Annotated in this window: 57 protein-coding genes and 1 pseudogene (1 of these 58 only partly in view); 28 read left to right on the top strand and 30 right to left on the bottom strand. The window is 60.2% G+C overall.

Annotation, left to right across the window (positions count from 1 at the left end):
- Positions 1–51: the 3' end of an RNA pyrophosphohydrolase gene (locus GOW31_RS18100; protein ID WP_171172017.1), read on the top strand. It extends 435 nt beyond the left edge of the window; only the last 51 of its 486 coding nucleotides appear in the window; its start codon lies off the left edge, out of view; its stop codon occupies positions 49–51.
- 33 nt (positions 52–84) lie between these two features.
- Here the strand turns inward: GOW31_RS18100 and GOW31_RS18095 are convergent, their stop codons facing one another.
- From GOW31_RS18095 to nth, 3 genes are all read right to left on the bottom strand, one after another.
- Positions 85–783 carry a glutathione S-transferase family protein gene (locus GOW31_RS18095; RefSeq protein ID WP_171172015.1) on the bottom strand — a complete coding sequence of 233 codons (699 nt, stop codon included), beginning with the start codon at positions 781–783 and terminating at the stop codon, positions 85–87.
- Between the two features lie 148 nt (positions 784–931).
- On the bottom strand, positions 932–1921 hold the full coding sequence (locus tag GOW31_RS18090) for an adenosine kinase (RefSeq protein WP_171172013.1): 990 nt from the start codon (positions 1919–1921) through the stop codon (positions 932–934).
- Positions 1918–2562, bottom strand: a complete 645-nt coding sequence (nth, locus tag GOW31_RS18085) for an endonuclease III (RefSeq protein ID WP_171172011.1) — start codon at positions 2560–2562, stop codon at positions 1918–1920. The genes GOW31_RS18090 and nth overlap by 4 nt, the downstream gene beginning before the upstream one ends.
- 116 nt (positions 2563–2678) lie before the next feature.
- Between nth and GOW31_RS18080 the strand changes: the two genes are divergently transcribed.
- Positions 2679–3530 carry a bifunctional helix-turn-helix domain-containing protein/methylated-DNA--[protein]-cysteine S-methyltransferase gene (locus GOW31_RS18080; protein ID WP_171172009.1) on the top strand — a complete coding sequence of 284 codons (852 nt, stop codon included), beginning with the start codon at positions 2679–2681 and terminating at the stop codon, positions 3528–3530.
- Between the two features lie 177 nt (positions 3531–3707).
- The gene (locus GOW31_RS18075; protein WP_171172007.1) at positions 3708–4142 is read left to right on the top strand and encodes a glyoxalase superfamily protein; all 435 of its coding nucleotides are present in this window, start codon (positions 3708–3710) and stop codon (positions 4140–4142) included.
- 60 nt (positions 4143–4202) lie between these two features.
- Here the strand turns inward: GOW31_RS18075 and GOW31_RS18070 are convergent, their stop codons facing one another.
- On the bottom strand, positions 4203–5642 hold the full coding sequence (locus GOW31_RS18070; protein ID WP_171172005.1) for an aldehyde dehydrogenase family protein: 1440 nt from the start codon (positions 5640–5642) through the stop codon (positions 4203–4205).
- 213 nt (positions 5643–5855) lie between these two features.
- Between GOW31_RS18070 and GOW31_RS18065 the strand changes: the two genes are divergently transcribed.
- A complete protein-coding gene (locus GOW31_RS18065) occupies positions 5856–6506 on the top strand; it encodes a peroxiredoxin (RefSeq protein ID WP_171117162.1) in 651 nt (216 codons plus the stop codon).
- A gap of 227 nt (positions 6507–6733) precedes the next feature.
- Here the strand turns inward: GOW31_RS18065 and GOW31_RS18060 are convergent, their stop codons facing one another.
- From GOW31_RS18060 to GOW31_RS18050, 3 genes are all read right to left on the bottom strand, one after another.
- Positions 6734–7423, bottom strand: a complete 690-nt coding sequence (locus GOW31_RS18060; protein ID WP_171172003.1) for an outer membrane protein — start codon at positions 7421–7423, stop codon at positions 6734–6736.
- Between the two features lie 139 nt (positions 7424–7562).
- Positions 7563–8063 carry a helix-turn-helix transcriptional regulator gene (locus GOW31_RS18055; protein WP_171117166.1) on the bottom strand — a complete coding sequence of 167 codons (501 nt, stop codon included), beginning with the start codon at positions 8061–8063 and terminating at the stop codon, positions 7563–7565.
- 23 nt (positions 8064–8086) lie between these two features.
- Complete coding sequence (locus tag GOW31_RS18050) at positions 8087–8359, bottom strand: PepSY domain-containing protein (protein ID WP_171172001.1); 273 nt, start codon at positions 8357–8359, stop codon at positions 8087–8089.
- A gap of 235 nt (positions 8360–8594) precedes the next feature.
- Between GOW31_RS18050 and GOW31_RS18045 the strand changes: the two genes are divergently transcribed.
- Positions 8595–9230 (top strand): DUF1326 domain-containing protein, encoded by a 636-nt coding sequence (locus GOW31_RS18045; RefSeq protein ID WP_171171998.1) that lies wholly within the window; start codon positions 8595–8597, stop codon positions 9228–9230.
- Between the two features lie 214 nt (positions 9231–9444).
- Here the strand turns inward: GOW31_RS18045 and GOW31_RS22130 are convergent.
- A pseudogene (locus GOW31_RS22130) lies at positions 9445–9876 on the bottom strand (Hint domain-containing protein); the annotation flags it as partial.
- Positions 9877–10420: 544 nt separating this feature from the next.
- Positions 10421–12571, bottom strand: a complete 2151-nt coding sequence (gene pnp, locus GOW31_RS18035) for a polyribonucleotide nucleotidyltransferase (protein WP_171171993.1) — start codon at positions 12569–12571, stop codon at positions 10421–10423.
- 482 nt (positions 12572–13053) lie between these two features.
- On the opposite strand from pnp, the gene GOW31_RS18030 reads away from it, so the two are divergent.
- Together GOW31_RS18030 and GOW31_RS18025 are read left to right on the top strand one after the other, a co-directional pair.
- The gene (locus GOW31_RS18030) at positions 13054–14655 is read left to right on the top strand and encodes a BCCT family transporter (RefSeq protein WP_152459384.1); all 1602 of its coding nucleotides are present in this window, start codon (positions 13054–13056) and stop codon (positions 14653–14655) included.
- 344 nt (positions 14656–14999) lie between these two features.
- Entirely contained in the window at positions 15000–15752 is a 753-nt protein-coding gene (locus tag GOW31_RS18025; RefSeq protein WP_171171991.1) for a class I SAM-dependent methyltransferase, read from the top strand.
- Between the two features lie 163 nt (positions 15753–15915).
- Here the strand turns inward: GOW31_RS18025 and rpsO are convergent, their stop codons facing one another.
- From rpsO to rbfA, 6 genes are all read right to left on the bottom strand, one after another.
- Positions 15916–16185: a 30S ribosomal protein S15 gene (gene rpsO, locus GOW31_RS18020; protein ID WP_152459381.1), complete on the bottom strand. Its 270-nt coding sequence runs from the start codon at positions 16183–16185 to the stop codon at positions 15916–15918.
- Positions 16186–16328: 143 nt separating this feature from the next.
- Positions 16329–17342, bottom strand: a complete 1014-nt coding sequence (locus tag GOW31_RS18015) for a calcium-binding protein (RefSeq protein WP_152459380.1) — start codon at positions 17340–17342, stop codon at positions 16329–16331.
- Positions 17343–17436: 94 nt separating this feature from the next.
- Positions 17437–17940 carry a DUF1643 domain-containing protein gene (locus GOW31_RS18010; protein WP_152459379.1) on the bottom strand — a complete coding sequence of 168 codons (504 nt, stop codon included), beginning with the start codon at positions 17938–17940 and terminating at the stop codon, positions 17437–17439.
- 21 nt (positions 17941–17961) lie between these two features.
- Entirely contained in the window at positions 17962–18867 is a 906-nt protein-coding gene (gene truB / locus GOW31_RS18005) for a tRNA pseudouridine(55) synthase TruB (protein ID WP_171171989.1), read from the bottom strand.
- A 60-nt stretch (positions 18868–18927) separates the two neighbouring features.
- On the bottom strand, positions 18928–19665 hold the full coding sequence (locus GOW31_RS18000; RefSeq protein ID WP_171171987.1) for a phosphodiester glycosidase family protein: 738 nt from the start codon (positions 19663–19665) through the stop codon (positions 18928–18930).
- The gene (rbfA, locus tag GOW31_RS17995; RefSeq protein WP_152459376.1) at positions 19662–20057 is read right to left on the bottom strand and encodes a 30S ribosome-binding factor RbfA; all 396 of its coding nucleotides are present in this window, start codon (positions 20055–20057) and stop codon (positions 19662–19664) included. The genes GOW31_RS18000 and rbfA overlap by 4 nt, the downstream gene beginning before the upstream one ends.
- Positions 20058–20148: 91 nt before the next feature.
- Here rbfA and dapB point away from each other — a divergent pair, with 91 nt between their 5' ends.
- On the top strand, positions 20149–20958 hold the full coding sequence (dapB, locus tag GOW31_RS17990; RefSeq protein ID WP_171171985.1) for a 4-hydroxy-tetrahydrodipicolinate reductase: 810 nt from the start codon (positions 20149–20151) through the stop codon (positions 20956–20958).
- Positions 20959–20967: 9 nt separating this feature from the next.
- Here dapB and GOW31_RS17985 read toward each other — a convergent pair whose 3' ends face one another.
- Positions 20968–21336, bottom strand: a complete 369-nt coding sequence (locus tag GOW31_RS17985; protein ID WP_171171983.1) for a hypothetical protein — start codon at positions 21334–21336, stop codon at positions 20968–20970.
- Between the two features lie 192 nt (positions 21337–21528).
- Here GOW31_RS17985 and GOW31_RS17980 point away from each other — a divergent pair, with 192 nt between their 5' ends.
- On the top strand, positions 21529–22212 hold the full coding sequence (locus tag GOW31_RS17980) for a DUF2306 domain-containing protein (protein ID WP_171171981.1): 684 nt from the start codon (positions 21529–21531) through the stop codon (positions 22210–22212).
- Here GOW31_RS17980 and GOW31_RS17975 read toward each other — a convergent pair.
- Genes GOW31_RS17975 through GOW31_RS17965 form a run of 3 tightly spaced genes read right to left on the bottom strand, consistent with a single transcriptional unit; the run spans position 22199 to position 24587 of the window.
- Positions 22199–22867, bottom strand: a complete 669-nt coding sequence (locus tag GOW31_RS17975; protein WP_171171979.1) for an ureidoglycolate lyase — start codon at positions 22865–22867, stop codon at positions 22199–22201. The two genes, GOW31_RS17980 and GOW31_RS17975, sit on opposite strands and share 14 nt — an antisense overlap.
- Entirely contained in the window at positions 22864–23454 is a 591-nt protein-coding gene (locus tag GOW31_RS17970) for an HD domain-containing protein (RefSeq protein ID WP_171171978.1), read from the bottom strand. Before GOW31_RS17970 ends, GOW31_RS17975 begins: the two co-directional genes overlap by 4 nt.
- Positions 23451–24587 (bottom strand): TauD/TfdA family dioxygenase, encoded by a 1137-nt coding sequence (locus GOW31_RS17965; protein WP_171171975.1) that lies wholly within the window; start codon positions 24585–24587, stop codon positions 23451–23453. The genes GOW31_RS17970 and GOW31_RS17965 overlap by 4 nt, the downstream gene beginning before the upstream one ends.
- A 99-nt stretch (positions 24588–24686) precedes the next feature.
- Between GOW31_RS17965 and GOW31_RS17960 the strand changes: the two genes are divergently transcribed.
- Positions 24687–25541, top strand: coding sequence for a LysR family transcriptional regulator (locus tag GOW31_RS17960; RefSeq protein WP_171171973.1), 855 nt, complete (start codon positions 24687–24689; stop codon positions 25539–25541).
- A 4-nt stretch (positions 25542–25545) separates the two neighbouring features.
- Here GOW31_RS17960 and GOW31_RS17955 read toward each other — a convergent pair whose 3' ends face one another.
- Positions 25546–25728, bottom strand: a complete 183-nt coding sequence (locus GOW31_RS17955) for a DUF1674 domain-containing protein (RefSeq protein ID WP_152459369.1) — start codon at positions 25726–25728, stop codon at positions 25546–25548.
- Positions 25729–25816: 88 nt separating this feature from the next.
- On the opposite strand from GOW31_RS17955, the gene GOW31_RS17950 reads away from it, so the two are divergent.
- The 7 genes from GOW31_RS17950 to GOW31_RS17920 all read left to right on the top strand — a co-directional run bounded on the left by GOW31_RS17950 (position 25817) and on the right by GOW31_RS17920 (position 34289).
- A complete protein-coding gene (locus GOW31_RS17950; RefSeq protein ID WP_171171971.1) occupies positions 25817–27076 on the top strand; it encodes an RsmB/NOP family class I SAM-dependent RNA methyltransferase in 1260 nt (419 codons plus the stop codon).
- Positions 27077–27166: 90 nt separating this feature from the next.
- On the top strand, positions 27167–28906 hold the full coding sequence (locus tag GOW31_RS17945; protein ID WP_171171969.1) for a heparinase II/III family protein: 1740 nt from the start codon (positions 27167–27169) through the stop codon (positions 28904–28906).
- A 22-nt stretch (positions 28907–28928) separates the two neighbouring features.
- Positions 28929–30518: a bifunctional phosphoribosylaminoimidazolecarboxamide formyltransferase/IMP cyclohydrolase gene (gene purH, locus GOW31_RS17940; RefSeq protein WP_171117204.1), complete on the top strand. Its 1590-nt coding sequence runs from the start codon at positions 28929–28931 to the stop codon at positions 30516–30518.
- Positions 30518–30994 (top strand): signal peptidase II, encoded by a 477-nt coding sequence (lspA, locus tag GOW31_RS17935; protein ID WP_171171967.1) that lies wholly within the window; start codon positions 30518–30520, stop codon positions 30992–30994. The genes purH and lspA overlap by 1 nt, the downstream gene beginning before the upstream one ends.
- Positions 30995–31044: 50 nt before the next feature.
- Positions 31045–31560, top strand: a complete 516-nt coding sequence (locus GOW31_RS17930; protein ID WP_152459364.1) for a DUF3035 domain-containing protein — start codon at positions 31045–31047, stop codon at positions 31558–31560.
- Positions 31561–31641: 81 nt separating this feature from the next.
- Positions 31642–32982, top strand: coding sequence for a pitrilysin family protein (locus GOW31_RS17925; RefSeq protein WP_171171965.1), 1341 nt, complete (start codon positions 31642–31644; stop codon positions 32980–32982).
- Positions 32979–34289 carry a pitrilysin family protein gene (locus GOW31_RS17920; protein ID WP_171171963.1) on the top strand — a complete coding sequence of 437 codons (1311 nt, stop codon included), beginning with the start codon at positions 32979–32981 and terminating at the stop codon, positions 34287–34289. Before GOW31_RS17925 ends, GOW31_RS17920 begins: the two co-directional genes overlap by 4 nt.
- Before the next feature lie 22 nt (positions 34290–34311).
- Here the strand turns inward: GOW31_RS17920 and GOW31_RS17915 are convergent, their stop codons facing one another.
- From GOW31_RS17915 to deoC, 3 genes are read right to left on the bottom strand one after another with little or no spacing between them, the layout of a single operon-like run.
- On the bottom strand, positions 34312–35121 hold the full coding sequence (locus tag GOW31_RS17915; RefSeq protein ID WP_171117215.1) for an SDR family oxidoreductase: 810 nt from the start codon (positions 35119–35121) through the stop codon (positions 34312–34314).
- A 24-nt stretch (positions 35122–35145) separates the two neighbouring features.
- Positions 35146–37479 carry an aldehyde dehydrogenase family protein gene (locus GOW31_RS17910; protein WP_171171961.1) on the bottom strand — a complete coding sequence of 778 codons (2334 nt, stop codon included), beginning with the start codon at positions 37477–37479 and terminating at the stop codon, positions 35146–35148.
- A gap of 11 nt (positions 37480–37490) precedes the next feature.
- Entirely contained in the window at positions 37491–38489 is a 999-nt protein-coding gene (gene deoC, locus GOW31_RS17905) for a deoxyribose-phosphate aldolase (protein ID WP_171171959.1), read from the bottom strand.
- A 202-nt stretch (positions 38490–38691) separates the two neighbouring features.
- On the opposite strand from deoC, the gene GOW31_RS17900 reads away from it, so the two are divergent.
- From GOW31_RS17900 to GOW31_RS17875, 6 genes are all read left to right on the top strand, one after another.
- Positions 38692–39645, top strand: a complete 954-nt coding sequence (locus GOW31_RS17900) for a metal ABC transporter solute-binding protein, Zn/Mn family (protein WP_171171957.1) — start codon at positions 38692–38694, stop codon at positions 39643–39645.
- 3 nt (positions 39646–39648) lie between these two features.
- The gene (locus GOW31_RS17895; RefSeq protein ID WP_171171955.1) at positions 39649–40452 is read left to right on the top strand and encodes a metal ABC transporter ATP-binding protein; all 804 of its coding nucleotides are present in this window, start codon (positions 39649–39651) and stop codon (positions 40450–40452) included.
- 3 nt (positions 40453–40455) lie between these two features.
- Positions 40456–41661 carry a metal ABC transporter permease gene (locus tag GOW31_RS17890; protein WP_171171953.1) on the top strand — a complete coding sequence of 402 codons (1206 nt, stop codon included), beginning with the start codon at positions 40456–40458 and terminating at the stop codon, positions 41659–41661.
- On the top strand, positions 41658–42587 hold the full coding sequence (locus GOW31_RS17885; RefSeq protein ID WP_171171951.1) for a metal ABC transporter permease: 930 nt from the start codon (positions 41658–41660) through the stop codon (positions 42585–42587). Before GOW31_RS17890 ends, GOW31_RS17885 begins: the two co-directional genes overlap by 4 nt.
- A 263-nt stretch (positions 42588–42850) precedes the next feature.
- Positions 42851–44716: a DNA mismatch repair endonuclease MutL gene (mutL, locus tag GOW31_RS17880; protein WP_171171949.1), complete on the top strand. Its 1866-nt coding sequence runs from the start codon at positions 42851–42853 to the stop codon at positions 44714–44716.
- A gap of 52 nt (positions 44717–44768) precedes the next feature.
- A complete protein-coding gene (locus GOW31_RS17875; RefSeq protein WP_171117231.1) occupies positions 44769–45998 on the top strand; it encodes a DNA recombination protein RmuC in 1230 nt (409 codons plus the stop codon).
- A gap of 3 nt (positions 45999–46001) precedes the next feature.
- Here GOW31_RS17875 and GOW31_RS17870 read toward each other — a convergent pair whose 3' ends face one another.
- Genes GOW31_RS17870 through GOW31_RS17860 form a run of 3 tightly spaced genes read right to left on the bottom strand, consistent with a single transcriptional unit; the run spans position 46002 to position 47770 of the window.
- Positions 46002–46406, bottom strand: a complete 405-nt coding sequence (locus GOW31_RS17870; protein WP_171171947.1) for a hypothetical protein — start codon at positions 46404–46406, stop codon at positions 46002–46004.
- Between the two features lie 46 nt (positions 46407–46452).
- Positions 46453–47103, bottom strand: coding sequence for a ChrR family anti-sigma-E factor (locus GOW31_RS17865; protein WP_171171944.1), 651 nt, complete (start codon positions 47101–47103; stop codon positions 46453–46455).
- 10 nt (positions 47104–47113) lie between these two features.
- Positions 47114–47770, bottom strand: a complete 657-nt coding sequence (locus GOW31_RS17860; protein WP_171171942.1) for a sigma-70 family RNA polymerase sigma factor — start codon at positions 47768–47770, stop codon at positions 47114–47116.
- Between the two features lie 146 nt (positions 47771–47916).
- Between GOW31_RS17860 and GOW31_RS17855 the strand changes: the two genes are divergently transcribed.
- The 4 genes from GOW31_RS17855 to GOW31_RS17840 all read left to right on the top strand — a co-directional run bounded on the left by GOW31_RS17855 (position 47917) and on the right by GOW31_RS17840 (position 49822).
- Positions 47917–48690 (top strand): DUF1365 domain-containing protein, encoded by a 774-nt coding sequence (locus tag GOW31_RS17855; protein ID WP_171171940.1) that lies wholly within the window; start codon positions 47917–47919, stop codon positions 48688–48690.
- An 85-nt stretch (positions 48691–48775) separates the two neighbouring features.
- Complete coding sequence (locus GOW31_RS17850) at positions 48776–49093, top strand: DUF3775 domain-containing protein (RefSeq protein ID WP_152459349.1); 318 nt, start codon at positions 48776–48778, stop codon at positions 49091–49093.
- A gap of 238 nt (positions 49094–49331) precedes the next feature.
- Positions 49332–49559: a DUF1127 domain-containing protein gene (locus GOW31_RS17845; protein ID WP_171171938.1), complete on the top strand. Its 228-nt coding sequence runs from the start codon at positions 49332–49334 to the stop codon at positions 49557–49559.
- A 59-nt stretch (positions 49560–49618) separates the two neighbouring features.
- Complete coding sequence (locus GOW31_RS17840; protein WP_171117238.1) at positions 49619–49822, top strand: DUF1127 domain-containing protein; 204 nt, start codon at positions 49619–49621, stop codon at positions 49820–49822.
- A 93-nt stretch (positions 49823–49915) separates the two neighbouring features.
- Here the strand turns inward: GOW31_RS17840 and GOW31_RS17835 are convergent, their stop codons facing one another.
- From GOW31_RS17835 to GOW31_RS17820, 4 genes are read right to left on the bottom strand one after another with little or no spacing between them, the layout of a single operon-like run.
- Positions 49916–51058 (bottom strand): saccharopine dehydrogenase family protein, encoded by a 1143-nt coding sequence (locus tag GOW31_RS17835; protein WP_171171937.1) that lies wholly within the window; start codon positions 51056–51058, stop codon positions 49916–49918.
- A gap of 3 nt (positions 51059–51061) precedes the next feature.
- Positions 51062–52117, bottom strand: coding sequence for a saccharopine dehydrogenase (locus GOW31_RS17830; protein WP_171171936.1), 1056 nt, complete (start codon positions 52115–52117; stop codon positions 51062–51064).
- Positions 52118–52131: 14 nt separating this feature from the next.
- The gene (locus GOW31_RS17825; protein ID WP_171171935.1) at positions 52132–52746 is read right to left on the bottom strand and encodes a glutathione S-transferase family protein; all 615 of its coding nucleotides are present in this window, start codon (positions 52744–52746) and stop codon (positions 52132–52134) included.
- Between the two features lie 18 nt (positions 52747–52764).
- Positions 52765–53415 (bottom strand): histidine phosphatase family protein, encoded by a 651-nt coding sequence (locus tag GOW31_RS17820; RefSeq protein ID WP_171171934.1) that lies wholly within the window; start codon positions 53413–53415, stop codon positions 52765–52767.
- A 136-nt stretch (positions 53416–53551) separates the two neighbouring features.
- Between GOW31_RS17820 and GOW31_RS17815 the strand changes: the two genes are divergently transcribed.
- Positions 53552–54739, top strand: coding sequence for a Zn-dependent hydrolase (locus GOW31_RS17815; RefSeq protein ID WP_171171933.1), 1188 nt, complete (start codon positions 53552–53554; stop codon positions 54737–54739).
- Positions 54740–55104: the final 365 nt, after the last annotated feature.

Raw genomic sequence — 55104 nt, 5'->3', positions numbered from 1 at the left:
CGCGAGGTCTACGAGCGCGTCATGGAGGCCTTTCGTGGGTACCTGTGCTAAATAACGCTGTCGTAATTCCGCGGGGATCCCGGCTCAGGCATTCTGTTTTTCGTAGACAGGCGTGCCGTCGGGCTCATAGCCGATGACCCCCGGTTCCCACCACCAGATCGGGTTCGCCTTGAAACTGCCGCGCGCATCCAGCCGGTCGAGCAGCGCCGAAACCTTGCCATACCGGTCCAGCTTCAGATCCACCCCAAGCGGCCGGGCCTGCACGAAACGCACATGGGCGGCCAGAAAGATATCCTGCATCGACAGGTAGCCCGGCACGAAACCACCCTCGCCGGTCAGCCGGTCCTCCAGCCAGCCCAGGATATGGGCCAGCTTCTCGGCCGACCGCTGCAAATGCGCGTTCTGGTCTACGCTCACGCCGGACCATTTCATTTGCGAGATGGTCGTGGCCGCGTTTCCGAAGGTCTGGATGGTCGAGAAAACCAGCTTGTCCTGCCACTGCGCGTCCCCGGGCCGAAAGGCAAAGGGCGCCAGTTTCGGCGCGGCCTGCGGCCTGTCCGGATAGGTCGACAGCAGGTATTCGACGATGGTGCCGCTTTCCCACAGCACAAGATCGCCGTCCCAGAATGTCGGCACCTGCAATGTCGGAGTCGCCTGCGCGCGTTGCTTGGCGCTGGGCGTGGTGATTTCCTCTCGTCTTTCGTAATCCAGCGAAAGTTCGTCCAGAACGATCCTGACCGCCCTTGCAAATGGCGATCCCGTCGTGAACAGCAGTGCTCTCATGACGGCCCCCTTTTTTGATGCGAAAAACATAACGCCGTCAGAGCTAGCCCTGCCAGCAAAAAAGGGGCGTCGCGGCCCGGTGTTCAGGCCGCGCTCGCAGGGTCGAGCCGAATTTTTTCCCGAAGAAAGGCGCGGGAAACCCGCGTCCTCAAACCAACCCTTCTTCCCTCAGCAGCTCCAGCATGTTCGCCTCGGGGCGGGGGCCGATATGGCTGATGACCTCGCGGGCGCAGACATTGCCGATGCGGGCGCAGGTCTCGTAATCGCGTCCCGTCGCCATGCCGAACAGGAACCCGGCGGCAAACTGGTCGCCGGCACCCGTTGCGTCAACGGGGATGACCTTCTCGACCGGTACGTCAATGCGGGCATCACCGTTCATAACCGTCACCCCGTCACCCGAACGGGTGCAGACCACCAGCGGGCAGATCGCCGACGTGCGCCGCAGCGCCTCTTCCAGGTCGTCGGTCTCGAACAGGGATTTGATCTCGGCCTCGTTGCCGATCACGAAATCCAGCTCGTTTTCAATCAGCAGCAGGAAATCCACACGATGCCGTTCCACACAGAACGGGTCGGAAATGGCGATCCCGGCCTTGCCGCCACCCTTGTGACAGGCACGTGCGGCCTCAAGGAATGCCGCCTTGCCTTTTTCCTTGTCGAACAGATACCCCTCGAGAAACATGATCTGGCTGTTTCCTGCGACCTCATCCGGAACGTCCTGAGACGACAGTTCCGAGGAAATGCCCAGATAGGTGTTCATCGACCGCTCGCCATCAGGCGAGACAAAGATCATCGAGCGTGACGTGGGCAATTCGCCACCCGGAACAGGCGGGTTCACGAAGTCGACGCCATCTTCGTTCATCGCATCTGCATAGAACCGGCCCAGAGCGTCATCGTGTACCCGGCCGATAAACGCTGCATCCAGCCCAAGCGCGCCTGCGCCCGCAATTGTATTAGCTACTGAGCCGCCCGGCGTTTGAACTCGGCTTTCCATCGAGGCGTACAGCACCTCGCCGCGTTCCTGTTCGATCAACTGCATGATGCCTTTTTCGATGCCCATCAGCTCCAGAAAGCTGTCATCGGCCTGGGAAATCACGTCCACAACGGCATTTCCGATGCCGGTCAGTTGATAAGTCTTCATAGGGTTTTGTCCTCGAATTGGCAGAGATCACGGATGATGCAGGTCGGGCATTGCGGCTTGCGCGCCTTGCAGTGGTACCGGCCATGCAGGATCAGCCAGTGATGCGCATGAAGTTGAAAGACAGCGGGAATATTGTCTTCGATGGCGCGTTCGACCGTGTCCACATCCTTGCCGGGGCAAATACCGGTGCGGTTGCCGACGCGAAAGATATGGGTGTCCACCGCCTGCGCCGGTTGCCGCCACCACATGTTCAGAACCACGTTGGCCGTCTTGCGGCCCACACCCGGAAGGGATTGCAGGGCAGCCCGGGAATTGGGAACCTCGCCACCATATTCGTCAACCAGGATACGGCTGAGCTTGATGACGTTCTTGGCCTTCTGGCGGAACAAGCCAATGGTCTTGATGTGCTCGATCAGGCCGTCCTCGCCCAGATCCAGCATCTTTTGCGGCGTGTCGGCGATCTTGAACAACTCGCGCGTCGCCTTGTTGACGCCCGCATCCGTGGCCTGCGCCGAAAGGGCCACGGCGACGACCAGAGTATAGACGTTCACATGCTCCAGCTCGCCCTTGGGTTCCGGGTCGGCCTCTTGAAAGCGCGTGAAAATCTCGCGGATCGTATGATAGTCGAGTTGCTTTGCCATCCGGGCCTTAATGCCGTCCACCGCGCCCTGACACAAGCACAAAGCCAATGCGCAAGTTCCGGGTCGCGGCAGCGTGGCCGTCGCGCTATGGTTTTGTCAGATGATGAGGTGGAACCATGAACGTCCAGACCCCAGAAAGCGGTTATCATTACAACGTCATGCGCCGGGCAATCGAGTTGATCGATCAGGGCGGTGAAGGCCTGAGCCTTGATGAACTGGCACGCCAGATGGATATGAGCCCGGCCCATTTCCAGCGTTTGTTCTCGCGTTGGACCGGAGTGTCACCGAAACGGTATCAACAATACCTGACGCTGGGCCATGCGAAGGCATTGTTGCGTGAACGGTTTACGACATTGGAAACGGCCCACAATGTGGGCCTGTCCGGCAGCGGGCGTCTGCATGATCTGTTCCTGAAGTGGGAATCGATGAGCCCCGGCGAATATGCCCGCAAGGGCGAAGGCCTGACGATCTATTGGGGGTGGTTCGAATGCCCCTTTGGCCCTGCGCTGGTCATGGGGACCGACAAGGGCATCTGCGGCATCGCCTTCGGTGCCGAGACCGGCGAAGAGGCCGCGATGGAAGATATGATCTCGCGCTGGCCCAGGGCAACGTTTGTCGAAGATCCGATGCGCCTGCGTCCTTGGGCGCTGAGTGCTTTTGGCGCTGCCAGCGACCGGTTGGAGCCGACACCGGTTTTCCTGATCGGATCACCTTTGCAAATCAAGGTGTGGGAAGCGCTGATGCATATCCCGTCCGGGCAGGTCACGACCTATTCCGAGATCGCCCAGCGAATCGGCTCGCCGCAAGCCGTTCGCGCTGTGGGAACGGCAGTTGGCCGCAACCCGGTCAGTTGGTTGATCCCCTGCCATCGGGCATTGCGCAAATCAGGGGGTCTGGGGGGCTATCACTGGGGCTTGCCTGTCAAGCGTGCCATGCTGGCCTATGAGGCGGCGCAGGCAGACGCCTGATTGACATACGGCCCGGCCGCTGCCAAAAGGCACCTCAGGTTCGGGTCCCCTGCCGTTCGCGGCCATTGGCTTTGGTGAAACCCGGTTTGAAAAGCATCTGTTGCCCTTTCCCGGCGCGCGGATGGAAATGCGAGCCCCGTCCTGACTTCGCGCCCGTTTAAGGAAACGAGGCACATGATGACACGATCCCGAACCGTTGCTCCGATTGAAGAGCTGAAAGCGCAGGCGAGACGCCTGCGGGAAGACTTGAAAACGAAGGGCGTTTCGCTGTCGCACAGTGCGGCATTGGAACTGCTGGCCCATCAGCATGGCGTTCGAGACTGGAACACTTTGCACGCAATGGCCGGAAACCGGATGCATCTGCGCGTGTGTGATCGGGTCGAAGGGCGCTATCTGGGTCAGGCGTTCACGGCCGAAATTCGCGGTCTGACCATGCTTGGCGATGGCGCGCGTCGCCGAGTGACCCTGCATTTCGATACGCCGGTAGATGTGGTGCGCTTTGACAGCTTTTCTGCATTTCGACAGCGCGTCACCGGAGAGATTGGGTGGGACGGTCAATCCCAGCGCCGCACGTCCGATGGCGTGCCCCAGCTTGTAGTGCGGCCCCTATAGGGGGTTGCGGGCGGGGCCAACCGCGTTGCCCCGCCCGATCTGTCTGCTTAGCAGGTAAAGTTACTCTGCCGCCCAACCACCGACAGCTTTGATCTCGAGGAAGTCCTCAAGCCCAAAGACGCCGCCTTCACGCCCGTTGCCGGATTGCTTCATGCCGCCGAACGGTGAGCCCGCGCTGCGCGATTGTCCGTTCATTTCGACCATGCCCGAGCGCAGCGCCCGCGCCATGCGATTGGCACGCGCGCTGTCCTGCGTCTGAACATAGTTGGTCAGGCCATAGGGTGTATCATTGGCGATTTCGACAGCCTCTTCTTCGGTGTCGAAGGGGATCATGGTCAGAACCGGGCCAAAGATTTCTTCGCGGGCGATGGTCATCTGGTTGTTTGCATCGGCAAAGACCGTGGGGCGGACATAGTAGCCCTTGTTCAGCCCCTCTGGCCGTCCGGTGCCACCTGCGACCAGCCGCGCCCCTTCATCGATGCCTTTCTGGATCAGGTCCTGAATCTTGGTCCACTGAACTTCATTCACCACCGGGCCGATATGGCGGCCTTCCTCTGTGGCAGGGCCAACCTTGACCATGTTTGCGACCTCGGCCGCGGTTTCCACAGCCTTGTCATAGATCGGGCGTTGCACCAGCATCCGGCTGGGGGCGTTGCAGCTCTGGCCGGTGTTTTGCATCATGTGCAGCACCCCACGCTTGACCGCTTTTTCGTCCGCGTCCTCAAAGATGACGTTGGCCCCTTTGCCTCCAAGCTCAAGATGTACTTTCTTGAGGGTATCAGCCGCATTTTTGGAAATCGCGGTGCCTGCGCGGGTCGAGCCGGTGAAGCTGACCATGTCCACATCCGGATGGCCCGAAAGTTGCGAACCAACACCCGCGCCGTCGCCGTTGACCAGATTGAACACACCGGGCGGGAAGCCTGCCTCGTCCATCATCTCAGCAAAGATCATCGCGTTCAGCGGGCTTTGTTCCGACGGTTTCAGCACCATCGTGCAGCCCGCAATCGCAGCAGCCCCAACCTTGAGCGTGATCTGGTTCATCGGCCAGTTCCACGGCGTGATCAAAGCGGCAACGCCAACCGCCTCGTAAATGATGCGATCATTCGGCGCATGATCCCCCAGCGGGCGTTCAAATTCAAACGACCTGGCGGCGCGGATGAAGTTCTTCAGGTGATAGATGCCGGCACCCGCCTGCGCCGAGCGCGCCAGATCGATCGGGGCGCCCATTTCCAACGACATCGCCTGCGCCAGATCCTCTGCCCGGGTTGCATAGAGTTCGACCAGTTTTTCCACCAGCGCGATGCGGGTTTCCACTGGCGTGGCCATCCAGCCCGGCAGGGCGGCCTTGGCCGCGGCAACGGCCGCATTCGTGTCGGCTTCGGCGCCAAGCGAGATCACGGCGCAGGGGTCTTCGGTCGACGGGTTGATGACCTCGAAGTCATTGGGCTGCGATGGGGCCACCCACTGACCATTAATATAGAAATCCCGCTTTTCGATCATCCTGAGCCCTCCTGAAGGTCTGCCTGAAACCGGCTGTTCGGGGACACTCTGTCACCCATGCACAGGCTGAGCAATAGTGAATTTGATCAAATTATTTTCTGGCAATGCCCACGAATTCCGTATCCCCAAGCGTGATGGGCGGTTTAACCTGCACACAAAGTGATTAGGTTCCAAACAACCGATTCAGGTTTTTCACAGAGAAGGAGATGCCCCATGGGTTTGCGTATCAACGACACCGTTCCGAATTTCACGGCAGAAACGGATCAGGGCACCATTCAGTTTCACGACTGGATTGGCGACAGCTGGGCCATTCTGTTCTCGCACCCAAAGGATTTTACACCTGTTTGCACCACCGAGTTTTCGGCCGTTGCGCAGTTGAATGACGAATGGGCCGCGCGCAACACCAAGGTGATCGGCGTATCGGTCGATGGTGTCGAAGACCACAAAAAGTGGAAGAAGGACATCGAGGAATATGGCAAGGCCAAACCCGGCTTTCCGATCATCGCCGATGACGGTCTGGCTGTGTCCAAGGCTTTCGACATGCTGCCTGCCGAAGCATATCTGCCCGACGGCCGTACACCGGCTGACAGTGCCACGGTGCGTTCCGTCTTTATCATCGGCCCGGACAAGCAGCTAAAGCTGTCGATGACCTACCCGATGACCGTGGGCCGGAACTTTGCCGAAATTCTGCGTGCGCTTGACGGTTTGCAGATGTCGGCCAAGGGCGTTGCGACACCTGCCAACTGGGTGCCGGGTGAAGACGTGATCATCCCGCCAACCGTGTCGAACGAAGACGCCAAGGCCAAGTTTGGCGAGTTCGAAACGATCTTCCCCTATCTGCGCAAGACCAAAGCGCCGTCGTAAGCCGGTTGCCGGGTCAGGGGGGCTGTCTGCCCCCCATCGTGCCCGCTGGCACGATTCCCCCCGAGGATATTTTTTCGCCAGATGAAGCAGGCGGTTGTTGCAGTTCGGGCGACCACCGAAATGTCCTACCCGTGCTGTATTTTCGGGGTTTTCCGGGTGCCCCCGCGCCTGAGGCGCGAAGGCAAAGAGGGGCAGGAAACCGGAGAGAAACCTGACACCCGAAGCAATCAGAAATTATGGCGAATTCCGAAATTGATGCTGAAAGTATCCAGATCGTCCTCTACGTTGCCGGTCAAAGCTCCGTTGGGGGCCAGGCGCTGCGACGAAACAACAAAGGCACGGGCGTAACGGGCATCAACGGTGAACGCTGTCGACGCGTTGATGTCATATGCCACACCGGCGATCAGCTGGGCGGCCAAGGTGGTGTCGGAGTCGTCCAGCGCCACACCCGGCCCGTAAGAAAAATCCAGATCCGAATAGGTGGCCCCCAGACCAAACCCGGCAAACGGTGTCAGCACACCGGCCTGTTTGAAATCGAACAGTAGATTGGCAAATAACGAGGTTTGCGTGACGTCGCCCGAGATATTGCCCTCGGGCCCCGGACCATTGCCGGTAAAGTTCACACCATCCACGTCACTTTCGCTGTAAGACAGTTCCAGCTCGATCCGCGTTCCGATGATATCGTTGGACCATTGCGGGATTTCCTTGCCTATCGCGAGGCCCAGTCCGAAACCTGCGTCGAATTCGGTATCGACCGATTGCGTCGCGCCACCGATCGTCCCGGTGAAATCGCTGTCCTGTAGCTGGCTGTAGCCGATGAAGCCGTGAATATAGGTGCCGTCGCCCAGGCTCTGCGCGGCAAGCGCCGTTGCGCTGATCGCCAGAGCCGAAGAGGCGAGAATGAGGCGCGTGAACATAACCATCTCCAGTGTTCCAAAGTCCGCATGCCATGGATGTGGACGAGGCTGGCCCAAAAAGAAAGGCGCCGGGCCTTCACTTCGTTTCACAGGTTTTTAGGAATGTGTGAGTGAATAGACATGAGGTTCTGCCACTGTTTCAGGGCACATCCCTGATCAACGGTTCTGACAGGAGTTCGTCGACAAAAAAACTGAGCAACTGCACCCTGCTGGAAACGCCCGCCTTTCGATAGACCGCGGCGCTTTGGGCCTTGATCGTCCCTTCTTTCGTCTGTCGCATTCCGGCGATTTCCGCGATGGAAAGACCCTTGATCGTCAGCATGGCGACGTCACGCTCAGCATCACTGAGCTGCCACTCGCTGAACTGGGTTTCGATGACCTGGGCAAAGGCCCCTTGCGCCACTTGCAGTTGCCGCTGCATGTCGCGCACCCGTCTGGACTGGGAACGGATCAGGGCGATCGTGGCGCTCAGGCCGCCGACAAGCGCCAGCGACAGAAACAGTTCGAACGAATGAAGATGACGAAACCCTGCGCCGTCACCGCCTGTCCAATCCAGCACCGCATCCGTCATGAAAAAGGCGGCGCAGAGGGCCTGCACCACCAGAAGGAGCCAGAGCAAAGACGTTTGAGGTACTTTCATGCGGCCCCTTGGACGTTGCAGGTTCAGTCGTCGTCCTCTTCGAGCTCGATGGCTGTCACCACCCCGTCCGTGTCAGACAGAACCAGTTCAGTTTCCACGCCATCCTTGGTGAGTTCAACCTCGATCTTCCCACCTTCGAATTCGATCTCTTCGATCTGGTACCCCTGGGCTTCAAGCGCCGTGCGGATATCGGCTTCGCTTGTGCCCAGTTTGTCGCCCAGTCCGACATTGGCCAAAGCAAGAACCGGTGCGGTTGCGATCAATCCCGTCAGTGTCAGCAGTTTCAAGGTTTCCATATCGCATCTCCTTTTTTCGTTGTGGCGATGCGGTCGAACTGGGGATGGCAGCGGACACCTGCGATTGGTTTTTGGTTGAAACAGGGCGAATGGAACCAAGGTTTATGCCATTTGCGGCCGTTTGCGCGCGTCAGGTTCAGATTGCAATCAAGTTGTGATAGTTTGTTTTGCGGAAACATACGGGCATGTGACCAACGATGTCGGGCTTTCTGACTGTCCTGAACAGGAGAAAACCATGGCTTTTACAGATTGGTACGTCGAGGGAGAAAGCTTCGGAAACTGCAACTGCGGCTATGCCTGCCCCTGCCAGTTCGAGGAATTGCCGACGCATGGCGATTGCCGCGGCTTCGAGGTGCTTGAAATATCCTCCGGATATTTTGGCGAAACGGATCTGAGTGGAACCAAGGCTGCGTTGATCTATGCATGGCCCGGGCCAATATTCGAGGGTGGCGGCGAAATGCAGGTGATCGTCGACCCCGCGGCCTCACCGGCGCAGCGCGATGCGCTGGAAAAAGTCTTTCACGGCGAAGAAACCGAAGAGATGGCAACCCATTGGTACGTGTTCCGGGCCATGTGTGAGACGGTGCACGACACGCTGTACCTGCCTATCAAGCTTGAGATGGATATCGAAGGACGAACGGCCAGCGTTGCCGTTGGCGACGTTCTAAAGTCGACCGGGCGCCCGATTCAGGCCCCGCATGGTGGCGGCGAACACCGCGTACGCATCGATATTCCCGGTGGGATCGAATTCACCATTGCCGAGATCGGCAGCGCCTCGACCCGAGCCGATGCGGCGATCAAACTGGATCTGAAAGACAGCTACGGCCAGTGGCACCTGTTGAAACATGGCCCCGGTGGTGTCGCGCACTGACCTGCGGTCAGGCGGCTTTCGCGGATTCACTGGGGCGGATCTTCCAGCCCGGAACCGCCAGATCCGCCGACAGCACCCGGACTTCGAAGGGTTTGAGGACCGGCAATGCGGTCGAACCGTAACAGCCTTCACCATTGGCCAGTTCCGGGAACAGTTCGAACAGCTCGCTTCGGGTGGCGGGTGCCATTGCCCTAAGGCTGGTGTCGCCGGGGTAAAAGGACTCGGACCAGATTCCTTCGACATTCACCAACTCATGCTGATCAAAGAGGATATGAATGTACTCCACCCCATGTGCGGGCGTTTCCTGAACGATGGTATGCCCATTGATCAGGCCCTTTGCGGGGGCCAGCATCGCCGCTTCGCAATGCATAAGCTCCATCATGGTCGAGGTCACGGCAATGCGGTGCTGTGGGGAAATGACGAGATCGCGGCTTGGGCTGTTCGGCCCGAAACAGCCCGCCTTGATCCGTACAGGGGACAAGTGCGTGTTTCGCCGCAACTCAGCCGCGGACAACCGGCGCTTGCCGATCCAGCGGACCGGGCGTGCATGGCCTCCGGCGGTGATGACCGGGTCGCCGGGCTCCAGCGCCTCGACCCGGCGCAGCCCAGTTGTTGTCTGGATCAGAGATCCTGAGGTAAAACACACGAAAGAAGGCAAAGTGTCATACGCGGATGGCGGCGCGGTGCCAGAAAAACTGGTGTCTGAAATCGTGTCATTCAGTTCGGCTTGACCCGAAGTGACTATGATGTAACGCGGGTTTGAAAACTGGATCAGGATGAACGTGACCGGCGCGCCATCGACCGTGCCTGTGTAGTTTTCGAAAGTACTGAAATTCTGGGTCGAGCCGGAAAAGCCGGGAAGAGACCCGAGGTCAAGTTGCGAGCTGCCATCCGGGTCGGGATCTTGCAGCAGGGCGTCATTATCCGTGACTTCGACCGAATACGCAGCAGTAATATCAACACTGCGGTTGCTGAACGGGTCTGCGCTGATTTCGTAAACAGTAATCGATGCCACGGTCGAACAGCTTCCTTGAAAACGGCAATATACCCCTTAAGGTTGAGCTAATACACGCAATAAGTGTTAATAATTGATTTACCAAAGTTGCGGCGCAGTTAACCGTCCTGCTGCCGCGCAAACAAAAAGGCCCCGGATGAAACCGGGGCCTTCCGCTGTGGGTCAGAGGGGCAGATTACTCTGCGCTTTCCTCTTTCTTTTCTTTCTTCTCGGGAACGATCTCTTCGCCGGTTTCCTGATCGACAACTTTCATCGACAAGCGGACCTTGCCGCGATCGTCAAAGCCCAGCAGCTTGACCTTTACTTCCTGACCTTCCTTCAGAACATCCGACGGATGGTTCAGGCGGCGGTTTTCGATCTGGGACACGTGGACCAGACCGTCGCGCTTGCCAAAGAAGTTCACGAAGGCACCGAAGTCGACGATCTTGACCACTTTACCGGTGTAGATCTGACCTTCTTCCGGCTCGGCCACGATCGAATAGATCATGTCATAGGCCTTCTGGATCGATTCACCATCGGGCGAGGCGATCTTGATGACACCGTCGTCGTTGATGTCGACCTTGGCACCCGAAACCTCGACGATCTCGCGGATGACCTTACCGCCCGAGCCGATCACTTCGCGGATCTTGTCGGTCGGGATGTTCATGGTCTCGATGCGCGGGGCGTGGACCGAGAAATCGTTGGTCTCGGACAGGGCTTTGCCCATCTCGCCCAGAATGTGCATCCGGCCTTCTTTGGCCTGTGCCAGAGCGGTTTCCATGATCTGCGGCGTGATGCCGGCAACCTTGATGTCCATCTGGAGCGAGGTGATGCCGTTTTCGGTGCCCGCAACCTTGAAGTCCATGTCGCCCAGGTGGTCTTCGTCACCCAGGATGTCGGTCAGAACAGCGTATTCACCGTCATCTTCCAGGATTAGACCCATGGCCACACCGGCAACCGGTGCTTTCAGCGGAACACCCGCATCCATCATCGACAGCGAACCGCCGCAGACAGAGGCCATCGAGGACGAGCCGTTGGATTCTGTGATCTCCGACACCACGCGGATGGTGTAGGGGAAATCGGTCGGCGCAGGCAGAACCGCCTGAAGCGCGCGCCATGCCAGTTTGCCGTGGCCGATCTCGCGACGGCCGGGCGAACCAACGCGGCCAACTTCACCCACCGAATACGGGGGGAAGTTGTAGTGCAGCAGGAAGTTCGATTTGAAATTGCCGTGCAGCGCGTCGATGAATTGCTCATCGTCGCCGGTGCCCAGCGTGGTCACGGCCAGCGCCTGTGTTTCACCGCGGGTGAACAGGGCAGAACCGTGGGTCCGGGGCAGAATCGAGGTTTCCGCAACGATCGAGCGGACATCGGTGGTCGAACGACCGTCGATCCGCTTGCCGCCCCTGACGACGTCGCCGCGCAGAATGCCGGCTTCCAGCTTTTTCATCGCGGAACCGAGGTTGCCGTCTTCCAGCTGCTCTTCGGTCAGCGCCTCTTTGATCGCTTCGCGGGCGGCGGCAACGGCGGCGGTGCGCTCTTGCTTGTCGGTGATCGCGAAGGCGGCGCGCATCTGCTCTTCACCGGCGGCCTTAACGGCGGCATAAAGCTCGGAGTAATCCGGCGCCTGGAAGTCAAACGGCTCTTTCGCGGCTTCTTCCGCCAGCGAGATGATCAGGTCGATGACCGGTTGGATCTGCTCATGCGCAAAGTTCACCGCACCCAGCATTTCCGCTTCGGACAGTTCGTACGCTTCCGATTCCACCATCATCACGGCGTCTTTGGTGCCGGCCACAACCAGGTCCAGACGCTGTTCGGGGTTCAGGCGCAGGTCCTGCATGTCGTCCACGGTCGGGTTCAGGACATATTCACCGTCGGTGTATCCCACGCGGCAGCCCGCGATCGGGCCCATGAACGGTGCGCCCGAGATGGTCAGAGCAGCCGAAGCAGCAATCATCGCAACGATGTCGGGATCGTTGACCAGATCGTGGCTCAGCACGGTACACATCACCAGGACTTCGTTTTTGAAGCCGTCAACGAACAACGGACGGATCGGACGGTCGATCAGACGCGCGGTCAGCGTCTCTTTCTCGGTCGGGCGCGCTTCGCGCTTGAAGAAGCCACCCGGAACCTTGCCAGCGGCATAGTATTTCTCTTGGTAATGCACGGTCAGCGGGAAAAAGTCCTGACCGGGCTTCTGTTCCTTGGCGAAGGTCACGTTGGCCATGACGCTGGTTTCGCCCAGGGTGGCAATCACGCTGCCGTCAGCCTGACGGGCAACCTTGCCGGTTTCCAGTGTAAGCGTTTCCTCGCCCCACTGCATCGATTTCTTCGTTACATCAAACATATGCGTATCCTAGATGGGAGCACTCCCGCCCCTGCGGGTCTCCCGTTTTGCGTGGCGGCCCCATTGCCGCCGACCCCAATTTATCTTCCATTCGAGTGCCGGGGTCAGGGCACAACGTCTCAGATACCGCGCGCATACATGAGAATGCGTTGGAAGGAAAGCGAAACTGCATCGGATGGCCGTTTCATGCCGGGGCTGGCTTGTGCTGCCACCGGGTGCAAAAGTGTCAAGCCCGAACAACGTTCAACTTATCAAGTCGCTGTTGGTTCTTCAGGTCCGGGGTTACGGGAACCCGGAACAGCATGTAGCGCTAACATATCCGCAATCGAATGCATTTTGTAAAAATATGAAGGCAGTATAAGCTCTTATCACTAAGCCTGCGGTCGAAATGACGGAAACGCGCCAAGGGGGTTAACTAACTCATTCCCGTCCGCCGACCGAATACCTTGGCGTTTGCAGACAGCGAACAGAAGGGCAATCGAATGGCACAAACAAAGAAGATGCTGGATCCGGACCCCCGGATCTACGACTTCGAAACGGAATATGAACTGGGGCAGGATAACGTCCGGCCGTTTGGCTTGGACATTCACAACCCGGTCTTTCTGATCTCGAGTATCATGATCTTTGCGTTCGTTCTGATCGCATTGGCCAACCAAGAGGCCGCAGCTACGTTTTTCGGCTGGCTCCGGCCTTGGCTAACCAGCACGTTCGATTGGTTTCTGGTCCTTTCGGTAGATGCAATCACCCTGTTTTGCCTCGTTCTGATCATCCTGCCCGTCGGCAGTGTGCGGATCGGCGGCAAGGACGCCAAGCCTGATTATTCCTACGCCGGATGGATCGCGATGATGTTCGCCGCCGGTATTGGTATCGGTCTTTTGTTTTTCGGTGTGATGGAGCCGGTCTACTACAACTTTGCCGAAGACGGGAATGCGCGCCCACTGGGTATCGATATCGCTGTTCCGGGCAATGAGTATATCGGCGTTGTTGGAACCATTCACCATTGGGGGCTGGAAGGCTGGGCGGTTTACGCCGCAGTCGGCCTGAGCCTGGCGATTTTCAGCTACAATCTGAACCTGCCCCTGACTTTGCGTTCGGCCTTCTATCCAATTCTGGGTGAACGGGTCTGGGGCTGGTGGGGCCATATCATCGACACGTTGGCGGTTTTTGCCACGTTGTTCGGATTGACCACATCGCTCGGTCTGGGTGCTCAGCAGGTTGCCGCTGGCCTATACGAGGTCTTCGGCATCGAACCCAGCCCCACCGTCGTGGTTCTGCTGATCATTGGTATTACATTGATCGCGCTGGGCTCGGTTTTGCTGGGCATGGATGCGGGCGTCAAACGGCTGAGTGAGATCAATATGATCATGGCCGTGGGGCTGTTCCTTTTCGTCATCGCTGTAACGGGCATTGGCACCGCCATCGCGCGGTATTTCAACGTGATGACTGATTACGTGCTGCACCTGCCCGCGCTGTCGAACCCGTTCGGACGGGAAGACACCAGCTATTTCCACGGTTGGACGACCTTCTACTGGGCGTGGTGGATCGCATGGTCACCGTTTGTTGGCATGTTCATTGCCCGCATTTCAAAGGGCCGTACGGTGCGCGAGTTCGTAATCTGTGCGCTGCTGGCGCCAACAGCCGTCTGTGCCCTGTGGATGTCGACCTTCGGTGGCGCAGCCATCGACATGTTGAACGCAGGCGGAGCAGAAGGTGTGCGCGCGACCGTGATCGACAGCTACGCCCCCGAGGGAGCGCTGTTCGGTTTCCTGAAGGAGCTGCCGCTTTACGGCATCGTTGCCCCGATTGCCCTTGTCCTGATCGTCATCTTCTTTGTCACCTCATCCGATTCAGGGTCGTTGGTGATCGACACAATCACGGCAGGCGGCAAGATGGACGCGCCCGTGGTTCAGCGTGTGTTCTGGTGCACATTGGAAGGCCTGGTTGCCATCGCATTGCTGTTGGGAGGCGGTCTTTCCGCATTGCAGGGCGCGGCGGTTTCGACCGGCATCCCCTTTACGCTGGTGGTTCTGATAATGTGCTACTGCCTGTGGCTGGCGTTGAAATCAGAAAAGGCGAAAATGTAGAGCCGAAGATTTTTCCCATGGACGAGACGCCCGCCGATTGGTGGGCGTCTTCGGTTTTGTGGAGCCTGCATAAAGTGAAGAGATCTGCGCGGTGTCTTGACCGGAATTTTATACCCGTCAGCGCGAAGAAAACCGCACAGGTCGGGCTCTGCGCTTGATGCCGGATGCCGAACACCCGGGCGCAGGATGTCAGCAAAGCAGGGAAGCTGCCAACTTTACGCTGGCCGGGAAACTTGCCCGCTTTGCCGCATGTTCCGGAACATTGCTATTGCGTTGACATTGAATCCTCAGAATAGGACGTTCACGCGAAGAAAACCGCTTTGGACCACCCTTCGGAGGAATGAGTGTCAATTGTTGATGTCCTGGCTGCGCGCCTGATTGAAGATGTCAAATCCAATGACCTTTCAGGAAGCTTTCTGATGCTTGGGCGGCAGGATTGGATCGGTGCGCGCCGGTCTACGTCCGCCGCATTGTTCAGGGAAACCTTGCAGAAATACTTGCCCGGAGTGGCCGAAGCTGACCTTTGCAACCCGGATGATGGATATTCGGAAACGTTCTTTCGGAAACTTGGGTTCTTGGAAGTGGATTCGCTGGATTTTTCGGATTTCGAAGGTGCGAGCATCGTTCAGGATCTCGCGGGGGACTTGCCTGAAAATCTGGTTGGTCGGTTTGACGTTATCTATGACGGTGGAACATGCGAGCACGTGTTCGACTTGCCGACGGCCTACAGAAACATCGACAAGATGCTGAAGCCCGGGGGTGTGTTTATCGCACATTCGCCATCGAACAACTGGATCAATCACGGCTTCTATCAGATTTGCCCAGAGATCGTGTACGGTTTTTGGGTCAACGCCATGAACTATGAGGCTCTGAAATGCGTGTGGCAGCCATTGAGGCCATACGCCGCCCGTGACGTGGTGAAGATGACGGATCCCAACAAGACAAAGAAACGTCCGCGACCGCTGGGAACTTTTGGTCCGGGACTGCCTGTTCTTCTGGATTATGTGGTTCGAAAACCTGTTGCTGACACCAAGACAAGTACAAGTGTGTCGCAAAGTGACTATGCCACGCGCTGGGAAAACACGCAGAAAGCTTAGAACCAAGTGCCGCAACGGACATTCCCTGACGGCCACGGAATGCTCAGCTGCTCTGGCAAGTTAAGAGGGATGTATCGCTTGCGGCGGATCCAACGGAAAACGCCCGCCGGTTGGCGGGCGTTGAACCGGAAAACCCGGTTTCAGGTCATTTGCAAAAAAGCGCTTAGCGGCGGATGCCCAGCTTTTTGATCAGGTCCTGGTAACGTGCTTCTTCTTTGCCTTTCAGGTAGTCCAGCAGTTTGCGGCGCTGGGCAACCATCTTCAGCAGACCGCGACGACCGTGGTTGTCTTTCTTGTGGGTCTTGAAGTGCTCGGTCAAAGTGGTGATGCGCGAGGTCAGGATGGCAACCTGTACTTCAGGCGAACCGGTGTCGCCCTCTTTGGTTGCGAATTCTTTCATGACGCGTGCTTTTTCTTCAGCAGTGATCGACATCGGGGTCTCCTTCAAAGGTTAGAGTTGATGGCGCAGGCCGGGATGTCGTCCAGCACAGGCCCATGGAGAAAACCGCACCGATTCCGATGCGGATGGGCGCGTATAAGCGCATTTTCACCAAATGGCAAAGGGAATTTGCGGGCTCAGACCATCTGCCCGTACTGGGCCAGTTGCGCTTCGGTGATCAATTGTATGTCGGCCACCGTCATGCCTTGAGCCCCGTATACCTGCGCCACTTCCTGACCGTTGATCATGACCCGGGTCAGGTTGGCGTTTTCAGCGTCGGGTTCCACCTCGATCTCCGGGTCAGCCTCATCCTCCCAGGTGACAAGCAACTTGTCCTCACCGGGTTGGAATCCCATGACGGTCACGTCTTCGTCACCCGGGCTCAGCACGATGTCATCGGCGCCCTGCCCACCGTTAACCACATCCCCGCCGCCTGCCACAATGGTGTCGTCACCGGCGCCCCCATTCAGGAAGTCTTTTTCGGCTGCGCCTTCTTCGAGGCCAAAGACAAAGTCATCGCCGTCGCCGCCAAAGACCGTATCTTCACCTGCGCCACCGTTCAGGGCATCGTCTCCGAACCCGCCCTGCAACGCGTCATCATCGGCCCCGCCCGTCAGAGTATCGTCGCCCTGACCGCCATAAAGTTCGTCTTCGCCTTCGCCGCCATCCAGGGTGTCGTCCCCGAAATGGCCGAACAGGGCGTCGTCCCCCTCATTGCCGAACAGAAAGTCGTCATCCGCCTCTCCGTGCAGAACATCATCACCCTGACCACCCGAAATCGTGTCCGTACCTTCGCCCCCGTGCAGAACGTCATCGCCCTTGCCGCCGTCGATGGTATCATCGCCGCCAAACCCGTTGATCTGGTCAACACCGTCCTGACCGGTGACCTGGTCCGGGCCATCGCTGCCGGCAATCACGAGATCTCCTTCGAATTCAGAGATTACGGTGCCAGTGGATGGGGTTTCGATGTCGGGGTTTACCGGGTCTTCGACGTTTTCGCCAATATCAAGAAACTCTCCGGTGTCGGGTTCCGTTTCCGGGTCCTCGTTGGGCCCGTCCTCTGAAACGTCCTCGTCTTCGATCAGCATGTCGCTCATCGCGTATGCGGCACCGCCGATGGCGGCGAGTCCGATCAATCCGGCCAGAAACATGACACCTCTCCGATCGCAGAATGCTCCGAGGGTGAACATCCCATGCAATTGGCGATCGGGTCAAAGTCAAGTTATTGAAATGGTTAATACTTTATCACCATTGCTCGGGCTGTTGGCTGTAGGCGACATAAAGCGGGTGCTTGGGGTGGCCGTCTTTGGTCAAGCCCAGATGGAACAGCGGCTGGCCGGTGTTGCGCAACAAGGTCTCCACCGCCGGGCCCCGGTCCAGATGCGCACCATGGGTGCCCCAGGCGGCGATGACCTGATCGGCCCACCGAACACCTTCAAGAATGGCGGCGTCATTTTCCGGGCCTACCGGATCGGCAGCGGCACGCATCTTGCGCGGATCGGTGTCGCGCCAGGCAAAGATGTTGGTCACCTGAAACGCGCCGAACCCCAGCGCCCGGGCACGACGTTCGCAGCGTTCAACCGTCGGGTCGTTCTGCACTTCGGTCGCGGTAGACGGGTTCAACATGACAAACAGCGCCTTGCGCCCTGCCGGGTCCCACACGCGGGTCAGGCTATAGCGGTATTTCTCGCAGTCGGAGTAGATGGCGGTCGAGGGCGCATCGCCCTTGGTGTGCGTTCGGGTGATCATGCCTTTCGCCTAACACGCGGTTCAGGCGGCGAACACCCGGCTGGGATGCAATTCGCCTGATTTGTAAACCCCCACGGCCACGGCCTTGCCATCCAGCGAGGCCCATGCCTCGTCGCCGTATTCAACATCCGAGGCCAACACCATGCCCGGGTTGCCATTGCGCAGGCGGGTTGCGCCTTCGGGGGTGCATTTAAGCTCTGGCAGGTCGGACAGGCCGGCTTCCAGCGGGTGCAGATAGTCGTCCAGCGCCGTTGTCTTTGCCATTTCGTCGATCTGTTCGATGCTCACCCCGTCTTCGGCCTCGAACGGTCCGGACCAGATCCGGCGCAGTTCCCGGACGTGGCCGTGGCATCCCAGCGCTTCACCCAGATCGCGGGCGATCGAGCGGACATAACCGCCCTTGCCGCAGGTCATCTCCAACACCACGTGATCCGGGTCGGGGCGATCGACAAGGATCAGTTCCTCGACCCAAAGGGGCCGGGCTGTCAGTTCCACGTCTTCGCCGCCGCGGGCCAGTTTGTAGGCGCGCTGGCCGTCGATTTTCACGGCGGAAAACTTGGGCGGAACCTGCATGATGTCGCCCAGAAACGGGGTCAACGCCCGCTTGATGTCTTCGTCTGACGGGCGGGCATCGCTTTCGGCAATCACTTCGCCCTCGGCATCGTCAGTGTTGGTGGCCTGGCCCAGACGGACAGTGAAGGTGTAGGCTTTCAGAGCATCCGTGATGTAGGGAACGGTTTTGGTCGCCTCACCCAGAGCCACGGCCAGAACGCCGGTCGCTTCGGGGTCAAGCGTGCCCGCATGGCCCGCCTTTTTGGCATCCATCGCCCAGCGCACCTTGTTGACCACAGCGGTCGACGTCATGCCCGCGGGCTTGTCCACCACCAGCCAGCCGGAAATGTCGCGACCCTTGCGTTTGCGTCCCATATAGCACCTTCAATCTTGCTGAGGCGCGCGACCTAGCGGATCGCCATCGTCCTGTCAATTTCAAGGTGCGTCTTCGACCACACCCACGATCGGCCCCAGCGAAAACCCGACATCGGACCGATTGTTCGCGCGGTCATACATGCGAGAGATATTGCCATCGAAGAACAGCGCATTCGGAGTTTCCAGCACGTCGCGGAACAGACGGCCGAATTCGTGGAATGTGACGTAATCTTCGGAAATCACGAACACCGCACGGGTGCCATCGGTGCTGGTGCCCACCCCGTTGCGCACATAGTGCGAGGTCGAATCGGCCAGGAACCGGGGGTGCAATTCACCATCGATCACCAGCATCGGGCCGGATTGGCTGGCGAACCGGCAGTCGGGGGCCCGGTCGATGAAATCCAGCGTCTCGAACACGTCAGCGCGGCCCGCGCGGATGCAGAACACGCCGTTGGGCAGCAGGCCGAAATTGCCGGGGCCGGGGTTGGAGATCACCCGCATGACCTCTTTGCCGTTCTCGACATAATGGCCGACGGGCGAACGGTCATCGTGGTACATGCCCGCGTTCATGGCAAAGGCCAGACGCTTGCCGCCGGGGGCCAGCGCCTCGTTCACCGACGAGAAATGCCCCAGCAGATCCCCGTTTTCGTCGTTGAGAAACAGGCGCAGGTCTTCGTTTTCCGCGTCGACCTCGCAGACGGTATAGCGCTTGTCATCATGGGTCAGCTTTTCGCAAGTGACCGCAGAGGCTTGCGCGGCCCAGACAACCGCGCCCAATGTGACAAGTGCCCGGATCACTCGTCCAGATCGCGGCGCACCGCGTCCTGTTCGAACATGCGGCGGGTGTCGTCCAGACGATCGAACGTGTCATCAAGGCGGAACCGAAGATCGGGCGAGAATTTCAGGCCGACCTTTTTGCCAACCATGCGCCGCAGTTCACTTTTGTTGCGGGCGAGCAGATCGATCACGTCCTCCTGCCCTTTGCCGCCCAAGGGCAGCACATAGGCGGTGGCGATTTTCAGATCGGGCGAGGTGCGCACCTCGCCCACTGTGATCGACATGCGGTTCAGGTCGGGGTCGTGGACATCTCCGCGCGCTAGAACCTCGGACAGGGTGCGGCGGATCAGTTCGCCGACGCGCAGCTGTCGTTGGGACGGGCCGGGGCCATCGTGGAATTTGTTCTTTGCCATAATCCCCGATCTAAGCGCAAACCGGGGCTTTGCCAAGCGGGCGCGAACGAGGTAGGAGGCTTTGAGCAGTTTGCAGCAAGGGAATACCGCCATGACCCATATTCCGGGTATCGTCATCACAGGGGCTTCGGGCCGCATGGGGCAGATGCTGATCAAGACCGTAACCGACAGTGATCAGGCGCGTTTGGTCGGCGTGGTCGAGCGCACGGGGCATGACTGGGTCGGTCAGGATGTGGGCGAAGCCATGGGTGGCAAGGCGCTGGGCGTCAAAGTTACCGATGACCCGTTGGAAGCTTTTGCGCAGGCACAGGCGGTGATCGACTTTACCGCGCCCGAGGCGACGCTGGACTTTGCCGCTTTGGCCGCACAGGCGCGTTGCGTGCATGTGATCGGCACGACCGGCATGACGGATGAGCAGATCGCCGCGCTGGAACCGGCCTCGCGCCACGCGGTGATCGTGCGGGCAGGGAACATGAGCCTTGGCGTCAACCTGCTGGTGCAACTGACCAAGAAAGTCGCGGCTGCACTGGATGAGGATTTTGATATCGAAATCATCGAAGGGCATCACCATCACAAGGTGGACGCACCATCCGGCACCGCGCTGATGTTGGGCGAGGCCGCCGCCGAGGGGCGCGGCGTCAAACTGTCGGATGTGGCCGACCGGGGGCGGGATGGCATCACCGGTGCGCGCAAGCGTGGTGACATTGGCTTCCACGCCATTCGCGGTGGCGACATCGTTGGTGAACATGACGTACTGTTCGCCGCGCCCGGAGAGCGAATCGTTTTGCGCCATCTGGCCAGCGACCGCGCGATTTTTGCCCGCGGCGCGCTGAAGGCGGCACTGTGGGGGCAGGGGAAGGCGCCCGGTCAATATGACATGGTGGATGTGCTGGGGTTGTAGGCGCTTCCGTCAGATGTAGACGCGCACAAGGACATAGGTAAAGAAAACGGCGACCCAAAAGAGCACTGCGACAAGAATCGATGCGAAACCTAGCATAAATGATTGTAATAAATTGGCATTGGGGACGATCCTTATGCCATTGGGCACATTTAAGTCGTGGCACTTTTCAGCCATGAAAAAATAGTTGGCCGCCCCATAGGCGTTCAGAATCAGCCTTCTGCGTGATGGCGGAGAGCCGCGCGTTCTGATCCAGAACTCAATAAATTCATCTTTGAAGTTGAATATCGGGAAAACCGAAGCGAGCAAAATTGCTGCTGCCCAACTTGTAAGTGTCATGATTGTCACGAAACCAAACATGAACAGGAACAGGAGCCCCAAATTAAGTTCCTTTCGCAGTGCAACAGTTGCGTTTTGACAAGAGCAAAAACAGGCTTTCCAGAGGTACTTTTTTACCCTGTTCCAATTTAGTCCACTCGAATCTGGCGGTTTTGAGATGATTCCATCTACGTTCAGAGGATTTGCTGGGTTTTACGCGGTAGACGCTTTGTCTTGGGGCGCTAAGATCCAAGTATGCAAACCCTGAATTCTCGTGTGGCTATCGGGCTATTGCTGGCAGCGTTCTATCTGACTCTGCTGCCCTTTGTGATGCACGGGTTCGACACGATCGGCGTTGGGTTTTCGCAGGACGCCGCCCGGCACAGCTATTTGTTCGCTGATGGTAAGAATTTCGGCAATGCCGCGATGTTGGTGCACATTTTGGCAGGTACTTTTCTGGTCGCACTCGTCCCGCTTCAACTGTTGAAGGGGCTGCGGCTCAAGTACAATCGATTTCACCGCATGATGGGAGCTTGTCTGGTGGCGCTGGCATGGATCACCGGGCTGGCGGGCATGATCTATATTCCCCTGCGCGGAACCATCGGTGGGCCGCTGATGTCTGCCGCCTTTTTTCTGTACGGGCTGTGTCTTTTCACGGCTGCGCTGATGGTGGCGCGCAGGGCTTTGGAAGGGGATCGCGCAGGCCATTGGTCATGGGGATTGCGGTTGTTCTGGCTGGCGTTGGGGTCGTGGCTTTACCGCGTGCATTACACACTGTGGTATCTGCTGACCGGCGGGTGGGGGTCAGAACCCGATTTCTCGGGCCCGTTCGATCGGATTCAGAATTTCGCGTTCTTTGTGCCTTATCTGCTGGCCGTGCAGATTTGGATTGCACGCCGGCGCCCGAGGCATCAGGGGGCGTTGGTCACAAATCTCTGACTTTGTCTGCCCGCAGCGGGCAGGCCAGATAAACGCCGAACTCTTTGCCGATATCGGCGCTGACCCGCGCGTGGACCCGGCCCTGACGATCCAGAAAACGCTGGTTGTCCTCGACCGGGAAAATCCCCTCGTGCCAGATGCCGGGATGGATATAGAGCCCCTTTGACCCGTCACACCAGAACGCCACCACCTTGTCCGGGGTCAGATTGTCGCCAGGCAGGGCCGCGGGCACGATGAAGGGCTTGTTGTCCAGCGGCCAGAACATCTGCCCGCCATCGGGGTGATAGTTCATATGCCACAGCAACACTTGATCCCGTGGGGCCGTTTGTCGGTCGGTTTGCGCCTGCTGAGGGTCGGCGGACCAACCCAGCACGTAATGGCCTTTGACCGCCTCGTTCTCACCATAAAGCACGTCACCCTGCCAATCGCATTTGAACGTGCCTTCAACCCAGCCGCCTTCGTCACCCGTGCCGTCGTCAATCGGTCGCCAGCCCTGCTGCGGCCAGCGTACGATCTCGATTTCGAAGGTTCTGGGGTCGTCGACCAAACAGCCGTACCCCTTGACCGTGCTGTCCGTCGCCCGGATCAGAGGAACCTCGTGCCACGGCAGGGATGGCTTGGAACTGGCCTCGAAGATGTACTCGGGTGCGGTCATGATGCCCCCAGGTGCTTGTCGACCATGCGCTGCACCATAGGTGCGAAATGGGCGAAATCCGGTGTTTCCATATCCGCCCGTTTGCCGGCCTCATCCAGATACCGGACCTGAATGATGTCTTTCAGGTTCGGATTGGATTCGAAGGCGGCGACTTCTTCGGCGCTCATCGGGCCGCCTTGCAGTTCCAAGGTATGGACCGAGGCGGCAGAGAGGCGGTTGAAATATTCGGGCTTGGTGGCGCAGAGATACCGTTTGGCGGCCACGTGATATCGACAGCAATCGGTGATGACCGAAGGGAAGAACTGCTCCAGCACCTCAGCACCCGCATCTTCGTGGTGGCGATCTTCGGTATCATCGGGATGGTAGGTCCCGAACTCGGATGTGAAATGGCCGATATCATGCAACAAGGCGCCGACGATGATCTCTTCAGGCTGGCCGTTCTGTTCGGCGATGGTGGCGCCTTGCAGCATGTGCTGGGCCATGGTGACGGGTTCTCCAAGATATTCCTCACCGCCGCGGCGTTCGAAGATATCCCCGATGAAGGCGACGATATTGTCCCGGTTCAGGGTCGAGAAATCGGGCTTCATTCCGCTGCCTCCGGCTGCGTCATCTCCATCGCCGCCAGTGTGGACAGCAACCCGTCCTTGTCGGCATAGCATCCCTGCAACCAGCGCGAACCGGCACCGGAATAGCCCAGCCGCGCGTGCAGGACACGGGTGTTGTCGACGATGAAGCTTTCGCCCGGCTCCAGTTTGAACGACACGCCCATGGCCGGGTCGTCGATGATCTCGCCCAGTTGACGGTAAGCGGCGTAATAGGCCTCCATCCTGTCGAAAGGCACGTCCACGAATGGCGCTGAGGAACGGTTGTTGAAGCGAATGCCGACCAATTCGCCATCCGGCGACAATTCGATCATCGGACGGCGAGACCGCAGGCAGACACCGTCAGACCCCTTGTATTCAAACCGCGCCGGGTAGCCTGCCAGCAGCGCAAAACCTTCGGGGTTCTGCGCATGCAGCTTTTCGGCAGCGCGAAAGCCATCGACCACGATCGAGTCGCCCCCTTCGGCGCTGTTTTCCAGACAATAGAGGATTTGCAGCGTCGGCACAGGGTCGCGATAGGGGTTGTCGGTGTGGGCCTGCAAGCCAAGCCCAGTATAGGCGAGGTTGGTCGGGTTCACTTCCGTCCGAACCTCGAAATAAGGGCCATAGTTGGTTTCGCGGACATAGCCGAACAGGTCGGCCACTTTCAAAAGCGACTCTGGTTCGGTTGGCCCGCCCGTCAGCTTGGCAAAGCCGTAACTCGCCACAGACGCCAGCCAGCTGCGTTTGGCCGCAGGGCTGGCATGAACCTCGTTCCAGTCGCCACTGGGTGCGGCGATCCCGCCTTCCCAGGTGATGATGCCGGGGCCGGTGCGGCCCAGCGTGTCGTCCCGTTCGCAATCATAGTTGTGTTCGGCCAGCCATTCGGCCGGGAAGGTAACGGTTTTGTCTTCGGGCTGGAACGTGACCTGAAGGCCGCCCGCGACAACCTCGGCTGAACTGACCGAGATGTCAGCAGGGATATCGCCGATGGTGATCAGCCGCTGGCCGTTGCCCGGGGCCCGGGTTTCCGGGTCCAGCGCGTTGTCGCGCAACCAGACGGCGTGAAAGCGGGCTTGCGTTCCTGTGTCGAACGCGACGGTGACGACCGAAGTGTCATGGGTGGCGGTGCGCAGCATTTGGGGTCTCCTGTTCGGCGCGAGCTTTGGTTGAGCAGATACGCTTTTCATGGCATTACGACAATTAATCCTTATTTCGGCTGAGGCTTGGAAAATCTAATGGCTAGGAAAAAGATCGGGCTACCGCCATTGGACTGGCTGCGCGTGTTCGAGGCCGCCGGGCGTCTTGGTGGGTTCTCGGCAGCAGCCAAGGAATTCGGGCTGACGCAGGCCGCTGTCAGCCAGCGGATCGGCAACCTCGAAGCCTGGCTGGGCCGATCCTTGTTCGTGCGCGAGGCGCGGGGCGTGTCACTGACGGTCGAAGGTGAAAGCTATCTGCCTTTGGTGCAGGACAGCCTTCGCGCGCTGGAGCGCAATACCGAGGACCTGTTTGGCAAATCCCCGCGCGAGCTGCGCGTGGCCGGCTTGTCGTCGAACATCCACGCACTGGTTCTGCCGGCGCTGACTCGGTTTCACGAGATGCAGCCAGGGGTTCGGGTGATGACCGACTCGGTCGCGCGCCGGTCGTCTTTGGACGAAGAACGAACCTGGCTGCAAATCCGATATGGTCGGGGTATCTGGGCCGGGCGTGATGCCGCCCTGATCGCGTCTGAGGTCCTTGCCCCCATGGCGCCGCCGGGTGTCAATTGGGGCGCCCCATTGATTGACCTGCGCGGAGAACGCCCCGGCTGGAGAGAATGGAGCCAGAAAAGCGGCCAGCAGGACCTGCCGCAATCAAAAATCAGCTTTGATTCGATGGAACATGCGATTTCGGCTGCGCGGCGCGGCATGGGTGTGGTTTTGGGATCGGTTCCCTTGGCCCTTGCCGACCTGCAAGAGGGTCGGTTGCGGCGGCTGGATTTACCCGAATTGCACACGAAAGACGGGTACTGGCTGACCTGGCCTGAAGACCGGGCGAAGTCCAGAAAACAGCGTGCCCTGATCAAGGATTTCCTGAATGCGCTGCGTGGTTGACCGTTCAGAAATCGATGGCGATGCCCTTCTTTTCCCAGTCACCGTAACGGGCCGGGTCCGGTCCGTCCCGGCCACCCAGCTCTTTCGGCAATTCCCGGGCCTCGGCTTTGGCTTTGCGGCGGCGTTCTTCCGCTTCTGCCAGGGCGCGCTGGGCGGCGGGGGGCAAGTCTTTGCGGTCGTCACTCATTACATCGGGTTCCTTTCCTTGCGCAGTCTTGATATACGCCCGCGTCCGCCATTGGCAATGCGGACGCAGGTCACATGAAGGCGGTACCATGTCTAACAGCGCGACAGCAGCACGGCGCAGCGCAATCTATCTTCTGGATCAGGTTCTGGGCGAAGGTCGCCTGCTGGCCGAGTGTCTGGCGGCGGGCGCAGTGGATCGCTTGGAACCCGAGGATCGCGCGCGTGCCCAGCGACTGGCGTTGGAAACACTGCGTGGGCTGGAACGGGCCGACCGCCTGCTGGCCAACCACCTGAACCGAACACCCGCTCTGACGGTCCACAACGCGCTGAGACTGGGTGCGGTCGAACTTTGCAACGGCGAAGCCGCCCATGGCGTCGTCAACTCCATGGTCGAGATCGTCAGCCGCTCGCGCAAGCATGGTCGCCTCAAGGGGTTGGTGAATGCCGTTCTGCGCAAGGTTGCGGCAGAAGGCCCCGAGGCGTGGCCGAAGATGCGCGTTCCGCGTTTGCCGGACTGGTTGCGTGAACCGCTGATCGCAGCGTGGGGCACGGATGCCGTAACCGGAATCGAGCAGGCACATTTCGCGGGTGCGCCACTGGACCTTACCTTGAAACCAGGGGCGAAAGGCCCCTCAGGCGAGATCCTTCCGACCGGGTCGGTGCGTATAAAGGACGCGGGTCAGGTCTCGACCCTGCCGGGGTACGAAGCAGGTGACTGGTGGGTGCAGGACGCCGCTGCGGCTTTGCCGGTTCGCGTTCTGGCCCCGAAGGCGGGCGAAAAAGTGCTGGATCTCTGCGCGGCCCCAGGTGGGAAAACGATGCAGCTTGCGGCCGCAGGGGCCGATGTCACGGCACTTGACGTATCGGACTCACGGATGGAACGGGTGCGCGAAAACCTTGCAAGGACCGGCCTCAGGGCGAAGGTCATCGTGGGCGATGCGCTGGAACACGAGGGCCAGTACGACGCGATCCTGCTGGACGCGCCGTGCTCGGCCACGGGTACGATTCGCAGACATCCTGACTTGCCGTTTGCCAAGGACGGTTCGGAATTCGGCGGCCTGATCGAGCTCCAGTCGCGCATGTTGTCCCATGCGTGGGGCTTGCTCAAACCCGGTGGGCGCCTGGTCTATTGCACCTGTTCCCTGCTGCCGGACGAGGGGGAAGTTCAGGTGGAAGAGGCGCTGGACATGTATTCGGACATGAGCGTGGATCGCGACGCGCTGAACGTACCCGGTGTCGAAACGGATTGGATCACCGAGGAAGGCGGCTTGCGATTGCGACCGGATTATTGGCCGGATCGGGGTGGTATGGACGGGTTCTATGTCGCGTGTCTGACCAAATCCGTCTGAACGCACGCTTTTCGATGACTTGACGATCGGCGCGGTCTATCGTTGGGTCTCAAGCGCCAGCAGAGCGCAAGGGGCAGAGTAACACGCGTCATGTCGAAATCAGACACCATGGCCAGTCGGTGGATGCGGTTTCAGAACCGTTTCTATGCGCACCTGAGCCAACGGCAAAAGGCGGTCACAGGGTTTGTTGCGCAACCGGATCCGCGCTCGGTGGGTTCGTTCGCACGTGGCCGGCAACTGGTTGCCGGAAATCTGTTGTTCGCCGGCTATCTGGTCGAGGCCGAAGATACCGGGCTTTGGGACGTCACCGCCCCCAGCGCCGGCTTTGACGAAGAACGTCACGGCTTTGCGTGGCTGGATGATCTGGCCGCGGTCGGAGACATGCGTGCGCGGGAAAAGGCGCAGCGCTGGGTCTGGGGATGGATTGAATCTCATGGCCGCGGGCAAGGGCCCGGCTGGGCGCCTGATCTGACCGGACGTCGGGTGATGCGCTGGATCAACCACGCGCTTTTTCTGCTGCGAGGGGCGGATGAAAAACAAAGCAAACTGTTTTTCCGCTCGTTGGCCCAGCAAACATGGTTCCTGTCCAAGCGCTGGCATGCCGCGACCCCGGGACTGCCCCGGTTCGAGGCGCTGGCCGGACTGGTACAGGCCGGGCTGGCGCTGGAGGGTCTGGAGCGGATGGCCGACCCGGCCCTGCGCGCCCTGGCCGGGGAATGCGACCGTCAGGTGGATGCGCAGGGCGGAATTCCAACCCGCAATCCGGAAGAATTGCTCGAGGTGTTCACGCTGCTCAGCTGGACTTCGGCGGCGCTGAATGATCTTGGTCGCGGGACGCCTGCCGCCCAGGCCAATGCGATCAAACGGATCGCGCCGACCTTGCGCAGCCTGCGCCACGCGGATGGGGCGTTGGCGCGGTTTCATGGTGGCGGGCGCGGTGTCGAGGGGCGACTGGAACAGGCCCTTGCGCAAAGCGGCGTCAAACACAAGGCGGCCACCGAATTGCCGATGGGCTATGCCCGTCTGTCGGCTGCACGCACCACGGTGATCGTGGATGCCAGCATACCGCCGTCGGGGGCGGCCTCTTACAATGCGCATGCCTCTACTCTGGCGTTCGAGTTGACCTCGGGGCGGCGGCCGCTGATCGTGAATTGCGGGTCGGGGGCCAGTTTCGGGCTGGAATGGCGCCGCGCAGGACGGGCGACGCCGTCGCACTCGACGCTTTGCCTGGATGGGTACTCAAGCGCCCGGCTGGCCAACCCGGTGTCGGGGCGTGAAGCGCAGGCGCTGGTGGACGCGCCACAGGAGGTGCCCGTTGATTTCGAGGATGCGTTCGAGGGGATCCGCTTTATGGCGGGGCACGATGGATACGCAAAGGTCTTTGGTCTGACCCATGCGCGGACCTTTGAGTTGCGATTTGACGGGCGCGAGCTGACGGTCGAGGATATTCTGCTGACGGCGACCGACAAGGCAAAGCGTCAATTTGACAAGGCGATGGACGCTTCGGGCCTCAAAGGCATTGGCTATGACATCCGGTTTCACCTGCATCCGGATGTCGATGCGGCGCTGGATTTGGGCGGTGCGGCGGTATCGATGGCGCTCAAAAGCGGTGAAATCTGGGTATTCCGCCATGACGGCGTTGGAAAATTGTCCGTCGAGCCAAGCGTTTACCTTGAAAAAGGGCGTTTGAAGCCACGCGCGACAAAACAGATCGTTCTATCCGGGCGCGCAATGGAGTATGCGACGCGCACCCGGTGGACTCTGAGCAAGGCACAGGACACAGCCTATGCCGTGCGCGATACGCATCGGGACGAGCCCGAGTTAGACTGACGCCAAAAGGACCTTTGGACCCATGACCGATCTTCACCCCGTGCGCCGCGCGTTGCTTTCCGTATCCGACAAAACCGGGCTGATCGAGCTGGGCAAGGCGCTGGCCGAGCGCGGGGTCGAACTGCTGTCGACCGGCGGCACGGCCAAGGCGCTGCGCGATGCAGGGCTTGTGGTGAAGGATGTCAGCGAGATCACCGGCTTCCCCGAGATGATGGATGGCCGGGTCAAGACCCTGCACCCGATGGTGCACGGCGGGCTGCTGGCCCTGCGCGACAACGACACCCATGTCGTAGCCATGAGCGAACACGGCATCGATGCAATCGATCTGCTGGTTGTGAACCTGTATCCGTTTGAAGCAACCGTGGCCAAAGGCGCAGGTTACGATGAGTGCGTCGAGAATATCGACATCGGTGGTCCGGCGATGATCCGCGCGGCGGCCAAGAACCATGCGTTCGTAAACGTGGTCGTGGACGTTGAAGACTACGAAAAACTGCTAGGCGATATGGATCAGCACGACGGCGCGACCTGTCCGAAATTCCGCCGCAAGCTGGCGCAGAAAGCCTATGCCCGTACGGCTGCCTATGACACGGCAGTGTCCAACTGGCTGGCCGATGCGCTGGAGCTTGAAGCCCCGAGGCGCCGCGCCTTTGCCGGTGAATTGAAACAGACCTTGCGCTATGGCGAGAACAGCCATCAGCAGGCTGCGTTCTACACCGACGGCACCAATCGGCCCGGTGTGGCGACCGCGATCCAGCATCAGGGCAAGGAACTGAGTTACAACAACATCAATGACACGGATGCGGCCTTTGAACTGGTGGCCGAGTTTGACCCCACCGAGGGCGCCGCCTGTGCCATCATCAAGCACGCCAACCCCTGCGGTGTGGCCAAGGGTGCAACCCTGCTTCAGGCCTACAAGGCTGCCTTCGACTGCGACCGCACCTCGGCCTTTGGCGGGATCGTGGCGTTGAATCAGCCCCTGGACGCCGAAACCGCGCAGGAGATCACCGGGATTTTCACCGAAGTCGTGATCGCTCCGGGCGCATCGGATGAGGCCAAGGCAGTCTTTGCCGCCAAGAAAAACCTGCGCCTGCTGACAACCGAAGCTCTGCCGGATGTGACCGCCGGTGGGAAAACCGTGCGTCAGGTGGCCGGCGGGTTGCTGGTGCAGGACAAGGATAACGGCTTTGTCGGCTTGGATGATCTGAAAGTCGTGACCAAGAAGGCCCCGACCGACGAACAGATGCGTGACCTTTTGTTTGCCTGGAAAGTGGCAAAGCACGTCAAGTCCAACGCCATCGTCTATGTCAAAGACGGCGCCACCGTCGGCGTTGGCGCGGGCCAGATGAGCCGTGTGGACTCGGCCCTGATCGCTGCCAAGAAAGCCGAACGCATGGCTGACGCGCTGGGCTTGGCCCAACCGCTGACCATCGGTTCGGCGGTTGCGTCGGACGCGTTTTTCCCCTTCCCTGACGGCCTGATGGAAGCGGCCGAGGCTGGCGCAACCTGTGTGATCCAACCGGGTGGGTCCATGCGGGATGACGAAGTCATCGCCGCCGCGGATGAGGCCGGCCTGGCCATGGTCTTTACCGGCATGCGCCATTTCCGTCACTGATGCGGTCACGCCTGCTTCTCTGGGCGGCGCTGGCCGCCTTTGCGATCGACCAGATCAGTAAATATCTGGTCGTTCATGTCATGCGCGTGGCCGATCAACCCGGCGGCATTGATGTTGTACCGCCGCTGCTGGTGTTCAAATACGGCGAGAACCGGGGCATCAATTTCGGCCTTTTCCAAGGAAATTCGGAGGCTGCGCGCTGGATTCTGATCGGTGTTTCCGTGGCGATCTGTGTCGGCGTGCTTGTCTGGCTCAGCCGTTCAGCCCATTCAGGTCTGATGCTGTTTTGTGGCGGCCTGCTGATCGGCGGTGCGCTGGCGAATGTGGTGGATCGGGTTCTTTACGGCTTTGTTCTGGATTTCCTGAACATGTCCTGTTGCGGTATCAACAATCCGTTTGTTTTCAACCTCGCAGATGTCTTCATATTTGCAGGAGCCATCGGGCTGGTGCTGTTTGACGGCAAAAAGGCCTCGTGACGCGCGGAATGATATGCGATAAAAGCGCCTGAAACAGGCTGGAGACACCAATGCGGATGCCGCGCGCCCTATTTGTTTTGACTGTTGCCGCTGCGGTTGCGGCGTGTTCGAATCCCGGCCTGCGGGATCTGGAGGCTCCGGGCCCGGGGCCGGATGAGTTTTCGGTGCTGCCGGTCAAGCCGCTGACCCAACCTCAGGACTATGCCTTCTTGCCTGCACCCACGCCGGGTGGCGCGAATCTGACGGATCCGAACCCAAATGCCGATGCGGTGGCTGCGCTGGGCGGAAATGCTGCTGCGCTGAACCCGAACGCGGCTGTGCCATCCTCGGATGCAGCGCTTGTCACGGCCTCCAGCCGCTATGGTGTTTCCCCCGATGCGCGGCAGGTGGTCGAGGCTGATGACGCCGCGTTCCGCAAGCGCCGGGGGCGCTGGACCGGTCTGCGTCTGTTCCCGGTCGACCGCTATGGTCAGGTTTACGAAAAACAATCGATCGATCCGTTCGCGGAAACAGAAGCCGCCCGTCGGGCCGGCATCGAAACTCCTTCTTCGCCGCCGGGTGAATAATTCTTAACTTTCCGTCATCGGGCTTGAACCCGGGCCGCGTCACCGTAGTTTGAATACCAGAAACGAAACGGAGGATGCCCTATGGTTCGGGCCCTGGCCTTGTCGGCTGCCCTGATCGCGGCCGCCCCGGTATTTGCCGAGGACGGGAAAGAAGCGGTCACCACATTCACATTGGACAACGGCATGGATGTCGTCGTGGTCGAAGACCACCGTGCCCCGGTCGTGCAGCATATGGTCTGGTACCGGGCCGGATCCGCTGATGAGCCGATCGGATCATCCGGCGTGGCGCATTTCCTGGAACACCTGCTGTTCAAAGGCACCGACACGCTGGCCCCGGGAGAGTTCTCTGCCACCGTCGCTGCCAATGGAGGTAACGACAACGCCTTCACTTCGTATGACTATACAGCCTATTTTCAGCGTGTCGCCGCCGACAGGCTAGAGCTGATGATGCGGATGGAATCCGACCGGATGCGGAACCTTCGGCTGAGCGAAGAGGACATTCTGACCGAACGGGACGTGATTCTCGAGGAACGCAACCAGCGCACCGAAAACAACCCGCGCGCCCTGTTCGGCGAACAGATGAGTGCGGCCCAGTATCTGAACCACCGCTACGGCGTGCCGATCATCGGCTGGATGCACGAGATGGAGGATCTGGACATGGAGGACGCGCTGTCGTTCTACCAGACCCATTATGCGCCCAACAACGCCATTCTGGTGGTCACAGGTGATGTCGATGCCGCTGAAGTCCGCGCGCTTGCCGATCAGTATTACGGTGTGATTCCCGCCAACCCGGACCTGCCCGAGCGGGTTCGGTCCCAAGAGCCGCCGCAAACGGCCGAACGTCGCCTGACCTTCAAGGACCCGCGCGTCGCCCAGCCTTACGTTCAGCGCAGCTATCTGGCCCCGGAACGCGATCCGGGCGAACAGGAAAAAGCGGCGGCTCTGTTTCTGCTGGCCGAGTTGCTGGGCGGCAGCACGACGTCTTACCTGAACGAAAAGTTGCAGTTTGATCAGCGAAAGGCCGTCTATGCCGGTGCGTTCTATCGCGGTGTTTCGCTGGATGACACGACCTTTGATCTGATCGTCGTTCCGGCCGAGGGTGTTTCCCTGCAAGAGGCCGAAGACGCCATGGACCAGGCCGTGGCCGACTTCATCGCCGAAGGTGTGAACGAAGACGATCTTGAGCGCATCAAGATGCAGCTGCGCGCCGCCCAGACCTATGCGCGCGACAACGTGGACGGCATCGGTAACCGATATGGCCGGGCCCTGACCAGCGGCCTGACGGTCGAAGATGTACAGGCCTGGCCCGAGATCCTTCAGGCCGTGACCGGGGATGAGATCATCGCCGCGGCCCGCGAAGTTCTGCAACCCGAGGCGTCGGTCACCGGTTGGCTGATGCGCGATGACGAGGTGACGCAATGAAACGGTTTGTTGCAACGCTGATTGCCTGCCTGGTCGCCCTGCCGGCTTTGGCCGAGATTCAGATCGAAGAAGTGACCTCGCCCGGTGGCATCAAAGCCTGGCTGGTCGAGGATCATTCCATACCGTTCACCGCGTTGGAGTTGCGGTTCCGTGGTGGTACGTCACTGGACGACCCCGACAAACGCGGCGCGGTCAACCTGATGAGCGGGCTGATCGAAGAAGGCGCGGGCGACATGGATGCGCGGACCTATGCCCGCGAGCTGGAAGCTCTGGCGGCTTCGTTCCGATACAATGCTGGCGACGATTCAGTTTCGATTTCCGCGCGTTTCCTGTCCGAAAACCGGGATGAAGTGGTCGATTTGCTGCGCACGACGATCCACGAACCGCGTTTTGATCAGGATGCGGTTGACCGGGTGCGCGCGCAGGTTCTGTCGGGCCTGCGCTCGGACCAGACTGACCCGAACGAAATCGCAGGCCTCACCTTTGCGCAGATGGCCTACGGCGATCACCCCTATGGATCCGAGGGGAAAGGCACCATCGAAAGCGTCTCGGCCCTGACCCGCGATGACGTGGTCGCGGCTTACGAAGGCGTGTTCGCCAAGGATCGTCTGTACGTGGGGGCCGTCGGCGATATCACGGCAGAGGAGCTGGGTATCCTGCTTGATACCCTGCTTGGCGACTTGCCGGACACCGGCAAGCCCATCCCGGGCAAGGCCGAGGTGAACATTCCCGGCGGCGTCAGCGTTGTCGAATTCGACACACCTCAGTCCGTGGCCTTGTTCGGTCAGGCCGGGATTGATCGGGATGACCCGGATTTCTTTGCGGCCTTTGTTCTGAACCATATTCTTGGCGGCGGCGGGTTTGAGAGCCGGCTGATGCAGGAGGTGCGCGAAAAGCGTGGCCTGACCTATGGGGTCGGGACCTATTTGGTGCCCAAGGATCTGGCTTCGGTCTATCTTGGGTCCGTGTCCTCGGCCAATGACCGTATCGCCGAAGCCATCGACGTAATTCGCGATGAATGGGCGCGCGCGGCCACCGAGGGTGTGACGCAAGAGGAACTTGACGACGCCAAGACCTATCTGACCGGCGCCTATCCGCTGCGGTTCGATGGCAATGGTCAGATTGCCTCGATCATGGTCGGAATGCAGATGGAAGGCCTGCCGATTGACTATATCGCCACCCGCAATGACAAGGTGAACGCGGTGACATTGGAAGATGTGAACCGCGTTGCTGCCGAACTGCTTGACCCGGACGGTCTGCACTTTGTCGTCGTTGGCAAGCCGGTGGGCCTGGAAACAACGAACTGAACCTTTTGGGGTAAGCTGCGGCTTACCCCTTTTTCATGCTGCGCAGCATGTCTCCCATCATCTGGCCGAACTGGCCCGAGCCGCGCTGATACAACGCCCCGTCCACTGCCAGAACCGTACCGCTGATATAGCTGGCCATGTCCGAGGCCAGAAACAGGCAGGCATTGGCCACGTCTTGCGGCGTACCCCAGCGGCCCAGCGGCACGTCCCTGCGCAGCTGCTCGCCCGCGTCGGGGGTGGGGGCCAGCCGTTTCGCGCCTTCGGTGCCCTCGATGAAGCCCGGCACCACCGAGTTCACCCGGATGCCTTCCACACCCCATTCCATCGACAGGGTACGGGTGATCTGATCGACGCCCGCCTTGGCGGCACAGACATGGGCCTGGCCCTCGTAGGGCAGATAGGATTGCGGGGCCGAGATGTTGATGATGTTGCCGCCGGGCCGTTTCAGATAGGGATAGGCGCCTTTCAGAACATGCACGGTGCCCATCAGGTCGATTTCGACAACGGTGCGGAAGGCGTTGGCCGACATCTCGGCCATCAGCGCCGGGAAGTTGCCCGCCGCCCCCGAAACCAGCACGTCGAAATCGCCGAGCGCCGCTTGGAACTGTTTCAGCCCCTCGGCGACCGCATCGGCGTCGCGCACGTCAAAGGCCGCGCCGATCGCCTCGGCCGCGCCTGCCGCCTTCAGCGCAGCGACGGTGTCATCCACCTTGTCCTGCGAGCGGCTGGCCACGGCCAGTTTCGCGCCCGAGGCCGCGAAGGCCTCGGCGATGCCCCGGTTGATGCCACTGGTGCCACCGATGACGATGACGGTTTTTCCCGAAAAATCCATGTAGGCCTCCCTTGAAGGGGAGCCCTACTCGCCGTAGGGCACCCAGATGTTTTTCACTTCGGTCGAAGCCTGAAGGAAGCGGCGGGAATGGTCCATGCCCCAATCGAATGCCGTCGCGTTATTCACCCAGGTCCGTTTCAGGTTCCCGGCCGAGACGACCTCGATCTGCGCCGACAGGTCCGTCGATGAGAACGACCACACCGCGTCCACGTTCAGGTGCGAGGCCAGCGGTTTGGCCAGTTCCTCGTGGCTGCCGGTCAGGATGTTGACCACGCCTGCGGGCACGTCCGAGGTGTCCAGCACCTGATAGAAATCGGTGGCCGCCAGCGGATAGGGCTCGGACGCCACCAGAACTGTCCGGTTGCCCATCGCGATCGCCGGCGCCATGGCCGAGACCAGACCCAGCAGCGGCGCCTCATCCGCGCAAAGCGCGCCGATCACGCCCACCGGTTCCTTCATCGCAATCGCCACGCCCCGGATCGGAACGCCATGCACCTGGCCGTCATACTTGTCGGCCCAGGCGGCGGCGGTGAACAGGCGCTGGATTGCGGCGTCGACCTCTTTCGCGCCGTCCTTGCGGCCGGTCATCGCGTCGATGCGATGCGCGAACTCGTCGGAACGGGCCGAGAGGTTCTCGCCGATATAGTACAGGATCTGCGCCCGCAGATGGCCGGTGGTCTTGGACCAGCCCTTGGCCCCCGCCGCGGCCTCGACAGCGTTGCGCACGTCCTTGCGGTTGGCGAGACCCACATGGCCCAGCAGCCCCGCCTTGCCCCAGACCGCGCGGGAATAGCCGCCATCGGGCCGTGCCTGCTTGCCGCCGACATACAACTTGGCGGTGCGGTCGATCGGGTCGACCGGGCCACCTTCGCCTACGACGGGTTCGATCTTGGCCAGCAGCTTGGCCTTGCCCTTGGGCTTGGTATAGGCGCTCAGCCCTTCCCAGCCGCCTTCGCGGCCAAAACCGCTTTCGCGCACGCCGCCAAAGCCCGCGGCCGCGTCGAACAGGTTGGTGGCATTGACCCAGACCACTCCCGCGACCAGCTTGGGCGCGATGTCCAGCGCAAGGTTGACGTTTTCGGTCCAGACCGTGGCCGCCAGCCCATAGCGGGTGTTGTTGGCCAGTTCGACGGCCTCGGCCGGGGTGCGGAAGGTCGACGAGACCAGAACCGGGCCGAATATCTCCTCCTGCATCAACGGGTCCGAGGTTTCGAGCCCGGTGATCAGCGTCGGGGGGTAGTAGCAGCCATTTGCGGGCAATTCGCAGGCAGCCTGATGCACATGACCCACCGTATTGCTGTCGACCATGGAAGTGATCGTCTGCAACTGAACCGGATCCACCACGGCACCCACGTCGATGCATTTGTCCAGCGGGTTGCCGATGCGCAGCGTGTCCATGCGGGCGCGCAGCTTGGCATAGAACCGTTCGGCGATGCCTTCCTGCACCAACAGGCGCGAGCCCGCGCAGCAGACCTGGCCCTGGTTGAACCAGATCGCATCGACCAGACCTTCGATGGCTGAATCGATGTCGGCGTCATCAAAGACGATATAGGGCGACTTGCCGCCCAGCTCGAGCGTCAGGGCCTTGCCAGACCCGGCGGTGGCCTCGCGGATGCGGCGGCCCACTACGGTCGAGCCGGTAAAGGCGATCTTGTCCACGTCCGAGGCCACGATCATCTCACCCACGGCACCGTCGCCGGTGACGATGTTGACCACGCCCTTGGGCAGGCCGGCCTGCATGCAGATATCGGCAAACAGCAGCGCCGTCAGCGAGGTGTATTCGGCGGGCTTCAGAACCACCGTGTTGCCCATGGCCAGCGCCGGGGCCACCTTCCACGCCAGCATCAGCAGCGGGAAGTTCCACGGGATGATCTGGCCGCAGACCCCCAGCGCCTGTGCGTCGAGCAGCTCGCTTTCCATCAGCTGGGCCATGCCCGCGTGATAGTAGAAATGCCGCTGCACCAGCGGAATGTCGATGTCGCGCGATTCCCGGATCGGCTTGCCGTTGTCCAGCGTCTCGAGCACCGCGAACAGGCGGGCTTGTTTCTGGATCAGCCGCGCGATGGCATAGAGGTATCGGGCGCGGGCGGGGCCGCCCAGCTTTTCCCATTTGGGCTGGGCCTTGCGGGCGGCGGCAACGGCGGCGTCCACATCGGCCTGTGTGGCTTGGGTCAGCTTGGCCAGAACCTCGCCCGTGGCCGGGTTGCGGCTTTCAAACCCTTTGCCGGGCTTGGTGAAGGCGCCGTCGATGAAATGGCCGAACTTGTCGCCCTGATCGACCAGCCATGCCAAGGCCTCGGCGGCACTTTCCGGGGCGGGTCCGTATTCCATGGTCTCGAAAATCTCTTTGACTGTCATTGTTCCTGTCCTCAGCCCATCGGGTGCCGGTAGCCGGCCGAGTATGCCCCGGTGACGAAATGTTCCAACTGCCGCTCGATATCGCCCAGCAGGGACGAAGCGCCGAACCGGAACAGGTCGGGTTGCAGCCAGCGGTCGCCCAGCTCGTCCTTGATTAGCGACAGGTAGACCAGAGCGTCCTTGGCCTTGGAAATCCCGCCCGCGGGCTTGTAGCCCACGCGATGGTCGGTGCGGTCATAATAGTCGCGGATGGCGCGGATCATCACCAGCGACACGGGCAGGGTGGCGTTGACGCTTTCCTTGCCGGTCGAGGTCTTGATGAAATCGGCCCCCGCCATCATGCAGACCAGCGAGGCACGCGCCACGTTGCGCAGGCTGCCCAGCTCACCCGTGGCCAGGATGGCCTTTACATGCGCCTCGCCGCAGGCGTCGCGGAACGCCTTCATCTCGTCATACAGCGCCTGCCAGTCGCCTTTCAGCACATGGCGGCGCGAGATCACGATATCGATCTCTTCGGCCCCGGCCTTCACGCTTTCCTCGATCTCGGCCACGCGCAGGTGAAAGGGCGACAGGCCCGCCGGAAAGCCGGTGGAGACGGCCGCGACCGGAATGCCGGTGCCTTTCAGCGCATCCACCGCTGTTTCAATCATGTCGTGATAGACACAGACCGCGCCGGTGGTGATCGGCGGCATGTCCAGCGCTTTCAGCAGGTCAGGTGACACCGGCTGCCGTGCCTTGGCGCACAGGCGGCGTACGCGGCCCTCGGTGTCATCGCCCGACAGGGTGGTCAGGTCGATCATGGTGATCGCCTTCAGCAGCCAGGCGGCCTGATGCTCTTTCTTGACCGACCGGCGCCCGGGCAGGGTCGAAGCCCGGCGTTCGATGGCCGAGGTGTTGGCCTGCACGGCGCGCACCCAGTCCAGGTCCAGATCCATGCCGGGATTCCGGGCTTCGGTCACTTGCGGCAGATGCGCGGTGCGCACGGGGCTTTCTGAGCTCTGCGTATCCATTGTCACGTCCTTTGGGAGGTTTGCGACAAAATTCGCACGGGAGACCGGGGAATGGAAGATGCAGGCGGGCAATGTTTGGATAATTTTTGACCAAATGGACAAAATGTAACCGCTTTCTTGCGAATAATTCGCATTAGCGTTGACTTACTTGCGAATGGTTCTCATATTCAGTTCGTACGAGAAGCAAAAACTGAGGTAGAAGATGATTCGCCGGAATTTTCTTGCGGTATTGGCGCTGGCCTTTTCCCTGCCGGTCACGGCCTGGGCCGATGCACCCCTCAAGGTTGTGGCCACGACGGGCATGATTGCTGACGCGGCACGTCAGGTCGGTGGTGATCAGGTAGACGTCAAAGGGCTGATGGGGCCGGGCGTCGACCCGCATGCCTATCGTCAGACCCGCAGCGATATCGTGGCGATGACGCGTGCGGATCTGATCCTGTGGCATGGTTTGTACCTCGAAGCGCAGATGGAAGATTTCTTCCATGACCTTGAACGCAAGCGGACCGTGGTTGCAGTTGCCGAAGGTATCGACACGTCGAAGCTGCGCGCGCATGACGATTACGCCGACAAATATGATCCGCATGTTTGGATGACGCCCGAATTGTGGCGGGACGTGGTGCTTGAAGTGCAGGCGGCCCTCACCGAGGTACGTCCTGAAGCGGCCGAAGTTTTTGCAGCGAATGCGCAGGCCCACCTGGCAGATATCGATCGTCTGACAGCCTATGCAGATCAAGTTCTGGCGTCCGTTCCGGACAACAACAAGGTTCTAGTAACCGCCCATGATGCTTTTGGTTACTTTGGTGAAAGTTTCGGGTTCGAGGTTCTGGGAATTCAGGGCATCTCGACCCAGTCCGAGGCGGGACTGAACCGGATAGGCGAATTGGTCGATCTGCTGGTTGACCGCAAGATCACGGCTGTTTTCGTCGAAAGCTCGGTCTCGGATCGTTCGATCCGCGCGCTGATCGAGGGCGCGGCCGCCAAGGGTCATGAGGTGCACGTGGGGGGCGAGTTGTTCTCGGACGCCATGGGTGAAGAAGGAACCTATGAAGGCACCTATCTTGGTATGCTGGACCATAACATCACGGTCATTGCCAGTGCTTTGGGTGGCGATGTGCCAGATCGTGGCATGGACGGAAAACTGTCGGCGGGGTTTTGATCGATGCTGGGCCTGATCAGCAATGAAGGCGTAACCGTCGGTGAGACGGGGTTGGCCGACAGCCCCCTTGCCCTGCGCGGTCTGACGGTTTCATACGGGCAGAAACCTGCGGTGTTTTCAGTCGACATGACCGTACAGCCCGGGGCGATGACCGCGATCATCGGGCCGAACGGAGCCGGGAAATCCACATTGCTCAAGGCGGCGCTTGGCATCGTTTCCCCTCTGTCAGGTCAAGTGACCGTGTTTGGCCAGCCATTGGACACGCAGCGCGCGCGCATTGCCTATGTTCCTCAGCGTGCCAGCGTGGATTGGGATTTTCCCACGCGCGTCATCGACGTGGTTCTGATGGGCCTGTCGCGCGAACTTGGCTTGCTGGGCCGTGTGCGTGCCCGCCACAAGGCGTGCGCGATAGATTGTTTGCACCGCGTGGGAATGCGGGATTTCGCGGATCGCCAGATCGGGCAGCTGTCCGGCGGGCAGCAACAACGTGTCTTTCTGGCGCGCGCGCTGGCGCAGGGCGCGGATCTGTATCTTCTGGACGAACCTTTTGCAGGCGTCGATGCCGCCACCGAGAAAGCCATCATCTCGGTGCTGAAATCCCTGAAAGAGGCGGGCAAGACGGTTGTCGTAGTGCATCACGACCTTGCGACCGTGACCGATTATTTCGACCATGTCTTCCTGATCAACACCCGCAAGGTGGCCGAGGGACCAGTGGCCGAGGCCTTCACGGCGGAAACGTTGCAATCAGCATATGGCGGTCGACTGGCAACCGCGCAGATCGACCAGATATCGCGCGCGCTGGGGTAACGCATGCTTTGGGATGCTCTGACCCTGCAACTTGGCTACAACGCCACGCTGGTCGCCATCGGTGCAACCTTGCTGGGTGTGTCTGCCGGTGTGACGGGGACGTTTCTGTTTCTGCGCAAGCGCGCCTTGGTCAGTGACGCAATCAGCCACGCAACCCTGCCGGGCGTCTGTCTGGCTTTCATGGTATTGGTCGCACTGGGAGGAGACGGGCGCAACCTGCTGGGCCTGTTGGCAGGATCGGCCGTCTCGGCCTGGATCGGCCTTCTCTGCATGAACTGGCTGACGCGTCACACGCGTTTGGCCGAAGATGCCGCCATCGGAGCGGTCCTGTCGGTCTTCTTCGGCTTTGGCATCGTGTTGCTGACGGTCATACAGACGATGGGCGTAGGCCGTCAGGCCGGGCTGGAAGGCTTCCTTTTGGGGTCCACTGCCGGGATGCTCTGGGCTGATGCGATGATCATTGCGGTCGGCGGCGCTGCGACGCTGCTGCTGGTCATGATCATTCGTCGCCCGATGATTCTTGTGGCCTTCGATCCTGAATATGCTGCGGCCCGCGGTTTGCCGGTGCACAGGATTGATCTGGCCATGATGGGTTTGGTCATGGCCGTGACCGTGGTTGGCCTGAAAATCGTGGGTCTGATTCTGATCGTGGCTTTGCTGATCATTCCCGCCGTGACCGCGCGGTTCTGGTCCGAACGCTCGGACCATGTGGTTCTGCTTGCGGGATTGGCCGGCGGGTTGGCGGGGTACATTGGCGCGGCCATTTCGGCCTCGGCGCCAAACCTTCCGACGGGGCCGATTATCGTTCTGGTCAGCTTTGCCTTTTTTGTCGTGTCTTTGTTTCTGGCGCCGATACGTGGCGTTTTGGCGGCGGTGCTGCGCCATTTGCGCTTTCAGCGTCGGGTGCATATTCGTCAGGGTCTCTTGGCCTTGGCGCAGGGGCAAAAGATCTATGAGCCCCTGACCCTGCGCTTGCTGCGCCGCGCTGGGCTGGTGCGCGCGGACGGCGTTGCGACCGACATCGGCAAAGCCCGCGCGGCCAAGGCGTTGCGGGACGAAAAGCGATGGGAAATCGTGCGCGCAGATCAGGCGCATGAGGCAACGGCTGCGCTTTATGACGGGTTGCGGGACATCGAAACCGTCCTGACCCGCGATCAGATCGCCGAGATAGACCGTCGCATCGGCGGGCCAATGGGGGTGCCGGTATGAGTGGTGAAGAATTTGTCCCCCTGTCTCTGACACCGTTGCTGATCGGTACATTCGCGGCCATTGCCTGCGCGTTGCCCGGCAATTTTCTGGTGTTGCGCAAACAGGCATTGATCGGAGACGCGATCAGCCATGTGGTGTTGCCGGGAATCGTCGTGGCGTTTCTGATCACAGGGGCGATATCGACCTGGCCGATGATGCTGGGCGCGGCGGGCGCTGCCGTTGTGGCCGTGGTGCTGATCGAAGCCATTCGCCGATTGGGTCAGATCGAACCCGGGGCCGCCATGGGCGTGGTCTTTACCACCATGTTTGCCGCGGGCGTCCTGCTGCTTGAGCAGACGGATACGTCGACGGTGCATCTGGATGTGGAACATGCGCTTTACGGCAATCTCGAAAGCCTGATCTGGCTGGACGCCACCGGATGGTCGTCCTTGCTGGACACAGAGGCGCTGTCCGGGTTGCCTCCGGAATTACCCCGCATAGCGCTGACACTGGCCGGTGTATCTTTGTTCACCTGGCTTTTCTGGCGGCCGCTGAAGATCTCTACCTTCGACGAAGGCTTTGCCCGGACCATTGGCATTCGCACCGGCGTTCTGGGCTTGGCACTGGTCATCACCGCGGCAATTGCGGCGGTGGCGGCCTTTGACGCGGTGGGCTCGATCATCGTGATCGCCATGTTCATCTGCCCGCCTGCCGCGGCGCGGATGTTGACCAACCGGCTGGAAGCGCAGATTGCCTGGAGCGTTGTGTTCGCCATCGCCTCGGCGGTTTCGGGCTATGTGCTGGCAGGTTATGGCCCTCTGTGGCTGGGCGGCGCGGATGCCGTCAGCGCGGCGGGTATGATCGCCACGATGTCAGGCCTGATTCTTGCGGCGGCAGCGATGTTCGGACCCTGCCGGGGCAGGATCGGCGCGCGCATATCTGCCTGATCAGGCATTTTCCCGCCACACATGCCCACACGTCATCGGCCAATCTCTGCCAAGAAACTGAGCCTGAGAATCTTAAGCAGATTTTCCGACAGGTGCGTGATACATGCGGTCTCATAAATTAGCTGAAACACACCACTCACTTGGCACGTCCGGGTGATCCTGAATGAGTTCTTGTTCGCGGATACCCGGGCGCCCCCTCTCCTTTAGAATGTGCGGTTCAAACCGGTGGCAGAATCGTGCGCGACTATGCTAGGTGTAGGGGTATGGCGCAGGCAAACCCCAATATCGGCGAAGAACGCCCCGTAATTAGGCAGCTCGACGATGCCGCAATCAACCGCATCGCGGCTGGTGAGGTGGTGGAACGACCGGCCTCGGCGGTCAAGGAACTGGTCGAGAATGCAATCGATGCCGGGGCCACGCGGATCGCCATCGATATCGCGGATGGCGGCAAGACCCTGATCCGGGTCACGGATGATGGCTGCGGTATCGCGGCGGAAGATCTGCCGCTGGCGCTGTCCCGCCATGCCACGTCAAAGATTGACGGTTCTGACCTGCTGAACATCCACACTTTCGGCTTTCGGGGCGAGGCGCTGCCATCCTTGGGTGCTGTTGGGCGTCTGACCATAACCAGCCGTGTTCCCGGCGCGGATGCGGCGCAGGTGCACGTCGCGGGTGGCAAGATGGATACGGTCAAACCCGCCGCCCTGCGCGCGGGGACTGTGGTCGAGCTGCGCGATCTGTTCTACGCCACACCGGCCCGCCTGAAATTCATGCGCACGGATCGGGCCGAGGGGCAGGCGATCACCGATATTGTGAAACGGCTGGCCATGGCCGAACCTTCCGTGACATTCGCCCTGCGGGATGTATCCGGCGGCGGCGAGGGTCGCGTGACCTTCCGTGCGGATCGCGAGAACGGAGATCTGTTTGATGCGCTCCACGCCCGACTGGCCCGCGTGATCGGGCGCGAATTCGCAGAAAACGCTTTGCAGATTGATGCCTCGCGTGATGGCATCCGGCTTTACGGCTATGGCGCCCTGCCGACCTACTCGCGGGGGGCCGCCGTGGCACAGTATCTTTTCGTCAATGGACGCCCCGTGCGCGACAAGATGCTGACCGGCGCGCTGCGGGCGGCCTATTTCGATTTCCTGAGCCGCGACCGCCACCCGGCTGCGGCGTTGTTCATCGACTGCGACCCCACGCTGGTTGACGTGAACGTCCACCCCGCGAAATCCGAGGTTCGGTTCCGGGATCCCGGTGTCGCGCGGGGGCTGATCGTGTCCAGTCTGCGCCATGCTTTGGCGGAAGCCGGGCACAGGGCATCCTCGACCGTGGCGAATGCGACGCTGGGCGCGATGCGGCCGGAACCCGCACCGTCTGCTCCGGCACGGGTTTACCAGATGGATCGCCCGTCGCCTGCCGCGCGCACGGCGGCGTATCGCGCGCAGGCTCCGGGTTTTGCCGAGCTGGCCAACGACTACAGCGGCAGCATTGTCGAGCCGACCCCGGTTGCGCAGGTCGCCGAGGTGCAGGAGCAGCCTCAGGCGCAGGATCTGCCGCTTGGTGCAGCCCGCGGACAGGTGCACGAGAATTACATCATTTCCCAGACCGCCGATGGCATGGTGATCGTAGATCAACATGCTGCACATGAACGGCTGGTTTATGAAAAGCTGAAAACGCAGATGGCCGAGAATGGCGTCGCGGCGCAGGCCCTGCTGATTCCGGAAATCGTGGAATTGTCCGACGGGGATTGCGCCCGCCTGATGGCCGTCGCAGATGACTTGACGCGCCTTGGCCTGACCATCGAGCCCTTCGGCGGAAGCGCCATTGCCGTACGCGAAACCCCCGCCATTCTGGGCGAAGTCGATGCGCGCGCGATGATCCTCGACATCCTGGATGAACTCGCCGATCAAGGGGAAAGCCAGATGGTGCAGGCAAGGATCGAGGCGATCCTCAGCCGGGTGGCCTGCCATGGGTCGATCCGATCCGGTCGTCGGATGCGCGCCGAAGAGATGAATGCCCTGCTGCGTGAAATGGAGGCGACGCCGCATTCCGGCCAGTGCAACCATGGGCGGCCCACCTATGTGGAACTGAAACTCAGCGACATCGAACGCCTGTTCGGGCGCAGTTGATCCTGCGGCCCGGCGGGGCTATGAAGAATAAAACAAGAACACGCGAGTTATGATGATCGAGATTGCAGGCACCCAATATGCATTGAATGACCCTGTCATACTGGTCGGGGGTGGCGTGGTGGCGTTGATTCTGCTGCTGCTGTTTCTGTCGTTGCGGGCGGCCAACCGCTCGGCCCGGATGGCGGAACCTCTGGCGCGGCAGATGGCGCATCTGGGTCAGCATGTTCAGCAACTGGGCCAGGGGCAGGAACAGTTGCGCGGCGGTCTTCAGCATGTCTCGGACACTCAGGCCAACGCGCAGATGCAGGTGATTCAGACAGTCGAGGCGCGTTTGGCTTCGGTCCAGCAACAGATGAATGACCGGCTGGCGGATAATGCGATGAAATCGGCGCGCGCGCTGGCCGAGATGCAGGAACGGATGAAAGAAACGTTGCATGGCTCGTCGAAACAGACGGCGACCTCGCTGACCCAACTGCAGGAACGCCTGGCCGCCATCGACAAGGCGCAGGACAATATCACCAAACTGTCAGGCGATGTGCTGTCTTTGCAGGATATCCTGTCAAACAAGCAAAGGCGCGGGATGTTCGGTGAAATCCAGCTGAACGATATCGTGTCCAAGGCGCTGCCCGCTGACAGTTATTCGTTGCAGGCCACGTTGTCGAACGGCAGGCGGGCGGATTGCCTGATTCACTTGCCGAACCCGCCGGGACCGATCGTGATCGACGCAAAGTTCCCGTTGGAGGATTTCGAGGCGCTGGCCGCTGCGCAGACGAAGGCGGATGTCGAGAGATGCCTGCGGGCCTTCGGCGCTGCGGTGAAAGTGCATATCAAGGCGATTTCCGAAAAGTACATCCTGGACGGGGAAACTGCGGACGGCGCCTTGATGTTCGTACCTTCCGAGGCGATTTACGCCGAGCTGCACGCGCGTCTGCCCGACGTCGTGCGTGAAGGGTTCGCCGCGCGGGTCTGGATCGTGTCCCCGACGACGTGCATGGCCACGTTGAATACCATGCGGGCTATCCTGAAAGACGCGCGTATGCGCGAACAGGCCGGAGCGATCCGCAAAGAGTTGGGGTTGCTGCACAAGGATGTGGACCGCCTGGGTGATCGCGTCTCGAACCTGGATCGTCATTTCGGGCAGGCGGCCAAGGATATCTCGGAAATCAAGATCAGCGCCGAAAAGGCTGGCCGACGTGCGCAGCGTTTGGACAATTTCGACTTTGAAGAAATCGAGACCAAGGCCGAAAACGGCGTTGTACCCCTTGCTCGACACGAAGGTTGAAATCTACTGGATGGACAGATCCAAGTTGTACCCCACGGTTTTTCCGGTATCCCTGTCATTGCCCATCAGATAGACGCGGATCGTATAGTCTCCATCGTCGGGCAAGGTGATCCGGGCCGTATTGCCGTCAATCGACCCGTTATAGATCGCCACACCGTCGCTGCCCGGCGGCAGAATGTTGAAATAGATTACACCATTACCATTGGTGTCGCTGACCTGAAGATCGGCAAACATCTCCTGTCGGGCTTTGGCGCCCAGCGAATAGTCGAAGTACTCATCTCCTGAGATGGTTCCGCTGACCATGGTGCCAAAATTGCCGGACTGAAACTGAACCTCGGCCGACATTTGGGCTGATGCGACGGGCGCGATTGCAACGAGAAGGACGCACACAGCAAGTCTTGCGAACATGATCATTCCTGTCAAAACACGCCGTACGCGGCGCTCGCGGGCAAATTCAGATGCGCAGGAAGGGTTGGAACAGGCGTGGCATCAACTTGGTGAATTTCAACGGTGCATCCGTAACCGCCAGACAAATACAATCTTCCGAAATGTCCGCCACAGGCGTGTGTTCCAAATCCTCGTCCGCGATCTCGACGTCGCCACGGGCGAAGCGATCCACTTCGTCCGAGAATGCGCCCTGAAGCACCATCGTCAATTCTATACCGTTGTGGCTGTGATCTGGTACAGCCGTTCCGGCTGGAATGAACAGCAACCGGGCCGAGGCCTCGCTTGTGGTTGGAAGAATGGCCTGTTTCACACCCATGCCGATCGGTTTCCATCGGATATCTGAAACCGTACCGCCGACATAATCCTGCAACGGGGCCGGCAATACCGAGCAGTTCGGACGCGCCGGTTTGGACGCTGGCGCACCTTTGGAGATCAACGCCATAGTCGCGGCCAGAGATTTGTCAGTCATGGCGATGGATTCAGTCTGTTCCTCCAGAACATGCCCACCCACGGCGTCGTAACTTTCCGCCCGCGCACGGCAATGGTCGCACAGCGACAGATGCGTCGCGACCATCAGGTCGAATGCCTCGGGCAGACTGCCTGCGGCATATGCCATCAGCAGGTCATCTGTCAGGTGATGTTTGATCGATTTACTCATCGTACTCATCTCAGTTCATTGCATGGCGCAAGCGGTCCAGCGCCAGCCTGATTCGTGATTTGATCGTTCCCAGGGGCAACCCGGTCTGAGACGCAATTTCCCGATGACTCAGATCACCGAAATACGCCTTTTCGATCAGCTCTCTCTGCGCGTCTGGCAACGCTGTCAAAGCGGTGCGAAGCTGCGCGGTTTCTTGTTGCAGCGCGATGACATCGTCCTGCTCAGGCTCGGCCTCGGGACCCCACCACAATTCTTCGGGTTCGGGGCGGCGTTGCTTTCGCAGAACGTCAATGCGCTTGTTCCGAGCAATCGTGAATACCCAAGTAGCCACTGTTGCCCGCGTCGGGTCGAACAGATGGGCTTTGTGCCACAAGGTCGCCATCACCTCCTGCGCACACTCCTCGGCCATTGTGGCGTCTGATCCTGACTTCATCAGGAACGCCTTGATTCGTGGCGCGAAGTGCTGGAACAGCTCGGCAAATGCCGCCTGATCCTGCGCGTCGCGGATGCGCCTGACGTGATCCACCCATTCGGTTCTGGTCTCGCGCCTGCCGTTTCTTCCGTTCACCCGTCTACCCTTGATGCGTTTCTTTTCGCGCCGAGGCTGAAGGGCGGCCGGTTCAGCCGCAGGTTCGTCCAAGGTCACGGTATCGATCTCGGTAAACATAACCTCATTACGGCGCGTTCCCCAAGCCGGATCACTTTATCGGGACATTATGATCCAAATTGTGCAAATTGCCGTATCAGAATTACCAGCATCTGAAGGAAATCAGTGTAGTTCAAGGCATTTACGGGAAGGCCAGAAAGCGGCGGATGACGCAGGAAATAGACCATATCGCGGGTCATACCTATCACGGGCGCAAGGGTGCGATTGAAAACGCATTCCGATACTCGGTCGATTACATCCTGCTGGATCCCGAAGCAGAGCTGGACACCCCTTTGCTGTTTTCGGTTGATCGCGCGAATGTCACGAACTGGCGCACCAGCGATCATGGGGGAGAGCCGGGTCATGGGGAAGGGGCCCAGTGGCTCCGCGTTCGATTTGATGAAATGTCGGTGCAACAACCGGCGCGTTTTAAGTTGCTGACGCAACCGCGCGTTTTGGGTCACGTTTTCAATCCCGTCAGTTTTTGGTTCTGTTTTGACGACAGCGATCACCTTTATGCCGTGGTGGCCGAGGTCACCAATACCTATGGCACCCGTCACAGTTACCTGTGTCACAAACCCGATTTCTCGGTCATCGAACCGACTGACAGGGTGGTGGCGGACAAGCTGATGCATGTCTCACCGTTTCAGAAAATCGAAGGCATCTATACGTTCCGCTTCGACTATCGCGCGGATCGCGTCGGTGTCTGGATTGATTACGGCCGCGCTGACGGTGGGCTGATCGCGACGCTGACCGGCCCGCGGCAACCCCTGACCAACCGCGTGATTCTGTGGTCCTTGCTGCGGCGGCCATTCGGCGCCCGGCGAACCTTTGCACTGATCGTCTGGCAGGCTTTCAGGCTGTGGCTGAAAAAAGCCACCTTTCGCCCGTTTCGCAGGCAACCGGTACCGGACCAGCCGATTTCGCGTGCGCGGAACTAGGGCCGTTGTTTGCGTAAGATCAAAGACTCGGCCCTTGTTCGGTGATTGTGATGGCACGACAACCGCGAACACGAGGAACTGATGCATGTTGGAAATATCGGCAAGAAAGGTCGCTCAGATTGCCATGATGGGGCGCGAGCTGAACCGGGCAGAAGGTGAAATGCGCGCCTTCATCGAACGTATGAGCGAAGACGAGCAAGCCGAACTGGTTGCCATCATGTGGATCGGCCGCGAAAGCTTTTTCCCCGAGGATCTGGCCGAAGCGATCGCCACTGCCAAGGCCGAGGCCTCGACCCCCTGCGCCGACTACCTGATCGGCACTCCGCACATGTCAGACCACCTTGAGAACGGTCTGGACGCGCTGGGGATATCAGCCGAGGACGTCGAAAACGATCTGATGTGACTTGCCTGCAAAGGGGCGGTTTCTGCGACGGATCGATATTCGCGTTATCTTGATCCGCCACTGAAAGGGCATGTCGCGGGCCTGGATCGAAGACTGTAATCAACGCGCCGGTCCAGCCCGAACTTTCCCTCCAATACAGTCTTAACAAACCTTAATGAACCGGTTTGGCAACGTTAAGGCAGCCTTCCCAAATCTGATGTCAGGAAGACAAAGACATTGAGTTCAGGAGGAGAAAGACATGTCACATACACAAACATTCGAAGGCCGGGATGGCCTGCTTGACGGTCTGTTTTCAAACTATGCAGAAGCAAAGGTCGAGCATTTCCGCCGCCGGATTTTTTCGAAAACCGTGCGGGATCTGGAAAAGCTTGATGACGTACAACTGGCCGACATCGGCATCCAGCGGGATCAGATCAAAAGGCGCGCATATGAAAGTGTTTATCACAACAAGCCATACCGGCAGTGATCAAGCATTCAGCGTGCACTGAAACCCATCCCCAAAAGCCTGTCAGTGAGGTTACCAGAATGTTCGACGTCATACCGCCCACCAATCAACCGGCTCCGGCCGCCAGTGCGCTTTTGCTGTTCGATCGTGCCATGCGGATCCGTTCGATCAGCCCTGATATTGTCCGCGCAGCCCAGCATCTGAATGCTTTGACCGATCATCAGTTGTCCGAGCTGGGCATCAACCGCAGTGATATCGAAGATACCATCCAGCGGTATATCTGAAGGCCGGGTGAGGGAAACCCGAACGAGGACAACATGCGTAAAGTACAAAAATGAAAGCCATTCCAGACAGTCTGGAATGGCTTTTTTTTGCATTCAGGCCGTGTGATCGACGATTTGCAGATGCTGGGCCAGCTTGTCGATTTCACCCATCCATCCCTGCACCAGCTTGGGATCGCTGGGGGCCGCGTGAACACCGGCCGGGACGGCGCGGTTCAGTACGGCCTCGACCGCAAGTGAGACCGGAATCGACACCAGACGCGCCATTGCCGTGCCGCGCTCGTCGCCCCAGGCGTCCATGACATAGGTCTTGTGCCAGACTTCGATGCCGTCTTTCTCGGCCTTCAATCCCACGCACAACACAACACGATCAGGCTCGCCTTCGTCATAGGCGTTTTCCTCCCAGAACTGGTCCGACATCTCTTTCAGACGCGCATCCCCTTCCGGGCCGGACAGGGTTTCGATCTCGGTGAACACATCCGACCACGCGTCGGCCCAGCCGTTCAGACGCAAGGTGCCGCGGACGAATTCCTTGACCGGCCAGTGGTCCTCGAAATGGTACTGCGCCATGAAGGGGATCGAATCGCGGTTCGGGTAGACCTCGAAGCTTTCCGGTGTCGGCAGCGGGGCGATGTAGCTGCTGATCGCATCCCAGGGGCGGGCAACGTCCAGCGGCGCGTAATCGCGGATCGATTTCGACGGCGACCGCAGCGCTTTCAACACGCCCAGCGGCGACCAGCTGAATTTATAGCGGAACGGGTTGGGGTTCTTGGGAATGCCGCCGCAATAGGAAATGAAGCTCAGGTGGTTTTCCGGGTCGAACGCATCGGAGCCGCGGTAGTCGTCGATCAGGGCATGTGCCATCAGGTGATCGATGCCCGGGTCCAGCCCGACCTCGTTGACCAGTGCGACACCGGCCTCGCGCGCCTTGTCATCCAGCGCGCGCATCTCGGGCGCGATATACGAGGACGAGACGAAATTGGCCCCTTTGGAAATCGCCAGGTCCGCAAGCGGCACATGCCAGTCGCCCGGCAGCATCGAGACGATTACATCGCCCTTCTCCAGTACGGCGCCAAGCGCGTCGATGTCGAAGGCGCGGATGTCGTCGGTCAGGTCTCCGACCTCGGCCCTGGCCTTGTCGACGGTCCGGTTCCACACGGTGACCTTGTGGCCGCCTTCGATCAGGCGACGCAGGCCGGGAATGGCCGAGAGGCCGGTGCCACACCAATGAATGGTCATCGTTCAGAGTCCTTCAATATGCGTTTTGTAAGTTGCTTCTGCCCGCCCCCAGACACCGCTGTCCAGATCGGTCAGAGTCAGCAAGGACGGCAGCAGTTGCGCGGCATAGTCTTCCGAGCTTTCGACCGGCAGCATCGACGGCAGGTTGTCGATCGCCATCACGTCCATCACGGGGTCGGTGGCCACGCGCAGGGCGGGTTCTTGCCACGTGGTGGCGCGGTCATAGACGGGCACCGGGTTGTAGTCGCTGTCCGGGTCGCAGGCCACGTCACCGATGGCGGTCAGCTTGCGCGGGGCGGTCAGCGCCTCGCGCGGGACGAAGACAGGCGTTCCGGGGCGCGCGAAGATGCAGTTCAGGAACAGATCATGGTCGAGGATTTCCGGGAAAGGCCCACCGCTGGCAGTTTCGGCCATGTCCCACTTGGTGACCGCGACGCCCATCGCCTCACACAGGTCTCCGGCGCCGGTGCCTACACGGCCCAAAGCTCCGATGACGATGGCGCGGGGCCGGGGCGCGCCGGTGGCGTCCAATTCTGCCAGAAGTTCGGCGTTCAGCGCGTCCTTGCCGGGATAGACGCCGACGGGGCCGCAGAGCTCGCCCCGTTGCTGCGCCGCCCAGGTCTTGAGCGTCACCGCCGCGCCCGCGTAGCCTGCCCAATAGCCGAATGCGGCGACCCGGCGACCATCCTCATCCACGAGGTATTCCAGATCATAAAGCGTGCCGCCGCCCGCCTTGAACCGTTCCAGCAGAGCCCGGCCCGAATGCTGGCCCTTGAAGGCATGGCCGAACATGATGTGGCGGTGGGGCAGGGGTGTACCGTCTTCGGGCAGTTCCTTGAGGCCGAAGATGATCGCGTCCAGCGGGGCCTCGGGCCAGGAATTCTCGGGCGCGATCTCGCAGCCTGCTTCCTTGTAGCCGTCCAGTGGAATGGCGCGGGCATGGCTTTCCTCGACCGTCACGCGGATGCCGGCCGCGATCAGCACCGCGGCACCTTCCGGTGTCAGCCCAACCCGTTCTTCGTTCGGGCGCTGTTCTGCCCGGACCCAGAGATGTGTCATCATATTTCCTTTTGTCAGAGCATTCCGGCAGCACGCACTGCCTGAACCGAAGGGCGCGCCTCCATCGCCTCACGGAAGGCGACGATTTTGGGAAAGGCCGAAACGTCCACACCATCGCCTTCCAGCCAGCTGCACACCACATACAGATAGGCATCGGCCAGCGAGAACGCCTCGCCCAGCACAAATGGACCACGCAGGCCGTTCGACGAGATATAATCGCAGGACGCGGTCATCGTCTGCGCGACCTTGTCTTTCATGTCGTTCCAGCTGGATTTCTTGTCGGCCCAGCGGTGCCCGCGCATCTTGTGCGCGTGGTTCACATGCATGGTCGAGGCAAGGTAGAACATCACTTCGCGCATCCGGGCAGCCATCACCGGATCAGCCGGCACCAGCCCGGTCTCGGGGGCCTTGGCTGCAACGAATTCCAGCAGGGCTCCGGTTTCAGTCAGGATGCCGCCATCCATCACCAGCGCCGGAACGCGGCCTTTGGGGTTTATTTGCTTGTAAGCAGGTTTCGTCTGTTCGCCCCCGGCGAAGTCGAGCTTGACCGCTTCGTATTCCAGCCCGGCCTCTTCCAGTGCGATCGCAACAGCGACCGAGATGGTACGGGGTGCATAGTAGAGCTGCATCAGGCGTCTCCGATCTGGTTACAGGTGGGTCTGCGCGAACTGCCGATCAGGGGCTTCCAGATGCGGAACGGCATTGAAAAGAACCGGGCTCAGCTGAGCACCAATCGGATGCAGACGATGCATCGACGTGTTCATGATGGCAAGGGCCACCCGTGCCATTGACGGGATATCCAACCCCATCGCCTGCCGCACCGCCATCGAAATCAACCCGCCCGAGGTCACGACGATTGCCGGTCCGCCCTCGGTCCCGATCTCGTGCAGCGCGTCGCGCACGCGCGTCTCGAATTCTTCGAAGGTTTCCGGCGGGTTCTCGATTTCGCCATTGGCCCAGGCCGCAAATGTTCTGGGCAGGTGTTCTACGAAACCTTCGCGGTCGGTGGGGATCGCGACGCCGTGTTGGTCCTCGAACAGTTGTGCCAGCGTGAAATACTCGATCTCGTTCAGTCGCGCGTCACGAATTGGCTCGTGCAATCCCATGCTGTCCGCTGTCTCGGCGTGGCGGGTCAGGGTGCCGCAATAGACCCGGGCATAGTGGCTGCGGGTATCACGCAGATGCGCCCCCAGCCAGCGCGCCTGCTGATGCCCCAAGTCGCTGAGCCTGTCATAGCTTGCCTCGTCCCGCGCCGTTGTGTTTGCCTGCCCGTGGCGCACCAATGTGATATGTGACATGTCGGTCCCTCTTGCGCCGAAGTCTTAGGGCAGGTTCCCCTCTGGTGCCAGAGGGGTTTCACGCCTGTCGAAAAAAACCTCGCTCCTTTACTGTTTCTGGCTATGGTTTGCCCCGAACAAACCTTCGGAGGGGTTCATGACCGTCGATCACACGCGTTTTCTGACCGACCTGCATAAGTTGCGTGAATTCGGTGCCTCGGGAGTGGGCAAAGGGGTTGTCCGCCCTGCCTATTCCGACGCGGATATCGCTGCGCGCCAGTGGCTTGCCGGACGTATGCGCGAAGCGGGCCTGACCCCACAGTTTGACCCGGTGGGAAACCTGTTCGGATTGGCGTCCGGCCCTTCGCTGCTGATGGGATCACATTCCGACAGTCAGCCCGAAGGCGGCTGGCTGGACGGCGCCCTTGGCGTCATCGCCGCGCTGGAAGTTGCACGTTCCGTCGACCGTCCCATTTCAGTTGTCAGCTTTCAGGACGAAGAGGGGCGGTTTGGCGTGACCACAGGTTCTGCTGTCTGGTCGGGCGGGTTGTCTCTGGAAAAAGCCGATGTGTTGACCGATGGGGCCAGAGTCAGCTTTGGCCAGGCCCGATCCTCCATGGCAGACTTGTCCCAGGGCTTCGTGGACCCGTCCCGTTTCGATGGCTTCATAGAGATGCATATCGAACAGGGCCCCTCTCTGGACGCGTCCGGAGATCAGATCGGAGTTGTCACGGATATCGTTGGCATCCGCGATATGTCGATCACCTTCGAAGGTCAGCAGAACCACGCCGGCACCACCCCCATGCACCTGCGCCGCGACGCATTTCAGGCCCTGTCCCTGTTCAACACCCGGCTCAATGAGAGGTTTCGCAATGTCGTCACGCCGCAGACGGTCTGGACCGTCGGGCGGGTCAACCTGCATCCAAACGCTTCGTCCATCGTGCCGGGACGGGTTCGGTTCTCGATGCAATGGCGCGATGCTGATGCAGACCGTTTGGCCCGGATGGAGGAGATCATACGGGCGACAGCACAAGAAACCGCTGAGCAACTGGGGATGAGCTTGGATTACGGCCCCATGTTGGGGCTGGATCCCGTTGCCATGGATCCGACCTTGCGCCGCGCTCTTGAACGCGGTGCGGAACAAGTCGCGCCGGGTCGGTGGCGCAGAATGCCCTCGGGGGCCTTGCACGATGCCACCAACGTGTCTCGCCTGATGCCGGTCGCGATGCTGTTCACGCCCTCAATCGACGGAATCAGCCATGATTTTGCAGAAGATACGGCAGAGGTCGATTTGATTGCGGGGCTCGAAGTTCTGATGCGTGCCGTACGGTCCCTCTCTGTCTAAACGCCACTTTGCAACGAAAAATCCCGAAGAAGGTGGTGCATCGACAGTGAAATCCTCCCCCCGGCATCCGGCCGGGCGCCGGGGATTTCATGCGATGGAAACGAGGGTTGTTGCCTAACGGAAAATAGTTTCCTATAGGAACATTCATGATGCATGCGTCTGTATACCGCCTCTTCTTCGGATTGGTGTTTCACTAGAAACCGGGTGGAATCATTGCATTCTATGCGGCTTGGGGCAGACTGACGGTTATGCATTTTGACCTTTGGATAATCGGAAGTTGACCGGATCATGACCACACCGAAGCGCACGCCTCTCCACTCTTTGCACGTCGAGCTTGGCGGCAAGATGGTTGATTTTGCGGGTTG

Origin of the sequence: Ruegeria sp. HKCCA0370, from assembly GCF_013033705.1 — a bacterium.
Taxonomy (GTDB): Bacteria; Pseudomonadota; Alphaproteobacteria; order Rhodobacterales; family Rhodobacteraceae; genus Ruegeria.
This window is presented reverse-complemented; position numbering and strand designations above follow the sequence as displayed.

Excerpts from the sequence above, each read along its gene's own strand:
- GOW31_RS18095 (WP_171172015.1), bottom strand. The coding sequence starts at position 783 with ATGAGAGCACTGCTGTTCACGACGGGATCGCCATTTGCAAGGGCGGTC.
- GOW31_RS18090 (WP_171172013.1), bottom strand. The coding sequence starts at position 1,921 with ATGAAGACTTATCAACTGACCGGCATCGGAAATGCCGTTGTGGACGTG.
- nth (WP_171172011.1), bottom strand. The coding sequence starts at position 2,562 with ATGGCAAAGCAACTCGACTATCATACGATCCGCGAGATTTTCACGCGC.
- GOW31_RS18080 (WP_171172009.1), top strand. The coding sequence starts at position 2,679 with ATGAACGTCCAGACCCCAGAAAGCGGTTATCATTACAACGTCATGCGC.
- GOW31_RS18075 (WP_171172007.1), top strand. The coding sequence starts at position 3,708 with ATGACACGATCCCGAACCGTTGCTCCGATTGAAGAGCTGAAAGCGCAG.
- GOW31_RS18070 (WP_171172005.1), bottom strand. The coding sequence starts at position 5,642 with ATGATCGAAAAGCGGGATTTCTATATTAATGGTCAGTGGGTGGCCCCA.
- GOW31_RS18065 (WP_171117162.1), top strand. The coding sequence starts at position 5,856 with ATGGGTTTGCGTATCAACGACACCGTTCCGAATTTCACGGCAGAAACG.
- GOW31_RS18060 (WP_171172003.1), bottom strand. The coding sequence starts at position 7,423 with ATGTTCACGCGCCTCATTCTCGCCTCTTCGGCTCTGGCGATCAGCGCA.
- GOW31_RS18055 (WP_171117166.1), bottom strand. The coding sequence starts at position 8,063 with ATGAAAGTACCTCAAACGTCTTTGCTCTGGCTCCTTCTGGTGGTGCAG.
- GOW31_RS18050 (WP_171172001.1), bottom strand. The coding sequence starts at position 8,359 with ATGGAAACCTTGAAACTGCTGACACTGACGGGATTGATCGCAACCGCA.
- GOW31_RS18045 (WP_171171998.1), top strand. The coding sequence starts at position 8,595 with ATGGCTTTTACAGATTGGTACGTCGAGGGAGAAAGCTTCGGAAACTGC.
- pnp (WP_171171993.1), bottom strand. The coding sequence starts at position 12,571 with ATGTTTGATGTAACGAAGAAATCGATGCAGTGGGGCGAGGAAACGCTT.
- GOW31_RS18030 (WP_152459384.1), top strand. The coding sequence starts at position 13,054 with ATGGCACAAACAAAGAAGATGCTGGATCCGGACCCCCGGATCTACGAC.
- rpsO (WP_152459381.1), bottom strand. The coding sequence starts at position 16,185 with ATGTCGATCACTGCTGAAGAAAAAGCACGCGTCATGAAAGAATTCGCA.
- GOW31_RS18015 (WP_152459380.1), bottom strand. The coding sequence starts at position 17,342 with ATGTTTCTGGCCGGATTGATCGGACTCGCCGCCATCGGCGGTGCCGCA.
- GOW31_RS18010 (WP_152459379.1), bottom strand. The coding sequence starts at position 17,940 with ATGATCACCCGAACGCACACCAAGGGCGATGCGCCCTCGACCGCCATC.
- truB (WP_171171989.1), bottom strand. The coding sequence starts at position 18,867 with ATGGGACGCAAACGCAAGGGTCGCGACATTTCCGGCTGGCTGGTGGTG.
- rbfA (WP_152459376.1), bottom strand. The coding sequence starts at position 20,057 with ATGGCAAAGAACAAATTCCACGATGGCCCCGGCCCGTCCCAACGACAG.
- dapB (WP_171171985.1), top strand. The coding sequence starts at position 20,149 with ATGACCCATATTCCGGGTATCGTCATCACAGGGGCTTCGGGCCGCATG.
- GOW31_RS17980 (WP_171171981.1), top strand. The coding sequence starts at position 21,529 with ATGCAAACCCTGAATTCTCGTGTGGCTATCGGGCTATTGCTGGCAGCG.
- GOW31_RS17975 (WP_171171979.1), bottom strand. The coding sequence starts at position 22,867 with ATGACCGCACCCGAGTACATCTTCGAGGCCAGTTCCAAGCCATCCCTG.
- GOW31_RS17970 (WP_171171978.1), bottom strand. The coding sequence starts at position 23,454 with ATGAAGCCCGATTTCTCGACCCTGAACCGGGACAATATCGTCGCCTTC.
- GOW31_RS17965 (WP_171171975.1), bottom strand. The coding sequence starts at position 24,587 with ATGCTGCGCACCGCCACCCATGACACTTCGGTCGTCACCGTCGCGTTC.
- GOW31_RS17960 (WP_171171973.1), top strand. The coding sequence starts at position 24,687 with ATGGCTAGGAAAAAGATCGGGCTACCGCCATTGGACTGGCTGCGCGTG.
- GOW31_RS17955 (WP_152459369.1), bottom strand. The coding sequence starts at position 25,728 with ATGAGTGACGACCGCAAAGACTTGCCCCCCGCCGCCCAGCGCGCCCTG.
- GOW31_RS17950 (WP_171171971.1), top strand. The coding sequence starts at position 25,817 with ATGTCTAACAGCGCGACAGCAGCACGGCGCAGCGCAATCTATCTTCTG.
- GOW31_RS17945 (WP_171171969.1), top strand. The coding sequence starts at position 27,167 with ATGTCGAAATCAGACACCATGGCCAGTCGGTGGATGCGGTTTCAGAAC.
- purH (WP_171117204.1), top strand. The coding sequence starts at position 28,929 with ATGACCGATCTTCACCCCGTGCGCCGCGCGTTGCTTTCCGTATCCGAC.
- lspA (WP_171171967.1), top strand. The coding sequence starts at position 30,518 with ATGCGGTCACGCCTGCTTCTCTGGGCGGCGCTGGCCGCCTTTGCGATC.
- GOW31_RS17930 (WP_152459364.1), top strand. The coding sequence starts at position 31,045 with ATGCGGATGCCGCGCGCCCTATTTGTTTTGACTGTTGCCGCTGCGGTT.
- GOW31_RS17925 (WP_171171965.1), top strand. The coding sequence starts at position 31,642 with ATGGTTCGGGCCCTGGCCTTGTCGGCTGCCCTGATCGCGGCCGCCCCG.
- GOW31_RS17920 (WP_171171963.1), top strand. The coding sequence starts at position 32,979 with ATGAAACGGTTTGTTGCAACGCTGATTGCCTGCCTGGTCGCCCTGCCG.
- GOW31_RS17915 (WP_171117215.1), bottom strand. The coding sequence starts at position 35,121 with ATGGATTTTTCGGGAAAAACCGTCATCGTCATCGGTGGCACCAGTGGC.
- GOW31_RS17910 (WP_171171961.1), bottom strand. The coding sequence starts at position 37,479 with ATGACAGTCAAAGAGATTTTCGAGACCATGGAATACGGACCCGCCCCG.
- deoC (WP_171171959.1), bottom strand. The coding sequence starts at position 38,489 with ATGGATACGCAGAGCTCAGAAAGCCCCGTGCGCACCGCGCATCTGCCG.
- GOW31_RS17900 (WP_171171957.1), top strand. The coding sequence starts at position 38,692 with ATGATTCGCCGGAATTTTCTTGCGGTATTGGCGCTGGCCTTTTCCCTG.
- GOW31_RS17895 (WP_171171955.1), top strand. The coding sequence starts at position 39,649 with ATGCTGGGCCTGATCAGCAATGAAGGCGTAACCGTCGGTGAGACGGGG.
- GOW31_RS17890 (WP_171171953.1), top strand. The coding sequence starts at position 40,456 with ATGCTTTGGGATGCTCTGACCCTGCAACTTGGCTACAACGCCACGCTG.
- GOW31_RS17885 (WP_171171951.1), top strand. The coding sequence starts at position 41,658 with ATGAGTGGTGAAGAATTTGTCCCCCTGTCTCTGACACCGTTGCTGATC.
- mutL (WP_171171949.1), top strand. The coding sequence starts at position 42,851 with ATGGCGCAGGCAAACCCCAATATCGGCGAAGAACGCCCCGTAATTAGG.
- GOW31_RS17875 (WP_171117231.1), top strand. The coding sequence starts at position 44,769 with ATGATCGAGATTGCAGGCACCCAATATGCATTGAATGACCCTGTCATA.
- GOW31_RS17870 (WP_171171947.1), bottom strand. The coding sequence starts at position 46,406 with ATGTTCGCAAGACTTGCTGTGTGCGTCCTTCTCGTTGCAATCGCGCCC.
- GOW31_RS17865 (WP_171171944.1), bottom strand. The coding sequence starts at position 47,103 with ATGAGTAAATCGATCAAACATCACCTGACAGATGACCTGCTGATGGCA.
- GOW31_RS17860 (WP_171171942.1), bottom strand. The coding sequence starts at position 47,770 with ATGTTTACCGAGATCGATACCGTGACCTTGGACGAACCTGCGGCTGAA.
- GOW31_RS17855 (WP_171171940.1), top strand. The coding sequence starts at position 47,917 with ATGACGCAGGAAATAGACCATATCGCGGGTCATACCTATCACGGGCGC.
- GOW31_RS17850 (WP_152459349.1), top strand. The coding sequence starts at position 48,776 with ATGTTGGAAATATCGGCAAGAAAGGTCGCTCAGATTGCCATGATGGGG.
- GOW31_RS17845 (WP_171171938.1), top strand. The coding sequence starts at position 49,332 with ATGTCACATACACAAACATTCGAAGGCCGGGATGGCCTGCTTGACGGT.
- GOW31_RS17840 (WP_171117238.1), top strand. The coding sequence starts at position 49,619 with ATGTTCGACGTCATACCGCCCACCAATCAACCGGCTCCGGCCGCCAGT.
- GOW31_RS17835 (WP_171171937.1), bottom strand. The coding sequence starts at position 51,058 with ATGACCATTCATTGGTGTGGCACCGGCCTCTCGGCCATTCCCGGCCTG.
- GOW31_RS17830 (WP_171171936.1), bottom strand. The coding sequence starts at position 52,117 with ATGACACATCTCTGGGTCCGGGCAGAACAGCGCCCGAACGAAGAACGG.
- GOW31_RS17825 (WP_171171935.1), bottom strand. The coding sequence starts at position 52,746 with ATGCAGCTCTACTATGCACCCCGTACCATCTCGGTCGCTGTTGCGATC.
- GOW31_RS17820 (WP_171171934.1), bottom strand. The coding sequence starts at position 53,415 with ATGTCACATATCACATTGGTGCGCCACGGGCAGGCAAACACAACGGCG.
- GOW31_RS17815 (WP_171171933.1), top strand. The coding sequence starts at position 53,552 with ATGACCGTCGATCACACGCGTTTTCTGACCGACCTGCATAAGTTGCGT.